General features: G+C 63.4%; 43 protein-coding genes and 2 pseudogenes. 27 read left to right on the top strand and 18 right to left on the bottom strand.

What is annotated here, in order from left to right; translation table 11 throughout:
- Positions 1 to 99: 99 nt before the first annotated feature.
- Positions 100 to 612: a hypothetical protein gene (locus ACCD03_RS21720; protein ID WP_325649286.1), complete on the bottom strand. Its 513-nt coding sequence runs from the start codon at positions 610 to 612 to the stop codon at positions 100 to 102.
- 85 nt (positions 613 to 697) lie between these two features.
- Positions 698 to 1,342 carry a TetR/AcrR family transcriptional regulator gene (locus tag ACCD03_RS21715; RefSeq protein WP_253541644.1) on the bottom strand — a complete coding sequence of 215 codons (645 nt, stop codon included), beginning with the start codon at positions 1,340 to 1,342 and terminating at the stop codon, positions 698 to 700.
- A gap of 139 nt (positions 1,343 to 1,481) precedes the next feature.
- On the opposite strand from ACCD03_RS21715, the gene ACCD03_RS21710 reads away from it, so the two are divergent.
- The 9 genes from ACCD03_RS21710 to paaE all read left to right on the top strand — a co-directional run bounded on the left by ACCD03_RS21710 (position 1,482) and on the right by paaE (position 8,596).
- Positions 1,482 to 1,913: a YybH family protein gene (locus tag ACCD03_RS21710; RefSeq protein WP_413412861.1), complete on the top strand. Its 432-nt coding sequence runs from the start codon at positions 1,482 to 1,484 to the stop codon at positions 1,911 to 1,913.
- A 73-nt stretch (positions 1,914 to 1,986) separates the two neighbouring features.
- On the top strand, positions 1,987 to 2,418 hold the full coding sequence (locus ACCD03_RS21705) for a VOC family protein (RefSeq protein ID WP_252693671.1): 432 nt from the start codon (positions 1,987 to 1,989) through the stop codon (positions 2,416 to 2,418).
- Between the two features lie 234 nt (positions 2,419 to 2,652).
- Entirely contained in the window at positions 2,653 to 3,180 is a 528-nt protein-coding gene (locus ACCD03_RS21700) for an SRPBCC family protein (protein WP_413412860.1), read from the top strand.
- A 40-nt stretch (positions 3,181 to 3,220) separates the two neighbouring features.
- The gene (locus tag ACCD03_RS21695) at positions 3,221 to 4,669 is read left to right on the top strand and encodes a DHA2 family efflux MFS transporter permease subunit (RefSeq protein ID WP_413412859.1); all 1,449 of its coding nucleotides are present in this window, start codon (positions 3,221 to 3,223) and stop codon (positions 4,667 to 4,669) included.
- A gap of 165 nt (positions 4,670 to 4,834) precedes the next feature.
- Entirely contained in the window at positions 4,835 to 5,854 is a 1,020-nt protein-coding gene (paaA, locus tag ACCD03_RS21690) for a 1,2-phenylacetyl-CoA epoxidase subunit PaaA (protein WP_413412858.1), read from the top strand.
- A 17-nt stretch (positions 5,855 to 5,871) separates the two neighbouring features.
- Positions 5,872 to 6,159, top strand: coding sequence for a 1,2-phenylacetyl-CoA epoxidase subunit PaaB (gene paaB, locus ACCD03_RS21685; RefSeq protein ID WP_004635034.1), 288 nt, complete (start codon positions 5,872 to 5,874; stop codon positions 6,157 to 6,159).
- A gap of 9 nt (positions 6,160 to 6,168) precedes the next feature.
- A complete protein-coding gene (gene paaC / locus ACCD03_RS21680) occupies positions 6,169 to 6,969 on the top strand; it encodes a 1,2-phenylacetyl-CoA epoxidase subunit PaaC (RefSeq protein WP_413412857.1) in 801 nt (266 codons plus the stop codon).
- On the top strand, positions 6,963 to 7,475 hold the full coding sequence (paaD, locus tag ACCD03_RS21675) for a 1,2-phenylacetyl-CoA epoxidase subunit PaaD (RefSeq protein ID WP_413412856.1): 513 nt from the start codon (positions 6,963 to 6,965) through the stop codon (positions 7,473 to 7,475). The genes paaC and paaD overlap by 7 nt, the downstream gene beginning before the upstream one ends.
- A gap of 20 nt (positions 7,476 to 7,495) precedes the next feature.
- Positions 7,496 to 8,596, top strand: coding sequence for a 1,2-phenylacetyl-CoA epoxidase subunit PaaE (paaE, locus tag ACCD03_RS21670; RefSeq protein ID WP_413412855.1), 1,101 nt, complete (start codon positions 7,496 to 7,498; stop codon positions 8,594 to 8,596).
- 3 nt (positions 8,597 to 8,599) lie between these two features.
- On the opposite strand, the gene ACCD03_RS21665 is transcribed toward paaE, so the two are convergent.
- Positions 8,600 to 9,220 (bottom strand): TetR/AcrR family transcriptional regulator, encoded by a 621-nt coding sequence (locus ACCD03_RS21665; RefSeq protein ID WP_413412854.1) that lies wholly within the window; start codon positions 9,218 to 9,220, stop codon positions 8,600 to 8,602.
- Between the two features lie 75 nt (positions 9,221 to 9,295).
- A complete protein-coding gene (gene pcaD / locus ACCD03_RS21660; protein ID WP_413412853.1) occupies positions 9,296 to 10,111 on the bottom strand; it encodes a 3-oxoadipate enol-lactonase in 816 nt (271 codons plus the stop codon).
- Positions 10,112 to 10,222: 111 nt separating this feature from the next.
- Between pcaD and ACCD03_RS21655 the strand changes: the two genes are divergently transcribed.
- Positions 10,223 to 11,173: a LysR family transcriptional regulator gene (locus ACCD03_RS21655; protein WP_413412852.1), complete on the top strand. Its 951-nt coding sequence runs from the start codon at positions 10,223 to 10,225 to the stop codon at positions 11,171 to 11,173.
- A gap of 130 nt (positions 11,174 to 11,303) precedes the next feature.
- Positions 11,304 to 12,122, top strand: a complete 819-nt coding sequence (locus ACCD03_RS21650) for a class I SAM-dependent methyltransferase (protein WP_413412851.1) — start codon at positions 11,304 to 11,306, stop codon at positions 12,120 to 12,122.
- 63 nt (positions 12,123 to 12,185) lie between these two features.
- On the opposite strand, the gene ACCD03_RS21645 is transcribed toward ACCD03_RS21650, so the two are convergent.
- The 10 genes from ACCD03_RS21645 to ACCD03_RS21600 form a co-directional block, all read right to left on the bottom strand.
- Positions 12,186 to 13,313 carry an acyltransferase family protein gene (locus ACCD03_RS21645; protein ID WP_413412850.1) on the bottom strand — a complete coding sequence of 376 codons (1,128 nt, stop codon included), beginning with the start codon at positions 13,311 to 13,313 and terminating at the stop codon, positions 12,186 to 12,188.
- Between the two features lie 92 nt (positions 13,314 to 13,405).
- The gene (locus ACCD03_RS21640; RefSeq protein ID WP_413412849.1) at positions 13,406 to 14,686 is read right to left on the bottom strand and encodes an RNA polymerase sigma factor; all 1,281 of its coding nucleotides are present in this window, start codon (positions 14,684 to 14,686) and stop codon (positions 13,406 to 13,408) included.
- Between the two features lie 11 nt (positions 14,687 to 14,697).
- Positions 14,698 to 15,129 (bottom strand): YciI family protein, encoded by a 432-nt coding sequence (locus tag ACCD03_RS21635; protein WP_413412848.1) that lies wholly within the window; start codon positions 15,127 to 15,129, stop codon positions 14,698 to 14,700.
- Between the two features lie 155 nt (positions 15,130 to 15,284).
- Entirely contained in the window at positions 15,285 to 16,148 is an 864-nt protein-coding gene (locus ACCD03_RS21630) for a hypothetical protein (RefSeq protein ID WP_413412847.1), read from the bottom strand.
- A gap of 250 nt (positions 16,149 to 16,398) precedes the next feature.
- The gene (locus ACCD03_RS21625; RefSeq protein WP_024979306.1) at positions 16,399 to 17,052 is read right to left on the bottom strand and encodes a GntR family transcriptional regulator; all 654 of its coding nucleotides are present in this window, start codon (positions 17,050 to 17,052) and stop codon (positions 16,399 to 16,401) included.
- A gap of 226 nt (positions 17,053 to 17,278) precedes the next feature.
- Entirely contained in the window at positions 17,279 to 18,487 is a 1,209-nt protein-coding gene (locus ACCD03_RS21620) for a porin (protein ID WP_413412846.1), read from the bottom strand.
- A gap of 59 nt (positions 18,488 to 18,546) precedes the next feature.
- Positions 18,547 to 19,899: a TRAP transporter large permease gene (locus ACCD03_RS21615; RefSeq protein WP_413412845.1), complete on the bottom strand. Its 1,353-nt coding sequence runs from the start codon at positions 19,897 to 19,899 to the stop codon at positions 18,547 to 18,549.
- A 6-nt stretch (positions 19,900 to 19,905) separates the two neighbouring features.
- A complete protein-coding gene (locus tag ACCD03_RS21610; RefSeq protein WP_045203351.1) occupies positions 19,906 to 20,394 on the bottom strand; it encodes a TRAP transporter small permease in 489 nt (162 codons plus the stop codon).
- Between the two features lie 134 nt (positions 20,395 to 20,528).
- On the bottom strand, positions 20,529 to 21,521 hold the full coding sequence (locus ACCD03_RS21605) for a TRAP transporter substrate-binding protein (RefSeq protein ID WP_045203350.1): 993 nt from the start codon (positions 21,519 to 21,521) through the stop codon (positions 20,529 to 20,531).
- Between the two features lie 79 nt (positions 21,522 to 21,600).
- Positions 21,601 to 23,616 (bottom strand): glycoside hydrolase family 28 protein, encoded by a 2,016-nt coding sequence (locus ACCD03_RS21600; protein ID WP_413412844.1) that lies wholly within the window; start codon positions 23,614 to 23,616, stop codon positions 21,601 to 21,603.
- Between the two features lie 673 nt (positions 23,617 to 24,289).
- On the opposite strand from ACCD03_RS21600, the gene ACCD03_RS21595 reads away from it, so the two are divergent.
- The 8 genes from ACCD03_RS21595 to ACCD03_RS21560 all read left to right on the top strand — a co-directional run bounded on the left by ACCD03_RS21595 (position 24,290) and on the right by ACCD03_RS21560 (position 33,796).
- Entirely contained in the window at positions 24,290 to 26,587 is a 2,298-nt protein-coding gene (locus ACCD03_RS21595; protein ID WP_413412843.1) for a LamG-like jellyroll fold domain-containing protein, read from the top strand.
- Positions 26,588 to 26,786: 199 nt separating this feature from the next.
- Positions 26,787 to 27,773, top strand: coding sequence for a MerR family transcriptional regulator (locus ACCD03_RS21590; protein ID WP_413412842.1), 987 nt, complete (start codon positions 26,787 to 26,789; stop codon positions 27,771 to 27,773).
- A gap of 98 nt (positions 27,774 to 27,871) precedes the next feature.
- Positions 27,872 to 28,600 carry a GTP cyclohydrolase I gene (gene folE / locus ACCD03_RS21585; RefSeq protein ID WP_413412841.1) on the top strand — a complete coding sequence of 243 codons (729 nt, stop codon included), beginning with the start codon at positions 27,872 to 27,874 and terminating at the stop codon, positions 28,598 to 28,600.
- A 28-nt stretch (positions 28,601 to 28,628) separates the two neighbouring features.
- A complete protein-coding gene (locus tag ACCD03_RS21580; protein ID WP_413412840.1) occupies positions 28,629 to 29,924 on the top strand; it encodes an NAD(P)/FAD-dependent oxidoreductase in 1,296 nt (431 codons plus the stop codon).
- Positions 29,921 to 30,688: a DUF1365 domain-containing protein gene (locus ACCD03_RS21575; RefSeq protein WP_413412839.1), complete on the top strand. Its 768-nt coding sequence runs from the start codon at positions 29,921 to 29,923 to the stop codon at positions 30,686 to 30,688. The genes ACCD03_RS21580 and ACCD03_RS21575 overlap by 4 nt, the downstream gene beginning before the upstream one ends.
- Positions 30,685 to 31,884 carry a class I SAM-dependent methyltransferase gene (locus tag ACCD03_RS21570; protein WP_413412838.1) on the top strand — a complete coding sequence of 400 codons (1,200 nt, stop codon included), beginning with the start codon at positions 30,685 to 30,687 and terminating at the stop codon, positions 31,882 to 31,884. The genes ACCD03_RS21575 and ACCD03_RS21570 overlap by 4 nt, the downstream gene beginning before the upstream one ends.
- Before the next feature lie 2 nt (positions 31,885 to 31,886).
- Positions 31,887 to 32,663, top strand: coding sequence for a DUF1295 domain-containing protein (locus tag ACCD03_RS21565; RefSeq protein WP_413412837.1), 777 nt, complete (start codon positions 31,887 to 31,889; stop codon positions 32,661 to 32,663).
- Positions 32,664 to 32,695: 32 nt separating this feature from the next.
- Entirely contained in the window at positions 32,696 to 33,796 is a 1,101-nt protein-coding gene (locus tag ACCD03_RS21560) for an SAM-dependent methyltransferase (protein ID WP_413412836.1), read from the top strand.
- A 23-nt stretch (positions 33,797 to 33,819) separates the two neighbouring features.
- Here ACCD03_RS21560 and ACCD03_RS21555 read toward each other — a convergent pair whose 3' ends face one another.
- A complete protein-coding gene (locus ACCD03_RS21555; protein ID WP_045203341.1) occupies positions 33,820 to 34,350 on the bottom strand; it encodes a DUF2878 domain-containing protein in 531 nt (176 codons plus the stop codon).
- Here ACCD03_RS21555 and ACCD03_RS21550 point away from each other — a divergent pair.
- A complete protein-coding gene (locus ACCD03_RS21550) occupies positions 34,339 to 34,971 on the top strand; it encodes a lipocalin family protein (protein ID WP_253541732.1) in 633 nt (210 codons plus the stop codon). The genes ACCD03_RS21555 and ACCD03_RS21550 overlap by 12 nt on opposite strands.
- Positions 34,972 to 34,982: 11 nt before the next feature.
- On the opposite strand, the gene ACCD03_RS21545 is transcribed toward ACCD03_RS21550, so the two are convergent.
- Positions 34,983 to 35,462: a chalcone isomerase family protein gene (locus tag ACCD03_RS21545; RefSeq protein ID WP_413412862.1), complete on the bottom strand. Its 480-nt coding sequence runs from the start codon at positions 35,460 to 35,462 to the stop codon at positions 34,983 to 34,985.
- A 458-nt stretch (positions 35,463 to 35,920) separates the two neighbouring features.
- Between ACCD03_RS21545 and ACCD03_RS21540 the strand changes: the two genes are divergently transcribed.
- The 3 genes from ACCD03_RS21540 (at position 35,921) to ACCD03_RS21530 (ending at position 39,070) form a co-directional block, all read left to right on the top strand.
- A complete protein-coding gene (locus tag ACCD03_RS21540; protein WP_045203540.1) occupies positions 35,921 to 36,469 on the top strand; it encodes a lipocalin family protein in 549 nt (182 codons plus the stop codon).
- Between the two features lie 77 nt (positions 36,470 to 36,546).
- Complete coding sequence (locus ACCD03_RS21535) at positions 36,547 to 38,088, top strand: cryptochrome/photolyase family protein (RefSeq protein ID WP_413412835.1); 1,542 nt, start codon at positions 36,547 to 36,549, stop codon at positions 38,086 to 38,088.
- Between the two features lie 49 nt (positions 38,089 to 38,137).
- The gene (locus ACCD03_RS21530) at positions 38,138 to 39,070 is read left to right on the top strand and encodes a TIGR01777 family oxidoreductase (RefSeq protein WP_413412834.1); all 933 of its coding nucleotides are present in this window, start codon (positions 38,138 to 38,140) and stop codon (positions 39,068 to 39,070) included.
- An 82-nt stretch (positions 39,071 to 39,152) separates the two neighbouring features.
- On the opposite strand, the pseudogene ACCD03_RS21525 reads toward ACCD03_RS21530, so the two are convergent.
- Positions 39,153 to 39,452: pseudogene (locus ACCD03_RS21525) on the bottom strand (carbonic anhydrase); the annotation flags it as partial.
- A gap of 81 nt (positions 39,453 to 39,533) precedes the next feature.
- Here ACCD03_RS21525 and ACCD03_RS21520 point away from each other — a divergent pair.
- From ACCD03_RS21520 to ACCD03_RS21505, 4 genes are all read left to right on the top strand, one after another.
- Entirely contained in the window at positions 39,534 to 40,394 is an 861-nt protein-coding gene (locus tag ACCD03_RS21520) for an alpha/beta hydrolase (protein WP_413412833.1), read from the top strand.
- Between the two features lie 183 nt (positions 40,395 to 40,577).
- A complete protein-coding gene (locus ACCD03_RS21515) occupies positions 40,578 to 42,128 on the top strand; it encodes a deoxyribodipyrimidine photo-lyase/cryptochrome family protein (RefSeq protein WP_413412832.1) in 1,551 nt (516 codons plus the stop codon).
- Between the two features lie 8 nt (positions 42,129 to 42,136).
- A complete protein-coding gene (locus tag ACCD03_RS21510; RefSeq protein ID WP_413412831.1) occupies positions 42,137 to 42,301 on the top strand; it encodes a DUF2256 domain-containing protein in 165 nt (54 codons plus the stop codon).
- The gene (locus ACCD03_RS21505; RefSeq protein ID WP_413412830.1) at positions 42,298 to 43,605 is read left to right on the top strand and encodes a DASH family cryptochrome; all 1,308 of its coding nucleotides are present in this window, start codon (positions 42,298 to 42,300) and stop codon (positions 43,603 to 43,605) included. Before ACCD03_RS21510 ends, ACCD03_RS21505 begins: the two co-directional genes overlap by 4 nt.
- A 102-nt stretch (positions 43,606 to 43,707) precedes the next feature.
- Here ACCD03_RS21505 and sdhB read toward each other — a convergent pair.
- A pseudogene (gene sdhB, locus ACCD03_RS21500) lies at positions 43,708 to 43,782 on the bottom strand (succinate dehydrogenase iron-sulfur subunit); the annotation flags it as partial.

Below are 43,782 nucleotides of genomic sequence, written 5' to 3'. Positions count from 1 at the left end.
CCCCCCCCCCGCCCCCCTCTCTGGCCTGGGGGGTGTGTTCTTCCCCCCACCCCCCCGCGCGGGGGGGGGCGGCCCCCCCCCCCCCCCCCGGGCCTCTGTTCACTTGCGGCTGTGGTGATCGCCGCCAAGCGGGTCGACGACAATCATGGTGCGATCGAGCACGCCATTGTCGTCGAAGAGGGCGTTGAAGTGCGCCTGCTGATACCCGGTGACGTACATCCGGTATGACCACGCCTCCCGCTTCATCAGCGGGTAGTACTGCGTTGGCTCGCGCGGCATGCCAAAGCGCTCCGCCACATCATGCTTGGTCCAGACGCCGGGCCGGGCCTCGTAGATTTCCTTTTCAGTCAGCATCTGCCGGAAGTTGGTGAGCTTGCCGCTCGCGTCAAAGTCCGCGGCATAGACTTCATGTCCCATCGGCTGCTTGGAGTAGATCCAGCGGTGCGTGCCGTTTGCCAACTGGTACGTCTCGGTGGGCGCGCCAAACGTCTCGCGTACTGCACTTTCGGGCTGGCCGATCATCTTTTGCGCCGTCTGGATTGGCGAAAGCGCCGCGCATGCGCTCAGCACGAGCGCGACGGCGCTGATCCATCTGCCTGGTCGCATCTGCATGGTGGTTCTCCGGTGTGTGGCTTGTGCTGATGGTAAACACTTTGGGTGCAAGCAATATTCCATCGGCCAGCCGGTCCGGCAGTCTCTACAGGCCGTTTTCCACCATTTCCACCACACGCAATGCAATGGCGCCGGTCTGCTCGGGCGGGCGCCCGCGCAACGGCCCATCAATGATGAGCAGGGCCAGCCCATGCACCGCCGACCAGGCGAGGTATTCGGCGCCCGGACGGCGTTCGGGCGGCAGTACGCCGGCAGTTGTCATCCGGTCCAGCGCCAGGCTCAGTAACTGGAACGGGTTCAGGCCGCTATTGCCAGCCTTGGCGGGGTCCGCGTCGTTTTCCACTTCATCGGGCACTGCAAAGGCTGTGCGGAAGAGACCGGTTTCCGTCTGCGCAAACCGCAGATAGCCCACACCGATGGCACGTAGCGACGCGCGTGCGCGCGCATCCTCGGGCCACGCCGGGTCGATGGCATCCAGCTCGGCTTCCATTGCGCGCGCCAATGCGGCCAAAGCCTCTGCCCGGACGGCCTGCAGCAAGTCCTGTCGCCCTGCGAAATGCCGGTAGGCGGCATTCGGCACCACGCCCGCGCGGCGCGTGGCTTCGCGCAGCACGATGGCGTCGGGCCCGCCGGCGCGCGCCAGTTCAATCCCGGCGTCGAGCAGCGCACGTCGCAAGTCGCCATGGCGATACGTGGTGCGCACGGGCGGTCGGGGCGGTTCCTGAGTCATGCAATGCAACTCCGCAAGTTCTATGTGGACACCGTCCATTATGTCTGCTACTGTTTGTGGACAGTGTTCACAATTCAACCCTAGGCGCTGTTACGCAAATTTCCAAGCCTTTAGTGCAACAGCTTCTTCGGAGACCAGCATGACGATTGCCACAAACGCAGCGGATGACGAAGCCCAACTGCGCACGTTGATTGACGAGTGGGCTGCCGCCGTCCGCGCCAAGGATGTCGACGCCGTCATGCGTCATTACGCGCCCGATGTTGTGGTCTTCGATGTGATGCCGCCGCTGTTTGTCAAAGGCGTCGATGCATACCGCCGCAATTGGCAAGGCTGGTTCGATGCACTTGAGGGTCAGGCCGATTTCCAATTCACCGAGTTGCACCTTGAGGTAAGTGGCGATCTGGCCTATTGCTTCAGCGTGAATCGCCTGCGTGCGCGCTATCGCGACGGTGCGAAGCACGATGCGCAGACGCGCGCCACCGTGTGTTTCCGCAAGCGCGATGGCCGTTGGCAAGTCGTACACGAGCATGCATCGGTGCCGCTGCCGGTGCCTGAACCGGCGTGCGGCTGAGCGAGGTTTCCCCCCGACCGCGTGGCGCAATGCGCGGCTTTGCAGTCCCCCAAGTCCACCCCAAGGAGTTGTGATGCAAGTTCAACCGTATCTGTTCTTCGAAGGTCGTTGCGAAGAAGCGCTGGAGTTCTACAAGAAGACGCTTGGCGCCAAGGTCGATGTGGTGATGCACTACAAGGATGCGCCCAAGGATGCTCAGCCCACCAGCGAGCAATGCGGCGGCATGGCGCCCCCGCTCGACAAGGTGATGCACGCCGCCTTCCGCGTGGGCGAAACCCAGATCCTTGCCTCTGATGGCATGGCCGGCGGCAAGACGGATTTCAAGGGTTTCGGGTTGTCAGTCAGCGTGCCCGACAACGCCGCAGCCGAGCGCACATTCAAGGCACTCGGTGATGGCGGCCAAGTCACGATGCCGATGTCCGAAACGTTTTTCGCCAACGCGTTTGGCATGGTGACCGACCGCTTTGGCATCACGTGGATGGTGATTGCGCCCAAGCCGATGTAATGGCAAGGCGCGTGCAAACGGCCGCCGCTCGGTGGCCGTTCTACGAAAAATCGTAGGAAGCCTGCCTTGGCGCAGGGTGACGGTCCGGTGCTAGGCTGCGCGATCATCGGCGCCTTACTAATATCAACGAAACCAGCCCCTGGGTGACGACCGGCTGTTCTGGCCGCGACCCTTTGCACGGCTTGCGCAAAGGCGTCCCTTCACCTGCTGTCCCCATCTGTTGGAGCGCTCTTCATGCTGAAGATCATTGCGATCGTCATCGTCGTCGCAATTGCTGCTGTGCTCGGTTTTGCCACCACGCGCCCCGATACCTTCCACGTGCAGCGCGAGATCGACATCAAGGCGCCGCCTGAAAAGGTGTTCGCCCTGATCAACGATTTCCACCGCTGGACAGCCTGGTCTCCGTGGGAAAAGCGTGACCCCGCGATGAAGCGCAGCTATGGCGGTCCCGCCAACGGCAAGGGCGCGAACTATGCGTGGGATGGCTCGCGGGAAGTTGGGGCCGGGCGCATGGAGATTGTCGATTCAACGTCGCCCAGCCGCATCCGGATTCAGCTTGATTTTCTGAAACCGTTCGAAGCGCACAACACGGCGGAATTCACGCTCAAGCCTGCCGGCGATGTGACGCACGTCACCTGGGCCATGTATGGCCCGAGCCCATTCATCTCCAAGGTGATGGGGCTGTTCTTCAGTATGGACGCGATGATCGGCAAAGACTTTGAAGCCGGTCTCACCAACCTGAAATCGGCTGCGCAATCCTGAGCGACATTCGGGCGCAGCGGCCAATCATAGGAGTGACTCCATGACGCATGCCATCGACGAACGCAAGCGCTGGCTTGCCCTCATCGTGCTCTGCCTGGGCGTGCTGATGATCGTGCTGGATACGACCATCGTGAACGTTGCGCTGCCGTCCATCCAGGCAGACCTTGGCTTTACCGAAACCTCGCTCGTGTGGGTCGTCAACGCCTACATGCTGACCTTTGGCGGCTGCCTGTTGCTGGGTGGCAGGCTGGGAGACCTGTTCGGACATCGCAAGCTGTTCTTGTTGGGGCTTACGTTGTTCACGCTGGCTTCGGCCGCATGCGGGCTGGCGAATTCGCAAGGGCTGCTGATCACGGCGCGCGCCGTGCAGGGGCTGGGCGGCGCGGTGGTGTCGGCGGTGTCGCTGTCGCTGATCATGAACCTGTTCACCTCGCCGGCCGATCGCGCCAAGGCGATGGGCATCTACGGCTTTGTGTGTGCGGGCGGCGGCAGCATCGGCGTGTTGCTAGGTGGTTTGCTGACGAGCACGCTGAGCTGGCACTGGATCTTCCTGGTCAACCTGCCGATTGGCGTGGCGGTGTATGCCGCGTGCGTGGCGTTGTTGCCTGCGGGCAAACCGTTGGCCGATCGCACGAAGCTGGACGTGGCAGGTGCAATTGCCGTGACCGCATCGTTGATGCTGGCGGTGTATGCGGTCGTGCATGGCAACGAAGCCGGTTGGACATCCACGCAAACGCTAACGCAGCTGGGCATTGCCATTGCGCTGATGATCGCGTTCCTGATCATTGAATCGCGCGTGTCGCATCCGTTGATGCCGCTGCACATGTTCGCGCTGCGCAACGTCGCCACGGCCAACGTGGTGGGCGTGTTGTGGGCGGCGGCGATGTTCGCGTGGTTCTTCATCTCGGCGCTGTACATGCAGCGCGTGCTCGGCTACAGCGCCATGCAGGTGGGGCTGGCCTTCCTGCCGGCCAACATCATCATGGCGGTGTTCTCGCTGGGCTTGTCGGCCAAGCTGGTGATGCGCTTTGGCATTCGCGCGCCGCTGTCGTTGGGTTTGCTGGTGGCCGCTGTGGGGCTGGCGTTGTTTGCGCGGGCGCCTGCCGGCGGCAGCTTTGTGATGGACGTGCTGCCCGGCATGTTGTTGCTGGGTCTGGGCGCCGGTGTGGCATTCAACCCGGTGCTTCTGGCGGCCATGAGTGATGTGGCGCCGGATGAGTCGGGCCTGGCGTCTGGCGTGGTCAACACGTCGTTCATGATGGGCGGTGCGTTGGGCCTGGCCATCCTGGCAAGCTTGGCCGCTGCACGCACCGAAGGTTTGACCGCGGCAGGCGCCGATGCCACGACCGCGCTTAATGGCGGCTACCACCTCGCGTTCCTGTTAGGCGCGGTTGCAGCCCTGCTTGGTTCTGTGTTGGCCGGGGTGTTTGTGCGCACCCGCACGCATGGGGCTGCGCAGGGGGAAGCGTCGTCTGCGGCGCCAATCTAGGTCCGAGAAGGGCAAAGAGGACACCGGTTTCACCGCATGTCTCAAACGAGGCATGCGGTAAAACCCGTTATTGACCGACCGGTCGGACGGTTTATAATCGATCCACCCAAAACACGGCGCGCATGACGTGCCGTGCACATGCCCAAAAAGCGGCCGGAGGATCGCATGTACACCCAAAGCCTCGACCAGCCCGGCGGTCTGCCCACAGAGCAGGAACTGGCCGCCGCCTCCCAAGGCGAAGCCGATTTGCAGGCGCGCTTTGACGCCCGCATTGGGGCCGACCACAAGGTCGAGCCGCAAGATTGGATGCCGGCGCCGTACCGCAAGACGCTGCTGCGACAGATTTCGCAGCACGCGCATTCCGAGGTGGTGGGTATGCTGCCCGAGGGCAATTGGATCAGCCGTGCGCCGTCGCTCAAGCGCAAGGCCATCCTTCTGGCCAAGGTGCAGGATGAAGCGGGCCACGGCCTCTATCTCTATTCCGCCGCAGAAACACTCGGCAGCTCACGCGACGAGATGATCGACGCGCTGCACGAAGGGCGCGCAAAGTATTCGTCCATCTTCAATTACCCGACGCTCTCCTGGGCAGACGTGGGCGTGATCGGCTGGCTGGTCGATGGCGCGGCGATCATGAATCAGGTGCCGCTGTGCCGCTGTTCGTATGGCCCATATGCGCGCGCCATGATCCGCATCTGCAAGGAAGAGTCGTTTCACCAGCGTCAGGGCTATGAATCGTTGCTGACGATGATGGGCGGCACGCAGGCGCAGCGCGACATGGTGCAGGAATCCGTCAACCGCTGGTGGTTTCCGGTGCTGATGATGTTCGGACCGCCCGATACTGCATCGCCCAACAGCGCGCAGACCATGGCCTGGGGCATCAAGCGCATCTCGAACGACGATCTGCGGCAACGCTTTGTCGATGCCACCGTTGAGCAGGCGCGCGTGCTGGGCGTGACGCTGCCCGACCCCGGCCTCACATGGAACGAAGCACGCGGCCATTACGATTTCTCACCGCTCGATTGGTCTGAGTTCAAGCGCGTGCTCGACGGCCACGGCCCGTGCAACCGCGAGCGCCTTGCCACCCGCAAGCGTGCACACGAAGAAGGCGAATGGGTGCGCGAGGCCGCGCTCGCCTACGCGCGCAAGCAGGTCGAACGCGCCGCCGCCAACCAACAAGCAGCCTGAACCGGAAGGAGCCCACCATGCATCAACACGAATGGCCGCTGTGGGAAGTGTTCATCCGCAGCAAGCAGGGTCTGGAGCACAAGCACTGCGGCAGCCTGCACGCGGTGGACGCCAAGCAGGCGCTGCAGATGGCGCGCGATGTGTATACGCGCCGGCAGGAAGGCGTCTCTATCTGGGTTGTGCCATCGGCCGCCATCACCGCCAGCGAACCCGACGACAAGCCGATGCTCTTCGACCCGATGGCCGACAAGATCTATCGGCACCCGACGTTCTATCGGCTGCCCGATGAAGTCAACCACATGTGAGCCGCGGTCATGACTTCCGACGCGCATCTGCAATACATCCTTCGTCTGGCTGACAACGCGCTCATCCTCGGCCAGCGCAACGCCGAATGGACTGGCCATGGCCCGGTGCTGGAAGAAGACATCGCGCTGTCCAACCTGAGTCTTGACCTGATCGGCCAGGCGCGGTTGCTCTACACGCACGCGGGGCAGATTGAAGGCACGCTCACCGGTACGCCGCGCAAGGAAGATGATTACGCCTACTGGCGTGCGGAGGCTGCTTTCCGTAATTACACGCTGCTTGAGCTGCCGCATGCGGGGCCAATGGTGGCGACTTCCGCAGCCGCGCGCGACTACGCCGTCACCATCGTCCGCCACTTCCTCTACGCCGCATTGATGGTGCCGCTGTGGGAGGCGCTGACGCGTTCGACCGATACCGAACTGGCCGCCATTGCCGCCAAATCGGTGAAGGAGATGCGTTACCACCTCGCCCATACGCGCGACTGGCTTGTGCGCTTCGGTGACGGCACTGAGGAGTCGCATGCGCGGGCCCAAGCCGCGCTCGATTGGCTGATGCCGTACACCAACGAATACTTCGCCGCGGACGACGTTGAAACTGCCGTGGCTGGGGCCGGCATTGGCGTGCGTCCGGCAGACCTGCGCGACGCGTGGGAAGCCACCGTGCGTGACGCACTGGAAGAGGCGACGCTGCGTTGGCCGGAGCCTGGCCCGTACGTCAGCACCGGCAAGCACGGCGTGCATTCTGAGCATATGGGCTATCTGCTGGCCGAGATGCAGGGGCTGGCGCGCCAGTTCCCGGGGGCATCGTGGTAAGCGAGCGGGTGGACCGCGCGCGCATCGCGCTGGAGGCCGTGACCGATCCGGAGATTCCCGTGGTCACGCTCGCCGAGCTTGGCATCCTGCGCGATGTGCAGCTCGACGAGGCCGGCACACTGGTGGCAACGATCACGCCCACGTATTCCGGCTGCCCGGCCATGGAGCAGATTGCCGATGATGTGAGCCGCGCGTTGCAGGCGGCAGACGTGGGCGCGTATCGCGTGCGTTCGGTGCTGTCGCCGGCATGGACGACGGATTGGATCACTGCCGAAGGGCGCCGCAAACTGCGCGACTTTGGTATCGCGCCGCCGGCACATGTGGCCGAAGTGGATGGCGCCCGCCCGATTCGTCTCACGCGCCCAACGCAGGCCGAGCAAATCGCCTGCCCGCAATGCGGATCGCACGATACGGTGCTCATTTCCGCCTTCGGTTCGACAGCCTGCAAGGCGCTGTACCGCTGCCGCGCTTGTCGCGAGCCGTTCGACTATTTCAAGCCCTACTAAGCCCCCTGGGCGCAACCGCCATGACTCCGCAATTCCATCCCTTGCGCGTTGCCGAAGTGCGCGGCGAAACGGCCGATACGATTTCTGTGCGCTTTGACGTGCCGGACGATCTGCGTAATGCATACCGCTTTACGCAAGGCCAGTTTCTGACGCTGCGTGTGCCGTCTGGTCAACTGCCCGGACAGGAAGAGCTGCGGCGCTCGTATTCCATCTGCTGCGCCGTGCAGGACTATGATGCGCACGGCGAACTGCGCGTGGCGGTCAAGCGTGTCGATGCGGGCGTCTTCTCCAACCACTTGCACGACCGCATCCGCGTAGGCCAGACGCTCGATGTGCTGCCGCCAGACGGCCGCTTCTACGTGCCGCTTGCCGCGGAAAGCGCACGTCACTACGTTGCTTTTGCGGCCGGCAGCGGCATCACGCCCATCCTCTCGCTCATCAAGACGACGCTGGCGGCCGAGCCGCAGAGCCGCTTCACGCTGGTCTACGGCAACCGCAGCGTCGACAGCATCATCTTTGGCGAAGCGCTCGAAGATTTGAAAGACCGCTACCTCGATCGCTTCGCGCTGTATCACGTGTTGTCGCGCCAGGCGCAGGAGATTGCGCTGTTCAACGGGCGGCTGGACGCTGCGAAGGCGCGGGCTTTTCTGGACACGCTGATCCCGCCTGACGATATTGATGCAGCCTTCATCTGTGGCCCGTCGACGATGATCGACGCGGTGGAAGCTGCGCTGCTCGAGCGCGGTGTGCCGCGCGACCGCGTGCACGCAGAGCGCTTTGGTGTGCCGGTGGGCGATGCGTCGGCGGCGGCCAAGCCGCGTAAACACGCCGCCATGGCTGGCGATGTGGCGTTGACTGTGGTGCTCGACGGCAAATCGCACGAAGTGCCCATGGCGGGGGACGCCAAGGTGCTCGACAGCGCGTTGAACGCCGGGCTCGATTTGCCCTATGCGTGCAAGGGCGGGGTGTGCTGTACGTGCCGTGCCAAGGTGCTGGAAGGCCGTGTAGAGATGGACAAGAACTTCACGCTGGAAGACTGGGAAATCCAGCAAGGGTTCGTGCTGACCTGCCAGGCGCGGCCGCTTACGCAGCGCGTGGTGGTCAGCTATGACGAGCGGTGAACGTCAACCTTTTCTGGCGCCTGGGCCGCCGAGCCCGTTCTCCAGCATGTCGATCACCATTTCCGCATAGCCTTCGTACGAGAGCGGCCCGTCAGGTTTGAGCCAGGTGAACGTCCAGTTCATCATGCCGAACAGCATCATCGTGATGGGCGTGCGGTTGGCTTCATCCACCTTGTCCGGGTAGGCCGCACCAAGTTGCCGGCCCACGGCCGCCACCACGTCCCGCTCGCGTGCGAGCACGATGTCGCGCTGCTCCGGCGCCAGGTATTTCACGTCATTGAGCAAGGCCACATGCCGGGTGCGCGAAGTGGCGTATTCGGCCAAGAACGTGCGGATCAGCAGATGCAGCGTGGCGCGCGCCGAAAGCTTGGCATGCCGCGCGTCGCTCTCGGCGCGTTCAACCAGATCGGCCAACCGGCGCGTGTAGCGGTCGAGCAGGTCGAACAGGATGGCTTCCTTCCCTTCGTAGTAGTGATACAGGCGCGATTTGGAGCCGCCGCACGCAGCGGCAAGCTGGTTCATCGACACGCTCGGGTAGCTGTCGGCCGCAAAGGCTTCGGCGGCGGTGTCGAGCACGCTTTCGCGGCGTAGCTCGAATTCGTCTTCGTTCTTGACGCGGGACATGGCTGGCGGCACATCGGTTGGATGGCCGCCATGTTAACCGGCTGGGTTGCCGCGTGTCGATGCTGCATTGACGCGTCAGACGGTCTCGTGCACGCCCAGGAAATCCAGCACGACTTCAAGGAACGCGTCCGGCAGCTCCACGTTGGCGAGGTGCACGGTGTCCAGCATGTGCAGTTGCGCTCCTGGAATGGCGGCGGCAATTTCCTCGCCGTGGCGGGCGGACGTCACGGTGTCGTGCTGGCCGGCAATGACGAGCGTCGGATGCGTGATCAGCGTGATCGTGCGGCGCAGGTCGGAATCGCGCACCGCCGTCCAGCCGCCGATGATGCCCTCGCGCGGCGTTGCCAGCAGCGTGCGGCGGAATGGCTCAACGGCTGGGTCGCGTGCCTCCAGCATGCGTGCTGGAAACCAGTTGCGCAGGAATGTTTCGGTCGTTGTCTGCATGTCGGGCGCCTGCTGAAGCTCTGCAATGGCCTGGTCGAAATACTGCGTCGGGCCGATGTGCGCAGCGGTGTTGGAAAGGATCAGCCGGTCGATGCGCTCCGGCACATGAATCGCCAGCCATTGCGCCACAATGCCGCCCAGCGACAACCCCAGCATATGCACGCGTTGGATGCCCAGCGCATCAAGCAGCTCCACAACGTCACGCCCAAGCCGGTCCATCGAGTAGGCCCCAGCGGGGGCGTCCGAGGCGCCATGGCCGCGCGCGTCGTAGCGCAGCACGTGAAAGTGCTCGGCCAGGCGTGGCACGATCACATCCCACATGTGCAGGTCGGTGCCGATGGAGTTGGACAGCAGCAGGACGGGCTTGTCCGCCGCGCCGTCAAAGCGATAGGCGATGCGCGTGCCGTCACCGGTGGTGATGAAGGAAAGGTCGTTGCGATTGGTCATGACGGGCTCCTGAGAAAGACAGTTGAAACGGTTGGGATGTCGTCATCCTAGGAGCCGATGAGATTCGTGGATACTATGAAGTTCTGACGAACTTTGTAGGTTTTGCCGACAATGCAGAACTTCACGCTCCACGAGTTGCAGTGCTTCGATGCGGTGGTGACTGGCGGTAGTTTTCAAGCGGCCGCTGACCGGCTGCATCGCTCGCACCCCTCGGTGTTTGCGGCTGTCGCCAAGCTGGAGGGGCAGGTGGGTTTGAGCCTGCTGGACCGCAGCGGCTATCGCGTGCGCTTGACGGAAGCGGGGCGGTCGTTTCATCGCAAGGTGCAGTCCGTGCTGCGCGAGAGTGATGAACTGCGAACCCACGCAAAGCAGCTAGCGATGGGCGAAGAAGCCGAATTGCGCGTGGTGCTGGGTGACCTGTGCCCGCTGCAGCCCGTGCTGGCATTGCTCAGCCAGTTCTTCGGCCAGTGCCCGCAGACGCGCCTGCAATTGCAGTTTGAAGCCGTCACCGGACCGTGGGAGCGCTTACTGGAAGACGACACCGACCTGATCGTCCACCGCGTGCCAAAGGGCGACGTGCGCATGGAATGGATCGACCTGGGTAAGATCGCCATGGTGCCGGTGGTGGCGCCGGGTTTTCTGCCGTTCCCGATCACGTCATCCATTACGCCGCAGCAGATGCAGCGTTTCATGCAGTGCGTCATCAACGATTCCGCGCGGAACCCGCCGGAGCAATCCCACTACGTCATCGAAGGGGCCCCGCAGTGTGCCGTGCCAGATCAATTGATGAAGAAAGAGCTGATCCTCCACGGCATGGCGTGGGGGCATTTGCCGCGTTTCCTGATCGATGCGGAATTGCGCGAGGGGACGTTGCTGTCGATTGCGGGGCGGCATTTTCCTGGCATGGTGCAGGAGCTGGCGGTTGCGCGGCGGCGGGATCAGCCGCACGGGCCGGTCGCCAATCTGCTGTGGGACTTCCTCGGCGACCACGCACCGGTGCTCAAGCCGGCGTTGGGCCGCATGCCGCGTCAGGCGGGGGCGGCCGCCAGAAAACGTGGGTAGTCCCGCGCCTTGCCGATCCTTCATGCCTTGGCAGGCATGTCATCTAGTCGACTTGGCGGAGTGCCCGCCGCGCGGTTCCGCACTATAACCATTCATGCCCAACCCTCTATTCGGGCAAAGGTGGTGAACGATGGCTGCGCATGGCACCAATCAGGTCTTCTCCGGCTCCATTCCCGAGTTGTACGACACGCTGCTGGTTCCGTTGATCTTCGAGCCCTATGCGGTGGACATGGCCGCGCGGGCAGCGGCATGTGAGCCGCAGCGCGTACTGGAAGTTGCGGCAGGGACCGGAGCCGTGACGCGCGCGCTGGCGCGTGCGCTGCCTGCAACCACCGAGATTGTTGCAACCGACCTGAACCCGCCGATGCTCGATCGCGCGGCTGCCGTGGGCACAGGCCGGCCCGTGACATGGCAGCAGGCCGACGCCCAGCAACTGCCGTTTGCCGATGGCTCTTTCGATGTGGTGATCTGCCAGTTTGGCGCGATGTTCTTTCCCGACCGGCCCAGGGCCTTTGCAGAGGCGCGGCGTGTGCTGACACCGGGCGGCAAGCTGCTCCTGAGCGTGTGGGGCCGGATTGAAGACAACGACTTTGCACATGTGGTGACGAAGGCGCTGGCGAAACGCTTTCCCGAGAATCCGCCGATGTTTCTAGCGCGTACGCCGCATGGCCATTACGACCCGGCGCCGATTCAAGCCGACGCGCGCGCGGGCGGCTTTACCGCAGAGGTCATGTACGACGTTGTCCCAGCGCGCAGCCGGGCAGACACGGCGCGCGCGGTTGCTATTGCGTACTGCCAGGGCACGCCGGTGCGCGGCGAACTGGAGGCATTCGGCCCCGATGCTCTGGCCGACGCCACCGACGTATGTACCGATGCATTGACCGCGCAGTTCGGCGCCGGCCCGGTCGAGGGCAAGATCCAGGCGTTGATGTTCAGCGTGACAGTTTGAGGAGAGCAGGTAGCGGCATCGGTATCGCGTTACGCGGCGCAGGCGGTGGAGAGGCGTCGCTGCTCAAGATTCCTGTTGGCCCAGGCGCGTACGCCAGGCGTGCCGGCGGTTGCGCATCCACTCGATTGCGCGGCGGCCCAGGGCGATGGACGGTCGCTCGACATAGCGATGCAGCAACATGGCTAGCACCAGCGTGAGCGCAAGGTTGACTGCAAACAGCATCAACTGCGTGCCGATCCATTCCGGCGCCAGCCTGCCTACCAGTCGGTGCGTGGCTTCGATCACGCTCGGGTGCACGAGGTAGAGCGCGTACGACAGCTCTCCCAGCCAAACGGCGACGCGCGGCACGCGAAGCTCGCCGCAGTGCTCCATGGCTACCATGCCGATCAACAACGCGCCTGCTGGCAGCCCGCGGGCAAGCAGATCGAACTTGGGAACGGGGCCAACGACTGATATCACGAACGTCGCCACGCCCACGGCCATCAGCACCCGCGCGAAGGCCGGGGTGAGACGATGCCGATGCGCTGCATACAGCCACGCCAGCCCCGCGCCCAGGAGAAACTCCAGCACAAGCGGATTGGCTGCCATGGCCTGAAGCGGTGTGGCCCAGTCATACAGCGCTTCCGGGTTGCGTTGCACGACGCCGCTGTGCCAGAACGGCACGATGATCGTGGTCGTGAACAGCGCCAGTGCCACCAGCCCAAGCGCACGCCGGCCGAACAGCGCCAGCCCGACCGCGCACAGCCCATAGAAGAACACCTCGTAGTTGAGCGACCAGCCCACATACAGTGCCGGATACCCGAAGTACGGCGCATCCACATTGGCCTGCGGCGCAAACGCGAGCGAGGTGAGCAGCACGCCGGCAGACACCGGGTTGAGCCACGTGGAATGCAGCACCGACATCAACCAGTAAGGTGGCGCAAGCCGGAACGCACGCTTGACGAGAAATTCGCCGGCCGGCTCAGGCCCCTTCGGCCCAAGAATGGCGACCCACGCAATGATGAAACCGCTGATGACGAAGAACACATCCACACCCACATGCCCGCGCTTGATCACATGCGTGGTCAGCCACGCAAGGGCAGGGATGTCGGCATGGGTCAGAGCGAGCCCGGAGTGGTACACCACCACATACAGCGCGGCAAAGCCCCGCAGTGCCTGAATGCTGAGAAGGGAAGACGAAGAACGGTTCACGCAGGATGGACGACCACGGCGCAATCAAGGTTCCGCCGCCGTCGTGTTATCGACAAGCCAATCTCCTTAGCAAGCGGCGTGCCACAACGTCACTACGGGGCGGTGCACTTGGCTGCGCGCTCCAGCAAAAGCGCGCGTTCTTGCCGATTGTGTGCAAGCGCCGCTGCGCGTTCGTACTCCACACGTGCCTCCTCCGGGCGGTTGAGCCGCGCAAGAAAATCGGCGCGCACGCTGGGCAACAGGTGATAGCCGCGCAGCGCGGGTTCGGCCAGCAGCGTATCGACAATCTCAAGCCCCGCCTGCGGGCCATACGCCATGGCCACCGCCACGGCGCGGTTCAGTTCGACGATGGGCGAGGGCGTGATCTGCGCCAGCGCGTCGTACAGCGCAGCAATGCGCGTCCAGTCGGTTTGTTCGGCGGTGCGTGCGCTTGCATGGCATGCCGCAATGGCCGCCTGGAGCCCATACGGGCCGAGCCCGCGCCCGCAGGCCTCCGCTTGTGCCAGCGCCGCAAAGCCACGCTGGATCAGCAGGTAGTCCCAACGGCTGCGGTCCTGCTCCATGAGCAGGATGGGCCGGCCGCCGGGGCCTACGCGTGCATGCAGGCGCGAGGCCTGAAGCTCCATCAGCGCGAGCAGGCCAAGCACTTCCGGCTCGTCCGGCATGAGCCCGGCCAGGATGCGGCCCAGGCGCTGCGCCTCTTCACATAGTGTGGGGCGCGTCCAGTCGTCGCCGGCGGTGGCGGCATAGCCTTCGTTGAAGACGAGATAGATCACCTGCAACACGGCCGAAAGCCGCTGGGGCAACGCATCCGGCTCGGGCAGCTCGAACGGCACGTGTGCTGCAGAGAGCGTCTTCTTGGCGCGCACAATGCGCTGCGCCACCGTGGGCTCCGGCACCAGAAAGGCGCGGGCGATCTCGTGTGTGGTCAGCCCGCCAAGCAATCGCAGCGTCAGGGCCACGCGGCCTTCGTGCGGCAGTACCGGATGGCAAGAAATGAAGACCAGCCGCAGCAGATCATCGCCGATGGGCTCGCCGCGCGCTGTTTCGGCATCGGCCTGGGCAAGCTCCTGTTCGATCTCCAGCTCGATGGCCAGCAGCGCGTGTTTTTGCTCCGTCAGCGTGTGATGGCGCAGCCGGTCAATGGCCCGGTGTTTGGCGGTGGCCGTAAGCCACGCGGCCGGGTTGTCGGGAATACCCGATGCGGGCCATTGTTCCAGCGCCGCGACCAGCGCATCCTGCGCCAACTCCTCCGCCACGCCGACGTCGCGCAGCAGGCGGGCAAGCCCGGCAATAATCCTGGCCGATTCGATGCGCCACACCGCGTCGATCGTGCGATGGATGGCGAGCGCATCGGGCGACGAATCGGCCATGACGGCACCGTTTATTGCTGCTTGGCTGCCAGTTCTGCGCGCAGGCGTTCTTCGCGCTCGCGGGCCTCGGGTGTGAACTCCGCACCAAATTCTTCCGCTTCAAACACGCGGCGGATTTCCAGGCGCACGTTGCCACCAGCATCCAGTGCCGGCCAGCGCTTGACCCACTCCAGTGCTTCTTCTTCCGACTTGACCTGCAACATGGTGTAGCCGGCGATCAGCTCCTTCGCCTCGGCAAACGGGCCATCGATCACGGTCGGCTTGCCATTCTTGAATTCCACGCGTGCGCCGCGCGAGCTGGGGTGTAGCCCTTCGCCGCCGAGCAGCACGCCTGCCTTGGCCAGGTCTTCCATGTACTTGCCCATGGCAGTGAGCAGTTCTTCGCTCGGCATGACGGAGGCTTCGGTGTCTTTGTCGGCCAGTCGCAGAATCATGAATCGCATGGAGTTTCTCCTTAGGTGCGTTGGGTTGGAGGCGACGCATGATGTTCGCGCCTCTACTTGGACGTCGAATGAAGCGTGGGCGCAATCGACAGACCCGACAACCAAAAGTGTAACAACATGTAACGAAGTGACGCCTGAAGGCACCCCTCAGCCAATCAACGGCATTTGACCTCGTAGTCGACAACGTGCGGCGGGTCGTCCTCCCCTGCGGTGGTGATGGTCAGCTTGCCAGCGGGGCCGGTGTAGCTGAAGTCGCAGTAGGCGCGGCCGGTGCCCGCACAGTTCTCGGTTTCCACAAGACCACGCTTGACGAGGGCGCTCTGGCGGGGCTCGCCGTTGGGGCCGCCTCGTACAGGCTTCCAGCCCTTGGCGGCGAGTGCCTTGCGGGCCTTGTCGATCGGCATGCCGTAGATGGTCGGTACCTTGGCGCGGCCGTGGCAGACGGCATCTTCGTCGGCAACTTTGCCCAGGCGGACCGTGCCATCAGCGTCGACACGCAAGTCACCGACCGGAGAAGTAACCATGTCGCCGTCCCACACGCGCACGGCGCCGCCTTCGAGCGCGGTAAGGGTGCCGATGGCGGTGTCTTCGGCGGATTTGCCGTAGGCCAGCGCGACGAGCTTGTCGCTGTCGAACACGGCCACGTTGCCTTGCGTGATGCCGCAGGTCGCGCTGGTACCGGCCTCCAGACGGCCCGCAAAACTGATGGCGCGATACGTGCCCGAAGATGCCGAGCCAAGCGGCACATCAGCCATGACCGCCCAGCCTTGTGCCGCCACCTGCTTGGCGGCGGCCGACGCCGGCTTCATGACGGCCTGTGGGCAGTCAGCTCGGTCGCTCTTGCTCCCAGTAGCCCTGGGCAGCACGTTCAGCGCCTTGATGCGGATGTCCTTTACATCGGAGGCCACACGCAGGTCGTTCGTTTGCGCCAACGCTGGCAACGAGAGTGCCAGGCTGAGTGCCAACACGGCACTACGCAAGGTGCTCGGCAAAGGATTCACTGAAGTGGAATTCGGCATGGAGTGGCGTTGCATGGGAGAGAGCAAGTCGGTCCGACATGATCCACTGCGCATGTGAATCGAGGATTAACAGCGAGCCAAGGTCGAACGAAAGCTGAATCCAGCAGAAAAATTCGGGAATGTAGATTCCCGGCGTCTCACGCGTCTGCGTTGGAGCCGATCGCAGCGGTGCGGAATGGCGAGGGCCGTGCTTCGACGCGGTTGATCAAGCGGCCGCGCCAGCCTGAAGCGGCCACTTGCCCGAACCTGCCTAGATGGTGAAATACTCCGGGCGCAGCCGGCGGGTAATTTCCAACACGGGCAGCACGTGATCCAGGTGCTCACGCATGGCGCGCACGGCGCGTTTCGGATTGTTGGAAGCGAGGGCGTCGATCACCGCGCGGTGCTCGGCCAGGACCTCGGTCATGCGGCCTTCCAGCGGGAGGGTCAGCAGCCGGTAGCGGTCGATCTGCGTTTTGACTTCCAGGATGATCTGCCAGACGCCGGGGTAGCCCGACAGCTCGGCCAGCGTGGCGTGAAAGGCTTCGTCGGTGCGGAAGAAGCCGCGCCGGTTGCTCTCGCGCACGCATTGAGCCTGCCGTTCGAGCACGACGTTCAGCTTGTGGATGCCTTCGGGCGTCATGCGCTCGGCAGCCTTCTCGATGATGGCGACTTCCAGCGCGCCGCGCACGAGCATGGCTTCTTCCAGCGTATTGAGCGGAATGCGCGACACGAACGTCCCGACGCGCGCCTGGACGTCGATCAGCCCTTCCTCGGCCAACCGCTGGACGGCCTCATGAACGGGGGTACGGCTGGTGCCAAATTCTTCTGCGAGATCCTTCTCGACGATGCGCGTTCCGGGTAGCAGTTCCATCTCGACAATCCGCTCGCGCAGCTTCAGATACACGCGTCGGGCGGCGGTCATGGTGGCCTCGTCCTCAGGGGGCGAGGGGAAAGGGCGCGAAGTCATACAGCTCGCAACGAGTTCGGGGGGAAGTGGAAGGGATCGCAACGGCGCGGCCTGAGGTGTCGATGCGGTCAGAGACCAAGGGCAGCGCGGGCACCATGATAGCGGCAAACTCCGCGCACTTGAACTGAGGTGAACCCGGTCACAGCGTCCGGGCGGACGCCGTGACCGGCGTTTAAACCGGTCAGAACCGGTGAATCATGCCGACAGCCACGGTAAGTTGCGACCCGGTTGCCGAGGGCGCGCCGTTCTGGCCATCGCCGATGGACGCCGTGGCATCGATGATGCCCCCCGTGGGGGAGATCGTCTTACCCTTTGCTTTCTGATACGCCTCCAGCAGGTACACGCCCGTGCGCTTGGAGAAGCTGTAGTACTGCGACAGGTTGAACTGGTGATACGTCGCCGCGTCCGCAATGCCGTTGGCCTTGGTGGCGCGCGTGTACGAATAGCCGGCCGCCAGGTCCAGCGTCGGGGTGGCCTTGTAGTGCAGGACGGCGCCGCCGGTATTGAAGATCGCCTCGCTGGCGAACTTGGAGTTCACGCCGGGGATGTACTGCACGTTGGAGTACGACACCGACACGTCCCATGCGGGCGAGAAGGTGTACGAACCGAGCACGGCAAAGCGCTGTTGCGCCGCCGCCAGTTGGTAACCGGCGTTGATGGCCGACACGGCCGGCTGGCTGCCATTGTTGGACAGCGCCGAGTTCGCGCCCCAGGCGCCGCCGCCCACCGTCGAGTTGTTCACGCGCATGAAGCCGGCGCCCACGCCGATCGGGCCATTGGCATAGCGCGCGGCAAAGCTCCAGGTGGAACCGTTACCCACGCTGCCCGGCGTCTCGCCCATGCCGTAGGAGCCGCTGAAGGTCACGCCGCCCAGTGTGGGCGAGGTATAGACCACGGAGTTGTTGACGCGGTAGTTGGTATCGAGCGAGTCGATATCGCCCGGGTGCGCACCGTAGAAGCCGGTCAGCCAGTTGATCGGGCTGTACGGGGCCAGGATCGAAAAGTACGCCGTGTACTGGCGTCCCAGCGTGACGGTGCCTAGCTCGCGGTTGGCCAGACCCACGAAGGCCTGGCGGTTGAACATCAACCCCGAGACCGATTGCGAGCCCGTGTCGCCGTTAAAGCCTTCTTCAAGCACGAACTGTGCGCTGTTGCCGCCGCCCAGGTCTTCGTTGCCCTTGAAGCCGAAGCGGCTGCCCGACCAGATGCCGCTGTTCTGCTTGACGACCGAATGGCCGTTCGAGGTGGATCCGACCGAGGTCTGGTTGCTCTGATACCCGACCGACACGTCGATGTTGCCGTACAGCGTGACGCTGCTCTGCGCGTACGCCGAACCGGCGATCCCCCCCGTGAGTGCGATCGCTGCCGCGATTGCTACTTGGCTCTTCATGATGACTCCTTCCTTGATGTCGCAGCCGTGGCTGCATGTTGGTTATTCGTTGGGTTGCCTCAGTACACCGGGTGCCCGTTGATTACGCTCGGCAGCCAGGTCGAGAAGAACGGCATGTACGTCACCACGTTGATGGCGGTGAAGATGGCGAGGTAGTAGGGCCAGGCGATCTTGGTGGTCTCGCCAATGGAGACTTCGCCGATGGCGCAGCCGACAAACTGCACCGAGCCGATGGGCGGATGCACCAGACCCAGCGAGCAGTTGAGCAGCAGCATGATCCCGAACTGCACGGGGCCGACGCCGCAATGCATGGCCATGGGCAGGAACAGCGGCGTGGTGATCAGGATGTGCGCCGCCATGTCGACGAACGTGCCCAGGAACACCTGCAGGATGTTGATGTAGAGCAGCATCAGCCACGGTGCGGCGCTGGTTTGCGTGAGCATCTGCTCGATGGCGTCCGGAATCTCCAGGTAGGCCATCTGGAAACGCAGCATGTTCGACACGGCAATCAGCAGCAGCACCACGCCCGTGGTCTTGGCGGCGTGGGCCAGCGCACGGCGGAACTTGGCCCACGTCATGGAGCGATAGACAAGCACCGTCAGGCACAGCGAATAGGCGACTGCGATGGCGGCGGCTTCGGTGGCGGTGGCAATGCCCATGGCCACGCACACCAGGATCAGTGCGATCACCATCAGGCCCGGTACCGCGCCCACAAAGGCACGTGCCACGGCAAACCAGCCGGGGAAGGGCGGCAGCTCGGTCGAGCCATCGGCGCGGCGCGGGAAACCGTAGCGCTTGGCTTGCCAGTAGGCGGCGACCAGCACGAAGCCCATGACCCAAAGCACCGGCAGCAGCCCCGAGAACAGCAGGTCGCCAATCGACACGCCGCTCACCTGCTGGCCGTTGAGCGAGCCCACGATGCCCTGCGCCGCAAAGGCGTAGATGATCATGTTGGTGGAGGTCGGCATGAGCGCCCCGGCCAGCGAGGCATGCGTGGTCACGTTGACGGCGTAGGCGGCGCTGTAGCCCTCGCGCTTCATCAGCGGAATTACCACGCCACCCATGGCCGACGTGTCGGCGGTGGGCGAGCCCGAGACGCCGCCGAACAGCGTGCAGGCCACCACGTTGGCCATGCCCAGGCCACCGCGGAAGTGCCCCACCAGTGTTTGCGCGAAGCGCAGGATGCGGTCTGCAATGCCGCCGTGCAGCATCAGCTCGCCTGACAGGATGAAGAACGGCACGGCCAGGAACGAGAACGCGTTCATGCCCGAGATCATCGACTGCATGGCGGTGGCCGCCGGCAGGCCTTCGTGCAGATACGTCAGCACGCATGACAGGCCGAGCGCGAACGAAACCGGTACGCCCAGCAAAAGAAACGCCAGAAAACTGACGGAGAGAATGGCGAGATCCATGGTGACTTAACTTGCGTCTTGCGCGAACAGCCCGACCAGGCGTTCGAGAGCGAACAGGGCGATGGCGACACTCGCCACGATAGGAATCCAATAGCGAACGGCTTCAGGCAGCCCGAGGATGGGAATGCGGTCACCGAACGTGGTTTCGGCCATCTCCAAGCAGCCGATGAAGATCACCACGGCAAAGGCGATCAGGCACAGCTTCTGCAGCACGTGCGCGGCGCGCTTGCCCCCTGCGGGCAGGCGTTCAACAAAGGAATCCAGGCCGATATGGCCGCCCTCGCGCACCTTGAGCGCGGCCCCGAACATGGCAATGGCCACCACCATGAGCAGGGCGATGGGTTCAACAAAATCCGGCGCGTTGTTGAAGACGTAGCGCATGATCACGCCGTAGAAGACAAGCACGGTTAGCGTGGCCAGGCATGACGCCGCCACAAGCGTGAGCACGAGCGCAAACGCATCGTTGATGCGTTTGAGTAAAGACATCGATTGCATGCTGAACCTGGAGGGGAGCGCGGTATCGGAGGTGGGCAGGCGGGCCCGGTGTACCAACGGCGTACATCGGGGGCCTGCCCGGCGCGGGGCTTGCGGGAAAGTCGCAGGCCCTGCGCTTGAGCGGTGATGCAGGCTTACTTGGTGGCCACGATTGCGTTGACGATGTCCTTCATCTGCGGAGTGGTTTCGTACTTCGTCCAGATTGGCTGCATGGCCTTGACGAAGGCGGCACGGTCAACCTGCGAAGCCGGCACGATGGTGGCGTTGCCCTTGGTCACGGTTGCCGTGGCCGCCTGCTCGCGCGCGGTCCAGAGCTTGACGTAGTACGGCACGGAGTCGGCTGCAGCCTTGCGGATTGCGGCTTGCTCCTGCGGCGTCAGCGTGTCCCAGATCTTCTTGGAGAAGACGAGCACTTCCGGCGTCATCGCATGCTGCGTTTCGGAGTAGATCTGCGCGACTTCGAAGTGTTTGGTTTCTTCATACGACGGGATGTTGTTTTCCGCCGCATCCACCAGGCCCGTCTTCAGGCCGGTGTAGACCTCGCTGAACGGCATCGGCGTGGGCGTGCCGCCCATGGCCTTGATCTCGTCGACCATCAGGTCCGACGGCTGCACGCGGATCTTCACGCCTTTCATGTCGGCCGGCGTGTGGATGGCCTTCTTGGCGTAGATCGACCGCGCGCCGCTCTCATAGAACGTCAGGGCGACGAAGCCCTTGGCGGCAAACGAATCCAGAATCTTCTGGCCGACCGGGCCGTACATCACCTTGCGGAAATGGTCGATGTCGCGGAACAGGAAAGGCAGCGAGGGAATGACCGATTCCGGAACGATCTCGTTGAAGGCCGCGCCGTTGGCACGCACCATGTCGATCGCGCCGATACGCACCTGGTCGATGGTGTCCTTCTCCGAGCCCAGCGCGCTGTTGCCGAACACCTTGACGGAGTCTTTGCCGTCAGTGGCCTTTTTGATCTCCTCGCCCATGAACTTGACGGCCATGTTGGTCGGGTAAGTGTCGCCGTGCACGTCGGCTACACGGAAGGTGCGCGCTTGCACAGCGCCGCTTGCGAAGGCGGCAAGCAGTGCGGCGAACAGCAGGGAGGTACGAGCGATTGCGGTAGGGCGTTTCATGATGGATGTATGGGCAGCAGGGTCGGAATAAAAAGGCGCTGGCCAGCAGAACCAGCCAAGCGCGAAGGAGGCGGGTTGCTCAGCGGGCGTCGGTTACGGTGGTGTTGAAAGTCTGCCCACCGATCACGACGTTCTGCAGCGTGATGTCGTGCACGTTGTAGGCGTAGATCGGCCCCGGCGTGGTGGCGCTTGCCGGGCCTGCCGCCGTGGGCGTGCCGAAGTTGCAGTTCGAGATCGTCACGCCCGTGATGGGCGGAACGGTGGGCACAGGCAGCGCGCCGTTGTAGTCGAACGCCACGGGGCCCTGCGCAACGATGGCCTGGAAGCACGAGCCTGTCAGGCTGCCGGTGGTGACGTTGCCGGCGGTTACGTTGGAGATGTTCACGTTCTGCACGAGGGCCGGCCGCGTACGGATGGCATCGGCTGCAGGCTGGTAGTCGCAGTCGAAGGTGATCAGGCCGCCTTGCGAAGCTGACGGGTTTGCTGCGGCCGCTGTCACCACGCCCAGTGGCACCGTGCTGTTGATCGGGCTGCCTGCCAGCATCTTGCTGCCGTAGCCGGCCCCCGTGAGGTTCACACCGTTGGGCAGGCTGACGTTGGTGACATAGAAATTCTTCACGAACCCGCCACGGTTCATGTTCGTCTTGATGCGGATGGCGATGTTGAGCGAGTTCGTTGCCCAGAACTGGTTCAGCATCGCCAGGTTGCGCGCATAGATGTTCTGCACGCCGCCGCCCATTTCGCTGCCCAGCGTGATGCCGCCGTGGCCGCTGTTCATCGTGCAGTTCTGGATGACGTGGTCTTGCGCAGGGCCGTAGCCGGTGTCGAGGTTCTTGCCCGACTTGATGGCGATGCAGTCGTCGCCCGTGTTGAACGTGACGTTTTCGCAAAGCACGTTGCTGCAGGCGTCGGGGTCGAAGCCGTCGTTGTTGGGGCCGATGCTATCGACCGTTACGCCACGGATGACCACGTTCGTGCAGTGCACCGGATGGTGCTGCCAGAACGGCGTGTTGACCGTACGGTAGTTCTCCATCAGCACGTTGGTGCAGCCGATGAACTCCACCATGCATGGACGCAGGTAATGGCCGAGCCCGAAGATGCGCTTCTCCACCGGCACGCCGGCTTCGGACAGCGCGGGCAGGTAATTCTGGTCTTGCTGCCAGGGCGTCGCCGGATTGGTGAGCAGCGTGTAAAGCGCGCTCGGGATGCCCGGCACTGCGGTCTGCAAGTCGACGTTGTTCGGGTTGCTGTAAGCCTGCGACGGCGTGCTCGAGCTGGCGCAGCCATAGGCGCCGTTGGTGCCCTTGAAGGTCCACCAGCACGTGCTGGTGTTGCCCGTGCCGGCAAACGGTGTCATGGCCTGGCCATTGAGCACCGAAGTTGCTCCCTCGCCCGTCAGCGCGATGTTGCTGGCGTTGCGTGCGTAGATGGGCGAGCCGTAATTCAGGCAATCGTCGGCCTGCCAACGGCTGTAGTAGAGCTTGCCGTTGGTGCCGCAATCGATGGGGCCGTCCTTGGCGTAGTCGGCCGGATTGGCGCTGAAGTAGATCGTGCAGTTGGCGCTGAGGTGAAAGTTGACGTTGCTCTGGAGCACGATCGGCCCGGCGCAATACCACGTGCCCGACGGCACCACCACGCGCCCGCCACCTGCTGCGTTGCATGCCGCAATGGCTGCCAGGAACGCCGGGCGCGAATCGAATGCGCCAGGCGCTTGTGTTGCGCCGGCGCCTGAGCTGACCGGCGATTTGGTCGGATCGGTGTAGGGGCTTGTTTGTGCGACAACGCTGCACGGCTGCGCGCCATACGCCTCGACCTGGAAATCAACTGCCGGGAATGCACTCTGCGCCACGCCCTTCAGCGACGAAATGATGGTGGTGGCCAAGCCGTTCGTGCCCCAGATCGGGTCTGCCTGAACGGGCGCGGCGGGCGTGGTGGAAACCGGTGCTGCGGTGTCGTCGGAGCTGCCGCCACAGGCGCTCACCAGCGCGCCCCCGACCACGGCACCGCCGTAACCAAGAAAGGCACGTCGCGACGGATTGTGCGGGGCGCGGGCATCAGATGCCTGGCGCCGCCGGTTACGGAAGGGCGCTGTCATTGGGTCTCCTCGTCTGGTTTTTGTCTGACGTGTCGACCCGGCAGGAGGCTGCTGAATCCGGGCACGTCTTTTGATATATCAGAATTTATTGATTGATATATTAGTGGTCAAGGGCGGGTTTTCCCGATCCCCACCGGCGGGGTACGCAGGGCGGCGGCAGCTATGTACCCCGCTCGGCACGGCGTCGCATTGGGCTCGATGGCCCCCTGCAGACATGCCTGGGGCGACAACGGAGCGTCCATTTCTCGCCCGCTGCGAGTGCTGCTGTGAGCCGGCGCAGCGCATGGCAGCGCGGTATTGGGCCTTCCTGCACAGTATCAAACAGGGGCTCTGTTTCTGGGTATCGAATTGCGATTCGATCCAACCGCAATTGAATGAGCGCGACTTAAAGAAATGCCCCTGTCACACATCATTCCTACCATGCGAGTGCCAATCGATGTGACCGATTCATTTCATGAATCGCAGGCAATAAAAAGAGCATCGAACGCATTCGCTATTTGAGCCTTTTTGAGAATGTTTTGTCTCGCAGGCTCAGTGCGGTTGATCTGTGTCGATGAGAATTGCGGTTTTTCAGGCATCACTTTCATTTCCCTTCGAACGTTGGACCAACCCTGCGAATTGCGACGGCAATCGCTTTGTCTTCTGGGTAGCCTAAAACGTAACGGAGAGAACCATGTCAATGAAAAGTGGGGCCGATCAACAGCAGCTGACGCTGGATGATCTGGCCGCTGTTCCTGAGCTGAAGCGCCGGCAATTGCTGCGGATGATGCTGGCTTCGACGGCGGTCGGCCTGTCGGGCGTGCTGAGCGGGTGCGGTGGCGGGGATTCGCCGGACGCCTCAACCGGTTCCAGCTCAACGGGAACCTCGCCAGGGGCGGGTGATCCGGGCACCGGAACGACGACGCAAAAGCTGGTGTCGTCATTTACGCTGGCGGCCCTGCCGGATACGCAATTTTATCCGCGCTATGCCTCCGCAAAAATGGGCGGTTTGTATCAAAAGAATTATCCGACCATCAATCCGCAATTCGACAATCCATTCAAGGCGCAGACGCAATGGATTGCCCAAAATGCAAAGGCGCTGAAACTGGCGTTTACCACGCACCTTGGTGATATTGTCGATCAGTCCTGGTATTACACGTCTGAAGGTTCGGCGCCGTGGAGCACGAGCACCGATCTGCTCAGCAACAGCCAACTCAGCAACGGCACGGTGACCAAAGAGTGGGAACTGGCCAGCCAGGCAATGCAGGTGCTGGAAAAGGCCAACTGCAGCTATTCGATTTGCGCCGGCAACCACGACGTTGGCGCCATCGGCTCGTCGATGCAATGGGGGCCGGACTGGGGCGTCGGCGTCTCGGGCTTTGACAACACCGACGGATACCAGGACGGCGGCAGCCATCGGCAAGGGCTGGTGGAGCCGTATCTGAAGGTGTTCCCAACCGCGCGTGCACAACGGCAGCCAACCTTCGGCGGCCGCCATGGGTCGGGCTTTCACGAGTACCACGTCTTCCAGGCGGAAGGGAATCAGTTCCTGGTGCTGTCGATGTCGTGGCGCGCTTCGGACGATGCGATTGCATGGGCCAACTGGGTCATCGCAAAGAACCCCGGCATTCCGGTCATCCTGATTTGCCACCAGCTTGCGGGCATTGGCCCGGACGCTGTTACTGCAGCCGATACGGCGTATTCGAATTACCTGTGGGACAAGCTGATCAAGAATAACGACCAGATTTTCATGGCCGTTTCTGGTCACTACCACGGGTCGTGCAAGATGACGAAGAAGAACGCCGCCGGCAACGACGTCATCTTCATGGTCGTCGATTATCAGATGGCGTATATGGGCGGCAATGGCCTGATGCGCTTGTACGAATTCGATCTGACGAACAACAAGATCATCGCCAGTTCGTTCTCGCCGTGGGTGCCGGTCAAGCCGGAAGTGAGCCTGAATCAGTTCGATTCGGCATGGCTGACGGCGGACAACCAGCAATTCTCGATCGACATCGATTTTGCCAAGCGCTTTGCCGGTTTCAATTCCACCTTCAAGGCGGCGGCGGGCTCCGTGTCGGGCAGCCTGACGGATGTCGCCAAGGGGCTGATCCTCGCGAACTATCACAACCCGCCGCAGGATGCGGGCAGGCCGGCGTCCGGCCCGAACGACTACCCGGTGGTGCCCAACACGCTGGCGCACTGGCGCTTCTACAACACAGCCGCTGCCGAAGGCGAGGCGCTGTCTCCGTATCAGCCGGGCTTCCAGATCAAGGATGTTTCTGTGCCGGGCGATACCACGGCGGGCGCGAATCCCATCTCGCTCAACACGTGGATGGGCGGCCAACCCGGCGACCTGGTCTGGTCGAAAGACCATCACCCGCTCTCTTCCGCGCCGGGCAGCCTGCAGTTCAAGAACGCCAACCAGACGAGGGCTTCGTATTTCACGACAGACTCCACTTCGCCCTTGAATGTGCAAACGTTTGCCGGCGGCTACACGATCGAGGCGTTCCTGAAGATCGACTCGGCCTGGACCGCGCAGAACAACGCGTGGATGGGCATTCTTTATCGGCTTGGCGCACGCAGCGCAGCCACTGGCGTTTCATGGCCGGGCGATGTCGACCAGGGCGACACGATGGCGATGTTCGCGTTTTCCAACCTGATGGAGTTCCAGTGGGAGGTTATCCCGACCGACAGCACCGAAAACCTGGCGTGCTGGTCAGGCGGTGTCTCGGCGGGGCAGTGGCTGCACGTTGCCATCGTCAACGATGGAAAGGGCAGCACAACGATGTACGTGGAAGGCGCGCCCATTCTGCGCAACAACAGCGGGATGGACGGCATCCGCTACGTGGCGAGCAAGCAGCAGATGGCGATCGGCTGTGCGCAGTATGGCGGCAGCATGGGCAATGGGTTCTTCGGCAGCCTCGGAGAGATGCGGATTGTCGGCGCCCCGCTGCAACCAAACCAGTGGCTGACGGCACGCGCTTCGTAACGTGAAGACGGCTCCCGCCGAAGCGGTTTGGCGGGAGCGCGGCTGGAGCCTGCCGATATGGCGGCCCCGCGATCCTGTTCCTTCACTCCGGAATAGCGATTCAATTCCGACTCATATGTGCACAAGAAGCGCGGTTTGCGCCTCATTTCATTGACGATGTCGGCGGCACAGCGTTTCATGTCAGCAAAGCAGCTCTTGCATGGAGACGCACGTGCCACACGAAGACAACGCGGCCCCGATGTACCGAAGCGGAACGGCCGCCCGCATGGCCAAGATGCCTGTATCCACGCTCCGTGTGTGGGAGCAGCGCTATGGCGTGATTTCGCCCACCAAATCAGAGTCCGGCCAGCGGTTGTACTCGGGCGAGGACGTCAAACGCCTTGCGCTGCTGCGCTCGCTCGTCAATCAGGGGCACGCGATCGGCGCGATTGCGCATGCAGACAGCACCGAGCTCCAGCAGTTGCTGGACGCCTCGCTCGCTGCTGAAGCACCGGCGCTGGCGCCGCCCACTGCCGCAATTTCGCTTTCCGTCTGTGGCACGTTGCTGGCTGAGCGCGTCCGGCGCAGAAAAAGCACGCTGGTGTCGCTTGGGATCGAGCCCGTCATCGAATTGCCCGCGCTGGACGCCGAGGCTCAGCTTGAGTCGCCGCCGAGCACAGATGCGCTGATCGCGGAAGCCGCGTCCCTGCATCCGGAAACGGCAGAAGCCTTGTTGGCGATGGCACGGTGGTGCGGTGCCAGTGCCGTCGGTGTGATCTACAGCTTCGGTACGGTTCGCGCCACCGACATGCTGCGCGCGGCCGGCGTGCGGCTGTATCGGGAGCCCAATGCACAGGGTGAGCTTGACCAGGTTCTGCAAGAACTGGCGCAGCTCGTGCGCGTGGACGCGGTCTACGGAAAGCTCGAACCGTTGCGACGCAATGCGCGCCGGTTCACAGACCGGCAGCTGGAGATTTTTGCCAACGCATCGCAGACGATTGCCTGCGAATGCCCGCGGCACCTTGTCGGGCTGATTCGCCAGCTCGATGCATTCGAGCGTTTCAGCGATGGCTGTGCGGTGCGGTCTTCGCTTGATGAACAACTGCACCGCTATCTCGGGGATGTCGCCAATCGCGCCCGGTTGATGCTCGAAGACGCCATGGAATTCGCAATCCGGGCGGAATCGCTGCATCCACCAGCAGGTTAGCTACGTATATAGCGTATGCGACCCATCCGCCTCGCTCGGGAGCTTGCCTGAGGCGGCGTGGGCAGCGACAGCACCGCCGAATTTTCGGAGCAACTTCAATGAAACTGACTTTGGATCCGCCCGGGTTTTCCGGTGCGGCTGGCAGCGTGCCGCTTTCTGTCCGGATTCGTGAGCGGTTAATGAGCGCCGGCCACCGCTTTCACGCCAATGACAACATCGCGGCCTACCTGCGCGATGGCGAACTGGATCTCCTGCAGGCCGAGGTCGAGGAGCGCCTGCAAGCTGTTCTGCGCGCGCTGGTCATCGATGTCGAGCAAGACCACAACAGCCGGGAGACGGCTCGCCGCGTGGCCAAGATGTTCGTGCGCGAGGTATTTGCGGGGCGCTACGTTGAGGCCCCCGAAGTGACCGCGTTTCCGAATGCGGAGCGGCTCAACGAACTCATGGTGGTGGGGCCGTTGCGCGTGCGCAGCGCCTGCTCTCACCATCTGTGCCCGGTCATGGGGCGTGCGTGGGTTGGTGTCATGCCACGCAAAGACTCCCAATTGATTGGGCTGTCCAAGTACGCCCGGCTGATCGACTGGGTCATGAGCCGCCCCCAGATCCAGGAAGAAGCCATCAAGCAGATTGCCGACTTGCTGGAAGACCGCATGGCGCCCGACGGCCTGGCGGTCGTGCTGGAGGCGGAGCACTACTGCATGCACTGGCGCGGCACGAAGGACGACGGATCGCGCATGGTGAGCAGCGTGATGCGCGGGGTGTTTCTGACAGATCCCAGCCTGCGGCGCGAGTTTCTTGCGCTGCTGCCCGGCCGCCACGGCGATTGAGCGCCAAGCCACCCTAAGAGGCATCGCCTTGAACATTCTTCAGTTTCCTGCAAAGCGCATTGCCGTGGTCGGCTCCGGCATCTCGGGGCTCGCGGCTGCGCATTTTCTTGCGAAGCGGCACGCCGTGACGCTGTTCGAGGCCGCCCCTCGGCTTGGCGGGCATACCAATACAGTCGATATTGAAGAAGGCGGGCAAGTCTTTGGCGTCGACACCGGTTTTCTGGTCTTCAACTCGCGCACGTATCCCAACCTCATCGCGCTGTTTGACGAGCTTGGCGTCGCCCATTGCGAAAGCGACATGTCGTTCAGCGTGTCGGTTGACGGCGGGGCGTTGGAATGGGCCGGCACCAGTCTGAGCACGGTCTTTGCGCAGCCGCGCAACTTGGTGTCGGCGCGGTTTCTGTCGATGCTGGGCGACATCCTGCGCTTCAACCGGCAAGCCCACGCCAATCTGACGGCGGCGCGCAACGAGCGCCACAGCCTGGGTGCGCTGCTGGCCGCCGGCCGGTATGGCGAGCCGTTCTGTGCGCACTATCTGTTGCCGATGGCAGCGGCAATTTGGTCCACGCCCAGCCGGGACATCCTGGCATTTCCGGCGGAAACCTTCCTGCGGTTTTGTCTGAACCACGGCTTGCTGCAGGTCTTCAACAGGCCGCGTTGGCGCACCGTCAAAGGCGGGGCACGCAGCTATGTCCACGCGATTGCGCGCGGGTTGGCAGACGTGCGTGTCGGCACGCCGGTACGCGGCATCCGCCGTGCGGCGGACCACGTCGACGTGCGGACCGATTCCGGCAGCGAGCGCTATGACGCCGTCGTGCTTGCCACGCACGCCCCGCAGACGCTGCGTCTGCTCGACGATCCCACGGACGACGAGCGCGCCGTGCTGGGCGCCTTCCGCTATCAGCCCAACACCGCCTTTCTGCACCGCGATACCCGCCTGCTTCCGCGTCGGCGGCGCGTGTGGTCGGCGTGGAATTATCTCGATGCTTCGCGGGCAGGCACAACGGGTGCGGCGCCGTGCGTCAGCTATCTGCTGAACCAGTTGCAACCGCTGCCGGTGTCGACGCCGGTGGTCGTGACCTTGAATCCGTCCGACCCGCCCGCACCCGAGCTGGAGTATCAGCGCTTCGAATATGAGCACCCGGTATTCGATCAACCCGCCATTGACGCGCAGGCCCGCTTGCCGGCACTGCAAGGTCGCGGCCACACCTGGTTTGCAGGTGCCTGGACGGGATACGGGTTCCACGAAGACGGGTTGAAGTCTGCCCTGCGCGTGGTCGAGGATTTCGGCTGCGCCCCCGCATGGGCAAAGGTGGCGTCATGAATGGCGACGCAGAACTTCTTGTCGGCCAGGTCATGCACCGCCGCCTGCGGCCGGTGGCCAACCGCTTTGTCTACCCGGTGTTTGCCGTGCGCGTGAAGCTCTCGGCGCTGGGGCGCCTGACCGGCACATGGTTTGGCGTGGACTGCCTGCGGCCGCTGTCTTTGCGCGTGCGTGACTATGGCCCGCGAGACGGCACGGATCTGCTTGCCTGGATACGCGGCGTGCTGAGCAGCGCAGGTTTGCCTGCCGATGGCGAGGTCTGGTTGCAGACCTTTCCGCGCATTGCCGGCTGGATGTTCAACCCCGTCTCGTTTTGGTATTGCCACGACGCGGCCGGCACGCTGTGCGCCGTGCTGGCTGAAGTCAACAACACCTTTGGGCAGCACCACAGCTACCTGCTGTGCGCACAGGACGGCGGAGCCATCGGCGCACAAACCGTGCTGACGTGCCGCAAGCAGTTGCATGTCTCGCCCTTTTGCAGGGTCGAGGGCGGTTACCGGTTCCGCTTTACAGAGACGGCAGCAACAGCGCTGGCGCGTATCGATTATCACGACCAAGACGGTCTCCTGCTGCATACCGCCATCGGCGGACGGCTGCAGCCGTTTGATGCGGCTCACCTGCGCCGTGCGTTGCTGAAGCAGCCGTTGCTTGCGCTGCAGGTTATCGGCCGCATCCACTGGCAGGCTCTGCGCTTGTGGGTCAAGGGCGTGCCGTTCTTTGGCCGTGATGCCCACGACAGAACTTCTCCGGAGAATTCCCGATGACAGCTTCGCGCTCCCTGGCCTGGGTGCCGCCTCATGTTCCTGCGGCCGGCCGGCTGTTCGTGGCGCTGGCCGGTCGGCTGCGGCACGGCTTCCTTCACCTTGTCACGCCCGATGGCGATGTGCAGATCGGCGATGCCGCGTCGCCGCTGGCGGCGGATCTGCGCATCACAGACTGGCGGGCGTGCGGGCGCATCCTGCGTAGCGGCGATGTGGGGTTTGCCGAGGCCTATCGCGACGGATGGATCGAGACGGGCAACCTCGCCAACCTGCTGCGCCTGGCCATCGTCAACGCCGCCACGCTCGATCAGGCGATCTTCGGGAATGTGCTGGCGCGTTCCGTCCTTCGCTTGCGCCACTTGCTGCGCCGGAACAGCCGCCGCGGCAGTCGCCGCAACATCCACTTGCATTACGACCTCGGTAACGATTTCTATCGGCTGTGGCTGGACGAGGGCATGGCGTATTCGTCTGCATGGTTCAACGGCAACCTGCGGCAGGGTCTTACAGACGCGCAGGCCGCCAAGTACCGGCGCGTGTGCGATCTGCTCAGGGTGGGGCCCGGCATGGATGTGCTGGAAATCGGCTGCGGATGGGGCGGCCTGATGGAGATGGCCTGCGCGCGCGGTGCCCATGTTCACGGCATCACGCTCTCGGAAGAACAGCGCCGCTATACGGCCGAGCGCCTGGCCGACGAGCCACGTGCCCGCGTTGAACTGCGTGACTACCGGGACCTGGACGGTGCTTACGACGCCATCGCCTCCATCGAGATGTTCGAGGCGGTGGGCGAGTCTTATTGGTCGACCTACTTTCAGACGCTGGTGCGCTGCTTGCGCCATGGCGGACGGGCCCTGGTGCAGAGCATCACCATCGACGAGGCGCACTTCGAGCGCTACCGCGCTGGCACCGATTTCATCCAGCAGTTCATCTTCCCGGGCGGCATGTTGCCCAGCCGCGAGCGTTTTATCAAGCTGGCGGAGCAGCACGGCTTGCGACTGGTCGACCGCCTCGACTTCGGTCGCGACTACGCAGAGACACTGCGCCGCTGGAGCCAGCGTTTCGAAGCGCGGCTCGATGCCGTGCGCGCACTCGGATTCGACGAGCCCTTCATCCGCATCTGGCGCCTGTACTTCGCTTATTGCGAGGCCGGCTTTGACGAGGGCCGGATCGGCGTGTCGCAGTTTCTGCTGGAGCGGGGCTGACCATGTCGGCGATCGGCGTCGCGCTCGTCGCGCTGGTGTTTCTGATGGCGGTGTTCAGCGCCGTATGGGTGTGGCAGCTGCGCAGTGGGAATGCAGGCATGGTCGATCCGGTCTGGGCGTTCTCGCTGGGCATGGTGGCATTGCTTTACGCGTGGCTGGGTGCGGGGTCGTTGCTCGCACGTGTGTTGGTCGGGGTAGGAGGCGCAGTGTGGGGCGCGCGCCTTGGCTGGCACCTGTGGCGCCGCAATGCAGGCAAGCCGGAAGACGCGCGCTACCGCAAGTTGCGCGAGGAGTGGGGCGCAGCCGCACCGCGAAACATGTTTGGCTTCTTCCAGTTGCAGGCGGCGGTATCGATGTTTCTGTCGATCGCGTTTGCCGTGCCGAGCTATCGGCCGGATTCACCGGGTGCCCTTGCCATGGCGGCCGCTGCGGCCCTGTGGCTGATTGCGGTAACCGGCGAGGCCCTGGCCGACAGGCAACTGCGCAGTTTTGCGGCGGACCCCGTCAACCGGGGCAAGACCTGCCGGGCGGGGCTGTGGCGGTATTCGCGTCACCCGAACTATTTCTTTGAATGCGTGCACTGGCTGGCCTACGTACCGTTGGCGATCGGCACGCCGTGGGCATGGCTCACGCTGTTGCCGCCGGTGGCCATGGCGTGGCTGCTCGTGAAGGTCTCGGGCGTTCCCATGCTCGAAGCCCATATGCGTGCCACGCGTGACGACTATGCCGAATACGCCCGCACAACGAGCGTGTTGATCCCCTGGCCGCCGCGCCACTGATGTACAGACATACCGACCCAAGGAGCCCCGACATGACTGCGCTGTCCACGCCGACCCTACCGCCGCAGGCCGCGGCCGACGCACGCGAAGGCTGGCTCATCCAGTGCTGCGAGCGAGGATGGTTGCCGGATGCGCTGGTGCGTGCTGGTATGCGTGCCCTCATGCGCCAGCGCTTGCAAGACGAAGGCCTTCATGACGGCGAACTGCGTTCACGACGCTTCAATGCGTTGCTGGATGAATTGCACGCCAGCCCCATTGCGATTGAGACCGACGCGGCCAACACGCAGCACTATGAATTGCCGCCCGCATTCTTCGAGGCCCATCTGGGGCCGCAGTTGAAGTACTCCTGCGCGCTATACCCGAGCGGCAATGAAACGCTGGCCGAGGCAGAAGAGGCCATGTTTGCCTGCTATGCCGAACGCGCCGGCCTGGCCGACGGCCAGTGCATTCTGGACCTGGGCTGCGGCTGGGGATCGCTATCGCTATGGATGGCCAAGCGGTATCCCAACGCGCGCATTGTGGCGTTGTCGAATTCGCGCGGTCAGCGCAGCTGGATCGAGGCCCGGGCAGCCGAGCGCGGGCTGACGAACCTCAGCGTGCACACAGGAAACATCGTCGATTTCGAATTTGCAGACATGCCCGCGGGAGGTCGCTTTGACCGCGTCGTCTCGATCGAAATGTTCGAACACATGAAGAACTACGGCCTGTTGCTGGGCAAGATCGCGCGTTGGATGCGACCGGATGCGGTGCTGTTCGTGCACATCTTTGCGCATCGCACGCTGGCGTATCACTTTCAGGTGCAGGACGGTACCGACTGGATGTCGAAGTATTTCTTTACTGGCGGCACGATGCCATCGGAAGCGTTGCTGCTGGAGTTCCAGGACGACCTGCGTGTGGCGCGTCACTGGTGGGTCAGCGGCACCCACTACGCGCGCACGGCAGACCATTGGCTGGCCAATCTTGACGCGGCCCGTGACCGGTTGATGCCGGTGTTCGTGCAGACCTATGGCGAGCGCCAGGCCGCCGTGTGGTTTCAGCGGTGGCGCATGTTCTATCTGGCGGTGTCGAGCTTGTTCGGCTATGCCGGCGGCAACGAGTGGGGCGTGGCGCATTACCGGTTCGTCAAGCGCTAGCGGAAGGCCGGCCGCCGTGGCAGTCAGGGCAGGGTGCCGGTTCCGTCGCTGCGCTGGCCCATCCATACCAGGAGCGGCATCCATAACGCCCACCCGATGGCCAACACCCCCAGCGTGGCGGGCACATCGGGAATGTGCGCCGCTCCCAGCGCCGCTCCCGCACGAAACGACAGCGGGCCCGCAATGGCACCCAGCGCCATGGCCAGCCACCACCTGCCGCGCAGCCAACGAAAGAGGACATTCACTTGGATCGCGAACAGCACCCAAAGCGCAAGCAGCCAGGGCGGTACGAACCCGGCCCACACGGTCCCGTGCGGATAGACGATGAGCCCGGTGCGTATCAGCAGGGTTTCCCACGGCGCCGCGAGCACCACCACCCACATCACGAGCCGCAATTCCTGGTATGGCCGGTGGGCTTGCCGCAGATGAAGCGCCAGCAGTGCGGCGACAAAAACGATGCCGACCCAAGCGGCATCGCGCGCGGCACTCAGCACGCAGACAAACCAGCCGGCTTGTCCGGCTACCGTATAGAGGAGAGCACGATGAGAACGCATCAAAAAGGCCACCGTTGGCTCACCCTGTCAGGTTGGGCACGTCGTTTGGCGGTGTTCACGCTGGCCGTCGCCAGCGCTGCCTGCTCCAGCCCGCCCCCGAATCCCAACCCGAGGGCTGCGGTGCCGCTGAAGACGGTACCGGTTGATCTGCCGCGCTACATGGGGCGCTGGTATGTCATCGCCAACATTCCGTACTTTGGTGAGCGCGGCAATGTCGGCAGCTATGCCGAATGGTCCCTGCGGCCCGATGGCCGTATTGACGATGCCTATGTCTACCGGCCGGGCAGTTTCGATGCCCCCCTCAAACGCATGCAGTTCGTTGATTCGGTGGTGGAAGGCAGCGGTGGTGGCGAGTGGCGCGTGCGTTTGTTCTGGCCGATCTACGTGTCGCAACTGACGCTGTATGTCGATCCGGAATACCGGGTGACGCTGCTCGGCTATCCAGACAAGAGCCTCGGCTGGGTGTTCTCGCGCGACCCCAACATGAGCGATGCCGACTATCGCGCTGCACTGAGCCGATTCGACGCGATGGGTTATGACATTTCGCGTTTCCGGCGTGTGCCGCAAGTGCCGAGCCAGATTGGGAAACCGGGCTTCCAATCGCCGGGAGATGCCAACTAGCCTTGCGCGCATCAACGTGACTTGCCCAGGAGATGACGGCGCAGGGATGGAGCGCGCGTGCCGGGTGCCAGCCAGATATCGAAGAAGGCACGCGCGAAGGCTGGATCGTCCACCTCGGTCGTCAATTGTCCATTGGCGTAGAAGCGTGCACCGCGCCCGGGAAAATACACGCCGCACAAGGTGTCGCCCGGCCTGACGTTGGGGAAAGCGGGGGTCATTGCGCGTTGCCATTGCGCGAGGGTGTCGTCTGACGGAACGGGCGCCTGGAGTCTGCGGATTTCATCGATGGCGGTCTCGATGAGCCGGCTCCGCTCGATCGCACGCCGATACGTCACCTCCAATGCAAAGGGTGCGTCATAGCTAGGTGGGAGTTCAGCGCTCCATAGCTGCGCATCGTAGAGGCAGAATCCGAAAAGGCACAGCGCGCCCTTGCCGGAGAGTTGCGGTGCGGGCACCGTGTCGCGGCAGTCGGCCCACGCTCCAACGCTCATGAGCGTGCAAAGCGTGAGGATCAGGGCTCGGACGGCGTGAGTGCGGTGGGCAGGCATATCGCGAGGGCATGCTTACAAGTGGGTCAAGCGGTGAACTGTCCGCTTCCAAAGTCTACTGACGCAGCGTATGACACGGAAACGCTGGCACAAAGTTTTCTTGATGCAAAACCTGCTCACGATTGACATTGCTGAGCAACACCGGGATTGCGGTAGCGTGAGCCGATATGCCAACTCAAAGCATGTTCATTGGCGGAAATGAGCCGCGTGTTCTGCTGCATTTCGTTGACGGGCTGCGCAGCGCAGCGTTTCATATTGCAAGTAGCGGCATTCACTCTAAGGGGACTTGAATGGCAGATGCGTTGACAGCTGCATTTCAATTCGCGAAGCGCGCAGGGCTGCGTGGCCAGGGCGTGTTCAAGCAGATCAGCGTTGTTGTGCGGGCAACAGCATTGTCCGCAATGCGTGCGCGCGTGTATTGGCTCGCACCGCTGCTCGCGGGGGCATTCCTGGCCGGCTGTGCGCCCACGAGCCCTCCCGCGGGCATCACGGCCGTCACGCCGTTCGATCTTCAACGCTATCAGGGGCGCTGGTACGAGCAGGCCAGGCTCGATCATTCGTTCGAGCGGGGCTTGACCGATGTGTCGGCCACGTACCAGCCCCAACCCGATGGCAGCGTTCGCGTGGTCAACCGTGGCTTTGATCCTGCCAAGGGCGAATGGCGTGAGGCGGTCGGCAAAGCGCTGTTCGTGGGCGAGCACGACACCGGTTCGCTCAAGGTGTCCTTCTTCGGTCCGTTCTACGGCGGTTACCACGTTGCGGCGCTCGATCCAGGCTATCGCTGGGCCCTGGTTGTCGGGCCGGACCGCAGCTACTGCTGGGTGCTGACACGAGACAAGCATCTGGACCCCGCACAGCGGGACGCGATCTTTGCGCGTGCACGTGCGCTTGGCATTGATACGTCCGCGCTGATTTCCGTGTCACACGAGCGGCAAGATCCGTCTCAGTAGCGGCGAGGGCGCATGCACCACTCCAAGAGCGAGCACGAAGCGCGAGATCGTGGCGCCATGTTCCGGCGAGCAATGACATGAACCAGCGTGCAAAGACGCTCCGGCTGGTGCTGGGCGATCAGCTCAACCCGCAGCATTCGTGGTTTGCGCGTGTAGACCACGACGTGGTCTACGTGCTGATGGAGGTGCGGCAAGAAACCGACTACGTGCTGCACCACGCGCAAAAGATCCTCGCCATCTTTGCTGCCATGCGCGACTTTGCACAATGGCTGCGGGCCGGCGGCCACCGGGTGCGCTATGTGGCGATCGATGATGAAAGCAACTGCCAGTCCCTGACCGAGAATCTCGCCGCACTCGCCACACACTACGGCGCCGAGCGGTTGGAGTGGCAATCCCCGGACGAGTGGCGCGTGGATGCACAGTTGCGCGAATGGGCCGAAGCGCAATCGCTTTCGACGTGCGAAGTCGACACCGAACACTTCCTCACGGGCAGGCACGATCTGGCCACCATGTTTGCAGGCCGCAAGCAGTGGCTCATGGAGCGGTTCTATCGCGAGATGCGCCGCCGCTTCAACGTGCTGCTCGACGACACGGGTGGGCCGGAAAGCGGGCAATGGAATTTTGATCATGACAACCGCAAGCCGTGGCGCGGCACGCCCCCCGAACCTGCCGACGCGCGCCCCGTGCATGACCACCAAGCGTTGTGGCTCACGGTGGAACGCAGCGGAGTGAAGTCGTTCGGCGAAGCGCAGGCCGGCGAGTTCCGGTGGCCCTTGAACCGCACGGAAGCGCTGGCTTGCCTTGACGCATTTATCGAACAGACGCTGCCGAACTTTGGCGATTTTGAAGACGCCATGAGCAGCAACCACCAGCGGCTATTCCACTCGCTACTGTCGTTTTCCCTCAACGTGAAGATGCTGAATCCGCGCGAGGTGATCGACCGGGCAGAGGCAGCGTATCGGCATGGCAGGGCGCCGTTGCCAGCAGTGGAAGGGTTCATCCGTCAGATTCTGGGCTGGAGGGAATATGTGCGCGGCATCTATTGGGCACAGATGCCCCGATACGCGTCGTGCAACGTGTTGAATCACGATGCGCCGCTGCCATCTTGGTTCTGGAGCGGAAAGACCCAGATGCGCTGCCTGCAACTGGCGATTGGCCAGTCGTTGCAAACGGCCCACGCCCATCACATTCAACGCCTCATGGTGATCGGCAACTTCGCCTTGCTGGCAGGGCTCTCACCCGATGAGGTCCACCGCTGGTATCTCGGTGTGTACATCGACGCCTTCGAATGGGTGGAGCTGCCGAATACGGTGGGAATGAGCCAGTGGGCAGACGGCGGACGCATTGCCACCAAGCCGTATGTCAGCAGTGCCGCTTACCTTTCGCGCATGAGCGATTACTGTAAGGGCTGCCACTACGACAGCAAGCAGCGTGTCGGAGAGCGCGCATGCCCTTACAACGCGTTGTACTGGGATTTCTTCGCACGCCATATTGACGTGTTCGGCCGCAATCCGCGCCTGGCCATGGTGTATCGGCAACTCGCCAAGATGGACACTGAGGAGCGCGATGCTCTGCGCATGCGTGCAGCCCAAGTGCGTGCGAGCCTCGAAACGTTATGACGGATGCGACGGCCCGCGCGGCTCAACTTCAATCAGGAGACCAACCATCGTGCGCATCTTGTTGACTGGCGGCACCGGATTGATCGGGCGTGCGCTTTGCCGCCAGTGGCGTGCGCAGGGCCACGATCTGGTTGTCTGGAGCCGCTCGCCTGAACGGGTAGCTCGGTTGTGTGAGGGGGCACACGGTGTCGCAACGCTGCGTGAGTTGGATGGCGCCGCCCCGTTTGATGCGGTCATCAATCTGGCCGGCGCACCGATTGCCGATCGCCCATGGACGGTTCAACGGCGGAAGGTTTTATGGCGCAGTCGGGTCGACCTGACACGGGAGCTCGTGGATTGGCTGAGCCGTTGCGAGCAACGGCCTCGCGTGCTTATTTCCGGATCCGCTACTGGTTGGTATGGGGATCGAGGGCAGGAGCCCCTGGATGAAGGCAGCCGCCCAGGCGAGCACGACTTCGGCAGTCAACTCTGCGTCGCATGGGAAGACGAAGCCCGCCGTGCGGAGGGGCTAGGCATGCGCGTCGTATTTCTGCGCACGGCGCCCGTGCTTGCAAGTGACGGCGGCATGTTGCCCAGGCTGCGTCTGCCCTTCAGCATGGGACTTGGCGGACGGCTCGGCAGTGGACGGCAATGGATGCCGTGGATCCATCTTGACGACGTGGTCGGCCTGATCAATTTTCTTTTGCACCGCACCGATTGCCATGGCGCCTTCAATGCATGTGCACCGCATCTTGTCAGAAATGCGGACTTTGCCGGCACGCTGGCGGCTACGTTGCGCCGGCCGATGTTCTTGCCTGTTCCCGCGTGGACATTGCGGATGGCGCTGGGCGAAATGTCAGTGTTGCTGCTGGGCAGCCAGCATTTGCAACCCAAGAGAGCGATGGAAGCCGGCTATCAATTTCGCTTTCCGCATCTGAAAACGGCGTTGGGTTGTCTGTTGGGGCGTGAGAGACATCCCGCTACACGGCGCCCCGCAGAATGACTTCCAGCGGCGGGCATTGCGCCCGCAGCGCATAGCCGGGTAGCGACCGGTGCCCGAAGGCTCCCGGCCATCCTCGCCAGACCTGCCGCAGGTTGCGCGACGTAACCGCCACCGTGGCGGGGAATTCAGCCAACGCGACAAAGCGGCGTGTTGCGCCATCCAGCGCATCGATGCTGCCCGTTTCGATGTCATACACCCAGCCGTACAGATTCATGCGGCCCTGCGCGAGCGCCAGCGCCGCAGACGGGTGCGTGCGCAGGTTGGCCAGCTGTGCGATCACGTTTTCGCGAACCATCCTGGGCACTGCATCCAACGCGCACGGGTGTGCGTATATTTTCGAGCGCTCTGTCTTGACCTCAACCTGTATGTGCCTGCACTTGATTCATATCTCATCGAGCATGGGCGGCGTTAACCGCTACCCGTGCGTTTGCTCGACATTTTTTGGGCTGCAAGGAGGAAGTCGATGCGTGGCGTAACTCGCCGAGCATGGATGGCAGCTGCGTTGGCGAGCCTCACAGGGTGTTCTGCCCTGGATGTGCTCAACGCCGTGTCCAAGTCCGACGCAAGCGTGCCGACGCTGGGTCTGGCCTACGGTCCACACCCGCGCCAGAGATTGGATATTTATCGACCCGTCCGGCCGATGGAAGGGCCGCCCCGTGCGGTTGTGTTCTTCTACGGCGGGTCGTGGCGCGAGGGTGAGCGCAAGGACTACGCATTCGTGGGCGAAGCATTGGCCGCAACTGGAGCGATTGCGATGGTTGCCGACTACCGGCTGTATCCGGAAGTGCGCTACCCCGACTTCCTGCTGGACTGCGCAGCCGCCACGGCTTTCGCACGGCGTTGGCTGGATCGGCAGGGCCATGCAGGCTCGCGCTTGTTTGTCGCGGGGCATAGCGCTGGCGCCTACAACGCTGCGATGTTGGCGACCGATAGCCGCTGGCTCGAAGCGCAGGGTTTGCGCATCGAAACGCTGTCGGGCTGGATCGGTATGGCCGGCCCCTACAACTTCCTGCCGATTCAAGCGGCCGACGTGTTGCCCGTGTTCAACCATCCGAACGAAACAGCGGATAGCCAGCTGGTGTTCCACGTAAGCCAGGGGTGGCTGCCTCCAGCTTTGCTGCTCACGGGGGAGCACGATGCGTACGTTGATGTCCGGCGAAATACGCTCTCGCTTGCCGAACGCCTGATGCAATATCGGCACCCGGTGGAACTGAAGGTCTACCCGCAGCTGGACCATAAAACACTCGTGGCCGCGCTGGCTTCGCCGCTGCAGTTTCTGGGGCCTGTGCTTTCCGACGTGGCGCGCTTCGTGGCCAGCGCCTGAGCGCGCCATGCAGCTGTGCGGTACGGGGCCGCGAAGCGGATTTTCTACCGCGTGCCAGGCTGGCTGAATCGGGAATGTGTTGGAAATTAGGGCTCTGCTGGCCGGGTTAGTCGTCCATAGCGGGCCTGCCGTTCTTATACTCGGGCGACGCGATCAAGTTGTGCTGTAAGCCACCGAAGTCCAATGAGCTACACCGTCGTCTGGTTCAAGCGTGACTTGCGGGTGCACGACCATGCCCCGCTTGTCCATGCCGCCCGCCAGGGAAAGGTCCTGTGTCTGTACGTTATCGAGCCAAGCCTCTGGGCCCAGCCGGACGCCGCATCGCAGCACTATCTCTTTATCCAGGAATGTTTGCGGGATCTCGCGCAGCAATTGCGTGCGTGCGGGGCACGATTGCAGGTCGCCGTAGGTGAAGTGACAGAGGTATTCGGGCGGCTGCACGCGGCGGCGCCTTTCAGCCATCTCGTGTCTCACGAAGAGACGGGCAATGATCATACATTCGCGCGCGACAAGGCCGTCGCCCGTTGGTGTGTCGATCGGGGCGTCACTTGGCGCGAGTGGCCCCAGCATGGGGTGGTGCGGCGCTTGCCCACCCGGGACGTCTGGCACGACCGCTGGGCCGAACACATGTACGCGCCGAGTGTGGCTGCGCCCGAAGCGGGCAGCTTGAGAGATGTCGCCCTGCCATGGAAGACGATGGATTGGCCTGGGTGCGAGGCACTGGGCCTGGATGCATATTCGCCACCTCGCCGCCAGCGCGGCGGACGAACGCGCGGCGCTGAGGTGCTGCGCGAATTCCTGTCCGAGCGAAGCCGGCACTATCGAGGCGGCATCTCTTCACCTTTGACGGCGCCAAGTGCCTGCTCGCGTCTCTCCCCTTACTTGGCATACGGATGCTTGAGCATGCGCGAAGTGGTGCAGGGCACAGAGCAACGCCTGCTCCAACTCAAGGGCAACGCAGACGACGATGCGGTGTGGCAGCGTAAAGGGCTGTCCGCGTTTGTCAGTCGTCTGCATTGGCATTGCCACTTCATCCAGAAGCTGGAATCTGAACCCGCCATCGAGTTCCGCAATCTGCACCGTAGCTACGACGGCCTGCGCGAAGCGGCATGGAACCCGACCCACTTTGCCGCCCTGGTGGCGGGGCGTACCGGCTGGCCGATGGTGGATGCCTGTGTGGCCATGCTCAGAGAAACCGGTTGGATCAACTTTCGCATGCGGGCCATGCTCGTCTCGGTCGCTTCCTACCCGTTATGGCTGCACTGGCGGCCGGTGGGCCTTTGGCTGGCCCGGCAGTTCATCGACTACGAGCCGGGAATCCACTGGAGCCAGATGCAGATGCAAGCCGGCACCACCGGCATCAACACCACGCGTGTCTACAACCCCATCAAACAGGCGCAAGACCAGGACCGCCATGGCCGGTTTGTCAAGCGCTGGCTGCCGGCCCTGCGCCGCGTGCCCGACGCGTGGCTCCTGCAGCCGTGGCGCATGCCACCCGATGTGCAGGCCCGCTGCGGTGTGCGGGTTGGCGAAGACATCCCTGTTCCGCTGGTCGATCTTGAGTCTGCAACGCGGCAGGCAAAGACGCGCGTGCATGCGTTGCGCGCCCAGCCGGAGGTTCGTGCCGCCAATGACGCCATCGTGAAGAGGCACGCCTCCCGCTTGCGCCGCGATCGTGTTGACACCCCCCGTGGGAATGGGGCCAGGTATTCGCAGCTCAGTCTCGACTTTTGAATCCGTCGATGCACAAGAAGCTAAATCTGCCGAGCAAGCACTGCGTGCACTGCGGCTTGCCATTCACCTGGCGCAAGAAGTGGGCAAGGGACTGGGATGCGGTCAAGTACTGCTCCGAGCGTTGCCGCAAAGAAGCCAAGCAAGGCAAGGCACGCGATGGAGAAGCGCGTTGAGCACCGTCCTGTTCTGGTTCCGCAACGATCTACGGCTGCATGATCAGCCGGCACTGCGCGCAGCGTGCGAGAGCGGGGCCAGGCACCTCGTACCGGTGTACTGCCATGCGGATTACGATGAGCCGACGCCCTTGGGTTTCGCACGCGTGGGCGAGCACCGTCGGGCCGTGCTTGCGGCAGCTGTCCGGGATCTGAAGCGCCAGTTGGCCGATCTCGGCAACCCGCTGGTCGAGTGCTGCGGTCCGCCAGGAAAGGTCCTGCCCGCATTGGCGCACGCTATGGGCGCCACGGCTGTGTTTTGCGAAGACATCGCCGCACCATACGAGCAAGCAGAAGTGGCCGAACTGCGAAGTGCGGGACTGCATGTGCAGACCGTCTGGCAGAGCAGTCTGATTGATCCGTTTGCTCTGCCTTGGCCCGTTCAATCGCTGCCGCGTGTGTTCACAACGTTCAGGCAAGCGATTGAACAAGCGCGGATCCAACCTTCGCAGCCTCTACCTCCGCCGGCTTACCTTCCGCCACGGCCGCCTGGACTCGTTCTTCCGCCTGGCCTGGTGCGTGCGCCCGCTCCCGACGCAGCCAAAGTATCAGCGGCGGATTCGCGCTCGTCGTTTCCGTATGGCAGGCCGGAGTTTGATGGAGGTGAGACGGCAGGCCTTCAGCACCTTGCCAGTTACCTGCAGCGCAAGCTGCCTCATACGTACAAGCGCACGCGCAACGCCTTGGCCGGCCTGGGCTTCTCAAGCAAATGGTCTCCTTGGCTGGCCAGCGGCGCGTTGTCGCCCCGACGCGTGGTGGCGGAGCTGCAGCGGTTCGAACAGTTGCACGGCAAGAGTGATGGCAGCTATTGGCTGTGGTTCGAGCTGCTGTGGCGAGACTACTTCCGCTTTCTGCATCTTCAGCATGGCGCGCGACTGTACCGTGCAGGCGGGCTCTCCGATCAACCGCAGCATGCCGAGCGCCTCGATGCCCAGGGTTTCGAGCGCTGGCGTCGTGCATCGACAGGGGAACCGCTTGTCGATGCCGCGATGCGCGAACTGGAGGCCACCGGGTACCTTAGCAACAGGCTCAGGCAGGTGGTCGCCAGTTACCTCGTGCATGACCTGAAAGGCGACTGGCGCGCGGGTGCCGCGTGGTTCGAATCGCAACTCGTTGACTACGACGTCTACAGCAATCAGGGCAATTGGTTGTATATCGCGGGGCGTGGCACAGACCCACGTGGCGGCAGGCGATTCAATACCCGGAGGCAAGCCTCCGAGTACGACCCCGAGGGGGCATATCTCCGCCTATGGGCGGCGCGATAGTGCTCCGCTAGCTGCCCCGGGAAAGGCGGCTGAACGGCGTGCCGGAAAAAGGCCGAAAAGAATTTGAGCGCCGTGGCTCTTAAAGTCTGAGCCACTGCGCGCTTACACCGCGCGCCGCACCATCAATTCCTTGATCTTGCCGATGGCCTTGGTCGGGTTCAGGCCCTTCGGGCACAC

The organism is Ralstonia sp. Ralssp135, assembly GCF_047304345.1.
GTDB lineage: Bacteria > Pseudomonadota > Gammaproteobacteria > Burkholderiales > Burkholderiaceae > Ralstonia > Ralstonia chuxiongensis.
Note: the sequence above shows the minus strand (reverse complement) of the source record. Positions and strands in the feature narration are given on the sequence as shown.

What these genes read in the sequence shown, in the direction of transcription:
- ACCD03_RS21720 (WP_325649286.1), bottom strand. Translation starts at nt 612, where the DNA reads ATGCAGATGCGACCAGGCAGATGGATCAGCGCCGTCGCGCTCGTGCTG.
- ACCD03_RS21715 (WP_253541644.1), bottom strand. Translation starts at nt 1,342, where the DNA reads ATGACTCAGGAACCGCCCCGACCGCCCGTGCGCACCACGTATCGCCAT.
- ACCD03_RS21710 (WP_413412861.1), top strand. Translation starts at nt 1,482, where the DNA reads ATGACGATTGCCACAAACGCAGCGGATGACGAAGCCCAACTGCGCACG.
- ACCD03_RS21705 (WP_252693671.1), top strand. Translation starts at nt 1,987, where the DNA reads ATGCAAGTTCAACCGTATCTGTTCTTCGAAGGTCGTTGCGAAGAAGCG.
- ACCD03_RS21700 (WP_413412860.1), top strand. Translation starts at nt 2,653, where the DNA reads ATGCTGAAGATCATTGCGATCGTCATCGTCGTCGCAATTGCTGCTGTG.
- ACCD03_RS21695 (WP_413412859.1), top strand. Translation starts at nt 3,221, where the DNA reads ATGACGCATGCCATCGACGAACGCAAGCGCTGGCTTGCCCTCATCGTG.
- paaA (WP_413412858.1), top strand. Translation starts at nt 4,835, where the DNA reads ATGTACACCCAAAGCCTCGACCAGCCCGGCGGTCTGCCCACAGAGCAG.
- paaB (WP_004635034.1), top strand. Translation starts at nt 5,872, where the DNA reads ATGCATCAACACGAATGGCCGCTGTGGGAAGTGTTCATCCGCAGCAAG.
- paaC (WP_413412857.1), top strand. Translation starts at nt 6,169, where the DNA reads ATGACTTCCGACGCGCATCTGCAATACATCCTTCGTCTGGCTGACAAC.
- paaE (WP_413412855.1), top strand. Translation starts at nt 7,496, where the DNA reads ATGACTCCGCAATTCCATCCCTTGCGCGTTGCCGAAGTGCGCGGCGAA.
- ACCD03_RS21665 (WP_413412854.1), bottom strand. Translation starts at nt 9,220, where the DNA reads ATGTCCCGCGTCAAGAACGAAGACGAATTCGAGCTACGCCGCGAAAGC.
- pcaD (WP_413412853.1), bottom strand. Translation starts at nt 10,111, where the DNA reads ATGACCAATCGCAACGACCTTTCCTTCATCACCACCGGTGACGGCACG.
- ACCD03_RS21655 (WP_413412852.1), top strand. Translation starts at nt 10,223, where the DNA reads ATGCAGAACTTCACGCTCCACGAGTTGCAGTGCTTCGATGCGGTGGTG.
- ACCD03_RS21650 (WP_413412851.1), top strand. Translation starts at nt 11,304, where the DNA reads ATGGCTGCGCATGGCACCAATCAGGTCTTCTCCGGCTCCATTCCCGAG.
- ACCD03_RS21640 (WP_413412849.1), bottom strand. Translation starts at nt 14,686, where the DNA reads ATGGCCGATTCGTCGCCCGATGCGCTCGCCATCCATCGCACGATCGAC.
- ACCD03_RS21635 (WP_413412848.1), bottom strand. Translation starts at nt 15,129, where the DNA reads ATGCGATTCATGATTCTGCGACTGGCCGACAAAGACACCGAAGCCTCC.
- ACCD03_RS21630 (WP_413412847.1), bottom strand. Translation starts at nt 16,148, where the DNA reads ATGCCGAATTCCACTTCAGTGAATCCTTTGCCGAGCACCTTGCGTAGT.
- ACCD03_RS21625 (WP_024979306.1), bottom strand. Translation starts at nt 17,052, where the DNA reads ATGACCGCCGCCCGACGCGTGTATCTGAAGCTGCGCGAGCGGATTGTC.
- ACCD03_RS21620 (WP_413412846.1), bottom strand. Translation starts at nt 18,487, where the DNA reads ATGAAGAGCCAAGTAGCAATCGCGGCAGCGATCGCACTCACGGGGGGG.
- ACCD03_RS21615 (WP_413412845.1), bottom strand. Translation starts at nt 19,899, where the DNA reads ATGGATCTCGCCATTCTCTCCGTCAGTTTTCTGGCGTTTCTTTTGCTG.
- ACCD03_RS21610 (WP_045203351.1), bottom strand. Translation starts at nt 20,394, where the DNA reads ATGCAATCGATGTCTTTACTCAAACGCATCAACGATGCGTTTGCGCTC.
- ACCD03_RS21605 (WP_045203350.1), bottom strand. Translation starts at nt 21,521, where the DNA reads ATGAAACGCCCTACCGCAATCGCTCGTACCTCCCTGCTGTTCGCCGCA.
- ACCD03_RS21600 (WP_413412844.1), bottom strand. Translation starts at nt 23,616, where the DNA reads ATGACAGCGCCCTTCCGTAACCGGCGGCGCCAGGCATCTGATGCCCGC.
- ACCD03_RS21595 (WP_413412843.1), top strand. Translation starts at nt 24,290, where the DNA reads ATGTCAATGAAAAGTGGGGCCGATCAACAGCAGCTGACGCTGGATGAT.
- ACCD03_RS21590 (WP_413412842.1), top strand. Translation starts at nt 26,787, where the DNA reads ATGGAGACGCACGTGCCACACGAAGACAACGCGGCCCCGATGTACCGA.
- folE (WP_413412841.1), top strand. Translation starts at nt 27,872, where the DNA reads ATGAAACTGACTTTGGATCCGCCCGGGTTTTCCGGTGCGGCTGGCAGC.
- ACCD03_RS21575 (WP_413412839.1), top strand. Translation starts at nt 29,921, where the DNA reads ATGAATGGCGACGCAGAACTTCTTGTCGGCCAGGTCATGCACCGCCGC.
- ACCD03_RS21570 (WP_413412838.1), top strand. Translation starts at nt 30,685, where the DNA reads ATGACAGCTTCGCGCTCCCTGGCCTGGGTGCCGCCTCATGTTCCTGCG.
- ACCD03_RS21565 (WP_413412837.1), top strand. Translation starts at nt 31,887, where the DNA reads ATGTCGGCGATCGGCGTCGCGCTCGTCGCGCTGGTGTTTCTGATGGCG.
- ACCD03_RS21560 (WP_413412836.1), top strand. Translation starts at nt 32,696, where the DNA reads ATGACTGCGCTGTCCACGCCGACCCTACCGCCGCAGGCCGCGGCCGAC.
- ACCD03_RS21550 (WP_253541732.1), top strand. Translation starts at nt 34,339, where the DNA reads ATGAGAACGCATCAAAAAGGCCACCGTTGGCTCACCCTGTCAGGTTGG.
- ACCD03_RS21555 (WP_045203341.1), bottom strand. Translation starts at nt 34,350, where the DNA reads ATGCGTTCTCATCGTGCTCTCCTCTATACGGTAGCCGGACAAGCCGGC.
- ACCD03_RS21545 (WP_413412862.1), bottom strand. Translation starts at nt 35,462, where the DNA reads ATGAGCGTTGGAGCGTGGGCCGACTGCCGCGACACGGTGCCCGCACCG.
- ACCD03_RS21540 (WP_045203540.1), top strand. Translation starts at nt 35,921, where the DNA reads ATGCGTGCGCGCGTGTATTGGCTCGCACCGCTGCTCGCGGGGGCATTC.
- ACCD03_RS21535 (WP_413412835.1), top strand. Translation starts at nt 36,547, where the DNA reads ATGAACCAGCGTGCAAAGACGCTCCGGCTGGTGCTGGGCGATCAGCTC.
- ACCD03_RS21520 (WP_413412833.1), top strand. Translation starts at nt 39,534, where the DNA reads ATGCGTGGCGTAACTCGCCGAGCATGGATGGCAGCTGCGTTGGCGAGC.
- ACCD03_RS21515 (WP_413412832.1), top strand. Translation starts at nt 40,578, where the DNA reads ATGAGCTACACCGTCGTCTGGTTCAAGCGTGACTTGCGGGTGCACGAC.
- ACCD03_RS21510 (WP_413412831.1), top strand. Translation starts at nt 42,137, where the DNA reads ATGCACAAGAAGCTAAATCTGCCGAGCAAGCACTGCGTGCACTGCGGC.